Origin of the sequence: Catellatospora chokoriensis (assembly GCF_011297315.1) — a bacterium.
In the GTDB taxonomy this organism is placed as follows: Bacteria; Actinomycetota; Actinomycetes; order Mycobacteriales; family Micromonosporaceae; genus Catellatospora; species Catellatospora citrea.
In genome coordinates this window covers 1-53,703 of record NZ_JAAOTI010000028.1, presented here as the reverse complement: position 1 = coordinate 53,703, position 53,703 = coordinate 1, and the positions used below count along the sequence as shown (strand labels likewise).

Annotated in this window: 59 protein-coding genes and 1 pseudogene (1 of these 60 only partly in view); 26 read left to right on the top strand and 34 right to left on the bottom strand. The window is 72.5% G+C overall.

What is annotated here, in order from left to right:
- Nucleotides 1-145 carry the 3' end of a GNAT family N-acetyltransferase gene (locus HAV39_RS32835; protein ID WP_191843062.1) on the top strand. 317 nt of this gene lie to the left of the window's left edge, so the window shows 145 of its 462 coding nt (coding positions 318-462); its start codon lies off the left edge, out of view; its stop codon occupies nt 143-145.
- Here the strand turns inward: HAV39_RS32835 and HAV39_RS32830 are convergent.
- Nucleotides 102-689 carry a histidine phosphatase family protein gene (locus HAV39_RS32830; RefSeq protein WP_191843061.1) on the bottom strand — a complete coding sequence of 196 codons (588 nt, stop codon included), beginning with the start codon at nt 687-689 and terminating at the stop codon, nt 102-104. The genes HAV39_RS32835 and HAV39_RS32830 overlap by 44 nt on opposite strands.
- A gap of 75 nt (nt 690-764) precedes the next feature.
- Here HAV39_RS32830 and HAV39_RS32825 point away from each other — a divergent pair, with 75 nt between their 5' ends.
- Nucleotides 765-974, top strand: a complete 210-nt coding sequence (locus tag HAV39_RS32825) for a DUF1918 domain-containing protein (protein ID WP_239120670.1) — start codon at nt 765-767, stop codon at nt 972-974.
- 105 nt (nt 975-1,079) lie between these two features.
- Here HAV39_RS32825 and HAV39_RS32820 read toward each other — a convergent pair whose 3' ends face one another.
- The 3 genes from HAV39_RS32820 to HAV39_RS32810 are packed head-to-tail and all read right to left on the bottom strand — an operon-like array spanning nt 1,080 to nt 3,074.
- Nucleotides 1,080-1,838, bottom strand: coding sequence for a MerR family transcriptional regulator (locus tag HAV39_RS32820; protein WP_191843060.1), 759 nt, complete (start codon nt 1,836-1,838; stop codon nt 1,080-1,082).
- 49 nt (nt 1,839-1,887) lie between these two features.
- Complete coding sequence (locus HAV39_RS32815) at nt 1,888-2,760, bottom strand: hypothetical protein (protein ID WP_191843059.1); 873 nt, start codon at nt 2,758-2,760, stop codon at nt 1,888-1,890.
- Nucleotides 2,760-3,074, bottom strand: coding sequence for a PadR family transcriptional regulator (locus tag HAV39_RS32810; protein ID WP_191843058.1), 315 nt, complete (start codon nt 3,072-3,074; stop codon nt 2,760-2,762). The genes HAV39_RS32815 and HAV39_RS32810 overlap by 1 nt, the downstream gene beginning before the upstream one ends.
- Before the next feature lie 109 nt (nt 3,075-3,183).
- Between HAV39_RS32810 and HAV39_RS32805 the strand changes: the two genes are divergently transcribed.
- From HAV39_RS32805 to HAV39_RS32785, 6 genes and pseudogenes are all read left to right on the top strand, one after another.
- Nucleotides 3,184-4,332 (top strand): MFS transporter, encoded by a 1,149-nt coding sequence (locus tag HAV39_RS32805; protein WP_191843057.1) that lies wholly within the window; start codon nt 3,184-3,186, stop codon nt 4,330-4,332.
- Nucleotides 4,333-4,387: 55 nt separating this feature from the next.
- Nucleotides 4,388-4,804: pseudogene (locus HAV39_RS43015) on the top strand (ASCH domain-containing protein); the annotation flags it as partial.
- The gene (locus HAV39_RS43010) at nt 4,790-5,485 is read left to right on the top strand and encodes a maleylpyruvate isomerase N-terminal domain-containing protein (RefSeq protein WP_239120677.1); all 696 of its coding nucleotides are present in this window, start codon (nt 4,790-4,792) and stop codon (nt 5,483-5,485) included. The pseudogene HAV39_RS43015 and the gene HAV39_RS43010, both read left to right, overlap by 15 nt.
- Before the next feature lies 1 nt (nt 5,486).
- Nucleotides 5,487-6,749 (top strand): flavin monoamine oxidase family protein, encoded by a 1,263-nt coding sequence (locus tag HAV39_RS32795; RefSeq protein ID WP_191843055.1) that lies wholly within the window; start codon nt 5,487-5,489, stop codon nt 6,747-6,749.
- Nucleotides 6,750-6,819: 70 nt separating this feature from the next.
- Nucleotides 6,820-7,503, top strand: coding sequence for a formylglycine-generating enzyme family protein (locus HAV39_RS32790; RefSeq protein ID WP_239120671.1), 684 nt, complete (start codon nt 6,820-6,822; stop codon nt 7,501-7,503).
- Nucleotides 7,504-7,561: 58 nt separating this feature from the next.
- A complete protein-coding gene (locus HAV39_RS32785; RefSeq protein ID WP_191843054.1) occupies nt 7,562-7,990 on the top strand; it encodes a helix-turn-helix domain-containing protein in 429 nt (142 codons plus the stop codon).
- Between the two features lie 5 nt (nt 7,991-7,995).
- Here HAV39_RS32785 and HAV39_RS32780 read toward each other — a convergent pair whose 3' ends face one another.
- Together HAV39_RS32780 and HAV39_RS32775 are read right to left on the bottom strand one after the other, a co-directional pair.
- Nucleotides 7,996-8,955 carry an XRE family transcriptional regulator gene (locus HAV39_RS32780; RefSeq protein ID WP_191843053.1) on the bottom strand — a complete coding sequence of 320 codons (960 nt, stop codon included), beginning with the start codon at nt 8,953-8,955 and terminating at the stop codon, nt 7,996-7,998.
- A 12-nt stretch (nt 8,956-8,967) separates the two neighbouring features.
- Entirely contained in the window at nt 8,968-10,458 is a 1,491-nt protein-coding gene (locus tag HAV39_RS32775; protein ID WP_191843052.1) for a peptide MFS transporter, read from the bottom strand.
- A 183-nt stretch (nt 10,459-10,641) separates the two neighbouring features.
- On the opposite strand from HAV39_RS32775, the gene HAV39_RS32770 reads away from it, so the two are divergent.
- Complete coding sequence (locus tag HAV39_RS32770) at nt 10,642-10,980, top strand: RNA polymerase-binding protein RbpA (protein WP_191843051.1); 339 nt, start codon at nt 10,642-10,644, stop codon at nt 10,978-10,980.
- A gap of 52 nt (nt 10,981-11,032) precedes the next feature.
- Here HAV39_RS32770 and HAV39_RS32765 read toward each other — a convergent pair whose 3' ends face one another.
- The 9 genes from HAV39_RS32765 to kdd all read right to left on the bottom strand — a co-directional run bounded on the left by HAV39_RS32765 (nt 11,033) and on the right by kdd (nt 21,226).
- A complete protein-coding gene (locus tag HAV39_RS32765) occupies nt 11,033-11,548 on the bottom strand; it encodes an FxsA family protein (RefSeq protein WP_191843050.1) in 516 nt (171 codons plus the stop codon).
- 34 nt (nt 11,549-11,582) lie between these two features.
- Nucleotides 11,583-12,368, bottom strand: a complete 786-nt coding sequence (locus HAV39_RS32760; RefSeq protein WP_239120672.1) for a polyprenol monophosphomannose synthase — start codon at nt 12,366-12,368, stop codon at nt 11,583-11,585.
- A gap of 14 nt (nt 12,369-12,382) precedes the next feature.
- Entirely contained in the window at nt 12,383-14,038 is a 1,656-nt protein-coding gene (lnt, locus tag HAV39_RS32755) for an apolipoprotein N-acyltransferase (protein ID WP_373311800.1), read from the bottom strand.
- A 535-nt stretch (nt 14,039-14,573) separates the two neighbouring features.
- Nucleotides 14,574-15,908: a glutamate mutase L gene (locus HAV39_RS32750; RefSeq protein WP_191843049.1), complete on the bottom strand. Its 1,335-nt coding sequence runs from the start codon at nt 15,906-15,908 to the stop codon at nt 14,574-14,576.
- Complete coding sequence (gene kal / locus HAV39_RS32745; protein ID WP_191843048.1) at nt 15,905-16,285, bottom strand: 3-aminobutyryl-CoA ammonia lyase; 381 nt, start codon at nt 16,283-16,285, stop codon at nt 15,905-15,907. The genes HAV39_RS32750 and kal overlap by 4 nt, the downstream gene beginning before the upstream one ends.
- Nucleotides 16,282-17,043 carry a lysine 5,6-aminomutase subunit beta gene (gene kamE / locus HAV39_RS32740; protein ID WP_191843047.1) on the bottom strand — a complete coding sequence of 254 codons (762 nt, stop codon included), beginning with the start codon at nt 17,041-17,043 and terminating at the stop codon, nt 16,282-16,284. Before kamE ends, kal begins: the two co-directional genes overlap by 4 nt.
- Nucleotides 17,040-18,626, bottom strand: a complete 1,587-nt coding sequence (gene kamD / locus HAV39_RS32735) for a lysine 5,6-aminomutase subunit alpha (RefSeq protein WP_191843046.1) — start codon at nt 18,624-18,626, stop codon at nt 17,040-17,042. Before kamD ends, kamE begins: the two co-directional genes overlap by 4 nt.
- Nucleotides 18,613-20,157 carry an amidohydrolase gene (locus HAV39_RS32730; RefSeq protein ID WP_191843045.1) on the bottom strand — a complete coding sequence of 515 codons (1,545 nt, stop codon included), beginning with the start codon at nt 20,155-20,157 and terminating at the stop codon, nt 18,613-18,615. Before HAV39_RS32730 ends, kamD begins: the two co-directional genes overlap by 14 nt.
- 4 nt (nt 20,158-20,161) lie before the next feature.
- Nucleotides 20,162-21,226, bottom strand: a complete 1,065-nt coding sequence (kdd, locus tag HAV39_RS32725) for an L-erythro-3,5-diaminohexanoate dehydrogenase (RefSeq protein ID WP_191843044.1) — start codon at nt 21,224-21,226, stop codon at nt 20,162-20,164.
- A gap of 152 nt (nt 21,227-21,378) precedes the next feature.
- Between kdd and HAV39_RS32720 the strand changes: the two genes are divergently transcribed.
- Together HAV39_RS32720 and HAV39_RS32715 are read left to right on the top strand one after the other, a co-directional pair.
- Nucleotides 21,379-22,743 carry a KamA family radical SAM protein gene (locus HAV39_RS32720; RefSeq protein ID WP_191843043.1) on the top strand — a complete coding sequence of 455 codons (1,365 nt, stop codon included), beginning with the start codon at nt 21,379-21,381 and terminating at the stop codon, nt 22,741-22,743.
- A 74-nt stretch (nt 22,744-22,817) separates the two neighbouring features.
- Entirely contained in the window at nt 22,818-23,684 is an 867-nt protein-coding gene (locus HAV39_RS32715; protein WP_191843042.1) for a type II CAAX endopeptidase family protein, read from the top strand.
- 23 nt (nt 23,685-23,707) lie between these two features.
- On the opposite strand, the gene HAV39_RS32710 is transcribed toward HAV39_RS32715, so the two are convergent.
- Nucleotides 23,708-24,568 (bottom strand): methyltransferase domain-containing protein, encoded by an 861-nt coding sequence (locus tag HAV39_RS32710; protein ID WP_191843041.1) that lies wholly within the window; start codon nt 24,566-24,568, stop codon nt 23,708-23,710.
- A 211-nt stretch (nt 24,569-24,779) separates the two neighbouring features.
- On the opposite strand from HAV39_RS32710, the gene HAV39_RS32705 reads away from it, so the two are divergent.
- On the top strand, nt 24,780-25,343 hold the full coding sequence (locus HAV39_RS32705; RefSeq protein ID WP_191843040.1) for a histidine phosphatase family protein: 564 nt from the start codon (nt 24,780-24,782) through the stop codon (nt 25,341-25,343).
- Nucleotides 25,344-25,418: 75 nt separating this feature from the next.
- Here the strand turns inward: HAV39_RS32705 and HAV39_RS32700 are convergent, their stop codons facing one another.
- The gene (locus HAV39_RS32700; protein WP_191843039.1) at nt 25,419-26,255 is read right to left on the bottom strand and encodes an oxidoreductase; all 837 of its coding nucleotides are present in this window, start codon (nt 26,253-26,255) and stop codon (nt 25,419-25,421) included.
- A 157-nt stretch (nt 26,256-26,412) separates the two neighbouring features.
- On the opposite strand from HAV39_RS32700, the gene HAV39_RS32695 reads away from it, so the two are divergent.
- Entirely contained in the window at nt 26,413-27,309 is an 897-nt protein-coding gene (locus tag HAV39_RS32695; protein ID WP_191843038.1) for a helix-turn-helix domain-containing protein, read from the top strand.
- A 62-nt stretch (nt 27,310-27,371) separates the two neighbouring features.
- Here HAV39_RS32695 and HAV39_RS32690 read toward each other — a convergent pair whose 3' ends face one another.
- Nucleotides 27,372-27,878 carry a carboxymuconolactone decarboxylase family protein gene (locus tag HAV39_RS32690; protein WP_191843037.1) on the bottom strand — a complete coding sequence of 169 codons (507 nt, stop codon included), beginning with the start codon at nt 27,876-27,878 and terminating at the stop codon, nt 27,372-27,374.
- A gap of 86 nt (nt 27,879-27,964) precedes the next feature.
- Nucleotides 27,965-28,585 (bottom strand): TetR/AcrR family transcriptional regulator, encoded by a 621-nt coding sequence (locus tag HAV39_RS32685; RefSeq protein ID WP_191843036.1) that lies wholly within the window; start codon nt 28,583-28,585, stop codon nt 27,965-27,967.
- Between the two features lie 93 nt (nt 28,586-28,678).
- On the opposite strand from HAV39_RS32685, the gene HAV39_RS32680 reads away from it, so the two are divergent.
- The 5 genes from HAV39_RS32680 to HAV39_RS32660 all read left to right on the top strand — a co-directional run bounded on the left by HAV39_RS32680 (nt 28,679) and on the right by HAV39_RS32660 (nt 32,319).
- Nucleotides 28,679-29,395, top strand: a complete 717-nt coding sequence (locus HAV39_RS32680; RefSeq protein ID WP_191843035.1) for an SDR family NAD(P)-dependent oxidoreductase — start codon at nt 28,679-28,681, stop codon at nt 29,393-29,395.
- A 28-nt stretch (nt 29,396-29,423) separates the two neighbouring features.
- A complete protein-coding gene (locus HAV39_RS32675; RefSeq protein ID WP_191843034.1) occupies nt 29,424-29,663 on the top strand; it encodes a tautomerase family protein in 240 nt (79 codons plus the stop codon).
- Between the two features lie 83 nt (nt 29,664-29,746).
- A complete protein-coding gene (locus HAV39_RS32670) occupies nt 29,747-31,132 on the top strand; it encodes a ferredoxin reductase family protein (protein WP_239120673.1) in 1,386 nt (461 codons plus the stop codon).
- Between the two features lie 3 nt (nt 31,133-31,135).
- Nucleotides 31,136-31,561 carry an FMN-binding protein gene (locus tag HAV39_RS32665; protein ID WP_191843033.1) on the top strand — a complete coding sequence of 142 codons (426 nt, stop codon included), beginning with the start codon at nt 31,136-31,138 and terminating at the stop codon, nt 31,559-31,561.
- On the top strand, nt 31,558-32,319 hold the full coding sequence (locus tag HAV39_RS32660) for an FAD:protein FMN transferase (RefSeq protein ID WP_203736326.1): 762 nt from the start codon (nt 31,558-31,560) through the stop codon (nt 32,317-32,319). The genes HAV39_RS32665 and HAV39_RS32660 overlap by 4 nt, the downstream gene beginning before the upstream one ends.
- Nucleotides 32,320-32,408: 89 nt before the next feature.
- Here HAV39_RS32660 and HAV39_RS32655 read toward each other — a convergent pair whose 3' ends face one another.
- On the bottom strand, nt 32,409-32,990 hold the full coding sequence (locus tag HAV39_RS32655; RefSeq protein ID WP_191843032.1) for a hypothetical protein: 582 nt from the start codon (nt 32,988-32,990) through the stop codon (nt 32,409-32,411).
- A 160-nt stretch (nt 32,991-33,150) separates the two neighbouring features.
- On the opposite strand from HAV39_RS32655, the gene HAV39_RS32650 reads away from it, so the two are divergent.
- Complete coding sequence (locus HAV39_RS32650) at nt 33,151-33,768, top strand: hypothetical protein (protein ID WP_191843031.1); 618 nt, start codon at nt 33,151-33,153, stop codon at nt 33,766-33,768.
- Between the two features lie 5 nt (nt 33,769-33,773).
- Here the strand turns inward: HAV39_RS32650 and HAV39_RS32645 are convergent, their stop codons facing one another.
- From HAV39_RS32645 to HAV39_RS32630, 4 genes are all read right to left on the bottom strand, one after another.
- Nucleotides 33,774-34,226 (bottom strand): Lrp/AsnC family transcriptional regulator, encoded by a 453-nt coding sequence (locus HAV39_RS32645; RefSeq protein ID WP_155368639.1) that lies wholly within the window; start codon nt 34,224-34,226, stop codon nt 33,774-33,776.
- Nucleotides 34,227-34,236: 10 nt separating this feature from the next.
- Nucleotides 34,237-35,289, bottom strand: coding sequence for a zinc-dependent alcohol dehydrogenase family protein (locus HAV39_RS32640; protein ID WP_191843030.1), 1,053 nt, complete (start codon nt 35,287-35,289; stop codon nt 34,237-34,239).
- Between the two features lie 82 nt (nt 35,290-35,371).
- Nucleotides 35,372-36,361: a quinone oxidoreductase family protein gene (locus HAV39_RS32635; RefSeq protein WP_191843029.1), complete on the bottom strand. Its 990-nt coding sequence runs from the start codon at nt 36,359-36,361 to the stop codon at nt 35,372-35,374.
- Nucleotides 36,362-36,445: 84 nt separating this feature from the next.
- Nucleotides 36,446-36,808, bottom strand: a complete 363-nt coding sequence (locus HAV39_RS32630; protein ID WP_191843028.1) for a VOC family protein — start codon at nt 36,806-36,808, stop codon at nt 36,446-36,448.
- A 146-nt stretch (nt 36,809-36,954) separates the two neighbouring features.
- On the opposite strand from HAV39_RS32630, the gene HAV39_RS32625 reads away from it, so the two are divergent.
- Nucleotides 36,955-38,016 carry a LacI family DNA-binding transcriptional regulator gene (locus HAV39_RS32625; protein ID WP_191843027.1) on the top strand — a complete coding sequence of 354 codons (1,062 nt, stop codon included), beginning with the start codon at nt 36,955-36,957 and terminating at the stop codon, nt 38,014-38,016.
- A gap of 50 nt (nt 38,017-38,066) precedes the next feature.
- Here the strand turns inward: HAV39_RS32625 and HAV39_RS32620 are convergent, their stop codons facing one another.
- Nucleotides 38,067-38,930 (bottom strand): ATP-grasp domain-containing protein, encoded by an 864-nt coding sequence (locus HAV39_RS32620; RefSeq protein WP_191843026.1) that lies wholly within the window; start codon nt 38,928-38,930, stop codon nt 38,067-38,069.
- Between the two features lie 44 nt (nt 38,931-38,974).
- Entirely contained in the window at nt 38,975-40,381 is a 1,407-nt protein-coding gene (locus HAV39_RS32615) for an aminopeptidase P family protein (protein ID WP_191843025.1), read from the bottom strand.
- A 113-nt stretch (nt 40,382-40,494) separates the two neighbouring features.
- Between HAV39_RS32615 and HAV39_RS32610 the strand changes: the two genes are divergently transcribed.
- Complete coding sequence (locus HAV39_RS32610) at nt 40,495-40,920, top strand: hypothetical protein (protein WP_191843024.1); 426 nt, start codon at nt 40,495-40,497, stop codon at nt 40,918-40,920.
- Nucleotides 40,921-40,968: 48 nt separating this feature from the next.
- On the opposite strand, the gene HAV39_RS32605 is transcribed toward HAV39_RS32610, so the two are convergent.
- From HAV39_RS32605 to HAV39_RS32585, 5 genes are all read right to left on the bottom strand, one after another.
- On the bottom strand, nt 40,969-41,868 hold the full coding sequence (locus tag HAV39_RS32605) for a carbohydrate ABC transporter permease (protein ID WP_191843023.1): 900 nt from the start codon (nt 41,866-41,868) through the stop codon (nt 40,969-40,971).
- Nucleotides 41,865-42,761 (bottom strand): carbohydrate ABC transporter permease, encoded by an 897-nt coding sequence (locus HAV39_RS32600; protein ID WP_191843022.1) that lies wholly within the window; start codon nt 42,759-42,761, stop codon nt 41,865-41,867. Before HAV39_RS32600 ends, HAV39_RS32605 begins: the two co-directional genes overlap by 4 nt.
- 67 nt (nt 42,762-42,828) lie before the next feature.
- Complete coding sequence (locus tag HAV39_RS32595) at nt 42,829-44,094, bottom strand: ABC transporter substrate-binding protein (RefSeq protein ID WP_191843021.1); 1,266 nt, start codon at nt 44,092-44,094, stop codon at nt 42,829-42,831.
- A gap of 187 nt (nt 44,095-44,281) precedes the next feature.
- Nucleotides 44,282-44,851 (bottom strand): hypothetical protein, encoded by a 570-nt coding sequence (locus tag HAV39_RS32590; RefSeq protein ID WP_191843020.1) that lies wholly within the window; start codon nt 44,849-44,851, stop codon nt 44,282-44,284.
- A gap of 151 nt (nt 44,852-45,002) precedes the next feature.
- Nucleotides 45,003-46,184, bottom strand: a complete 1,182-nt coding sequence (locus HAV39_RS32585; protein ID WP_308440883.1) for an ROK family protein — start codon at nt 46,182-46,184, stop codon at nt 45,003-45,005.
- Nucleotides 46,185-46,281: 97 nt separating this feature from the next.
- Between HAV39_RS32585 and xylA the strand changes: the two genes are divergently transcribed.
- The 3 genes from xylA (at nt 46,282) to HAV39_RS32570 (ending at nt 49,578) form a co-directional block, all read left to right on the top strand.
- Entirely contained in the window at nt 46,282-47,466 is a 1,185-nt protein-coding gene (gene xylA, locus HAV39_RS32580; protein ID WP_191843018.1) for a xylose isomerase, read from the top strand.
- 192 nt (nt 47,467-47,658) lie between these two features.
- The gene (locus HAV39_RS32575; protein WP_239120674.1) at nt 47,659-48,897 is read left to right on the top strand and encodes an MFS transporter; all 1,239 of its coding nucleotides are present in this window, start codon (nt 47,659-47,661) and stop codon (nt 48,895-48,897) included.
- Nucleotides 48,898-48,912: 15 nt separating this feature from the next.
- On the top strand, nt 48,913-49,578 hold the full coding sequence (locus HAV39_RS32570; protein WP_191843017.1) for a class I SAM-dependent DNA methyltransferase: 666 nt from the start codon (nt 48,913-48,915) through the stop codon (nt 49,576-49,578).
- A gap of 104 nt (nt 49,579-49,682) precedes the next feature.
- Here HAV39_RS32570 and HAV39_RS32565 read toward each other — a convergent pair whose 3' ends face one another.
- A complete protein-coding gene (locus HAV39_RS32565) occupies nt 49,683-50,117 on the bottom strand; it encodes a DoxX family protein (RefSeq protein WP_191843016.1) in 435 nt (144 codons plus the stop codon).
- 216 nt (nt 50,118-50,333) lie between these two features.
- Between HAV39_RS32565 and HAV39_RS32560 the strand changes: the two genes are divergently transcribed.
- Nucleotides 50,334-50,582 (top strand): hypothetical protein, encoded by a 249-nt coding sequence (locus tag HAV39_RS32560; RefSeq protein WP_191843015.1) that lies wholly within the window; start codon nt 50,334-50,336, stop codon nt 50,580-50,582.
- Between the two features lies 1 nt (nt 50,583).
- Here the strand turns inward: HAV39_RS32560 and HAV39_RS32555 are convergent, their stop codons facing one another.
- Both HAV39_RS32555 and HAV39_RS32550 read right to left on the bottom strand, forming a co-directional pair.
- A complete protein-coding gene (locus tag HAV39_RS32555) occupies nt 50,584-51,831 on the bottom strand; it encodes an MFS transporter (protein ID WP_191843014.1) in 1,248 nt (415 codons plus the stop codon).
- A gap of 21 nt (nt 51,832-51,852) precedes the next feature.
- Complete coding sequence (locus tag HAV39_RS32550; protein WP_191843013.1) at nt 51,853-52,425, bottom strand: winged helix-turn-helix domain-containing protein; 573 nt, start codon at nt 52,423-52,425, stop codon at nt 51,853-51,855.
- A 263-nt stretch (nt 52,426-52,688) separates the two neighbouring features.
- On the opposite strand from HAV39_RS32550, the gene HAV39_RS32545 reads away from it, so the two are divergent.
- Nucleotides 52,689-53,703: M4 family metallopeptidase (locus HAV39_RS32545; protein ID WP_425321556.1), on the top strand; the 1,015-nt coding region annotated here is incomplete at its 3' end.

The following is a 53,703-nucleotide window of genomic DNA, read 5'->3' as shown; positions in this document are numbered from 1 at the left end:
GGCGCTGGTCGCACTGGCGCAGCGGCTGGGCGCGCGGCAGGTCGTCGCGACGCTGGAGTACGACAACAAGCCCAGCGCGAACGTGCTGCGCCGGGCCGGTTTCATGGAGCAGAGCCCGCTGCGCTGGGTCCGGACGGCGGCCTGACCCAGGCTGCGGGCAGCGCGTACGCCCAGCCGGGCTGCCACGTGAACGGCGCGGTCACCTGCGCGGCCAGGTCCGCACCCGCCAGCAGCACGGCGAGGGCATACCGGTTGGCGGCGTGCGCCACCAGCAGGACACGCCGCCCGTCCTGCGTCGCGGCCAGTTCCTCCAGCAGGTGCGCGGTGCGCGCCAAGACCTGGCGGTAGGACTCCCCGCCGGGGAACGGCACGTCCACCCGGCCCGGGCGTTCGGCCTCCAGCCGGCTCACGGGCATCCCGTTGAGCTCCCCATAGTTGATCTCCCGTAGTCGCGGGTCGGTGCGGTGCTCGATGCCGGCGCCGCCGAACGCGATCCGCGCGGTCTGCACGGCGCGCCGCAGGTCCGAGCTGACGACCAGGTCGATGCGCTCGCCGCGGCGGCGTTCGCCCAGCTCGGCGGCCCTGCGCAGGCCGGTCGGCGAGAGCTCCCCGGGCAGCCACCCGGTCGCGAACCCGGCCTCGTTGTCCAGCGTCGGCGAGTGCGTCTCGTACACCAGGGACACGGTCATGGCGGGGAGTCTGGCACAGCCGGACCGGTGCCGTGGTTGCGTGAAACGTGCATCTGACCCCGTTTCGTCCGGACAATGGACGAGGAGGTGGAGGCCATGAAGGCAAAGGTCGGCGACACCATCGTCGTCGAGGGCACGCACGTCGGGGACCACCGCAGGATCGGGGTGATCACCGCGGTGCCGCACGAGGACGGCAGCCCGCCGTACACGGTCCGCTGGGAGGACGACCAGCACGAGGGCATCCTCTACCCGGGCCCCGACACGCACATCAAGACCGGGAACTGACCCGCCAAGATCGCGACGATCTTGCGTGAACCGTTGACGATTCGCCCCTTGAGGGCGTGTCGTACCCACAGTTCGCGCAAGATCGTCGCGATCTTCGGGTGAGGGTTAGGTGCGGGTTACGGCGTTGGCGTGGATCGCGTCGTGGAGGTACTGGGTCATGCCGGGTTTGATGGCCTCGTAGGTGGCGGTGAAGCGGTCGTCGGCGAGGTACATGTCGGCCAGGCCGGTGTGGATCTCGTAGCTGCACTCGTAGAACCAGCGGCTGATGAGCTGGCGATGCTCCTCGGCCAGGTCCATCGCCTCGGGGCTCTCGGCGGGGGCGCCGGAGTCCATCAGGGCGGTGAAGCGGCGGCCCCAGTCCTCGTTCTCCTGCTTGTTGCGCAGCCAGTCGTCCTTGGTGTAGCGGGCGGTGCGGCGACTGGACTCCTGGTAGGCGTCCGTGCCGCCCCAGCGCTGCTCCACCTCCTCGGTGTGGTCGTCGGGGTTGAAGTCGCCGAACACCTCGAAGCGCTCCTCGGGGGTGAGGTTGACTCCCACTTTCTTCGCCTCCATCGCGAACTCGATCGCGGTGACCATCTCCTGCATGCGCTTGATGCGCCCGGTCAGCAGCTCGTGCTGGCGGCGCAGGTGCGCCGTCGCGTCGGACTGCGGATCGTCGAGGATGGCCGCGATCTCTTCCAGCGAGAACTCCAGCTGCCGGTAGTACAGGATCTGCTGCAGCCGCTCCAGGTCGTCCTCGACGTACCGGCGGTAGCCGGTGGCCGAGCGCTCGCTGGGCGACAGCAGGCCGATCTCGTCGTAGTGGTGCAGCGTCCGCACGGTCACGCCGGCGAGTTCGGCGACCTTGCCCACGGTGTAAGCCACGGTTCTCTCCTTTCCGAGAACCAGGTTCCGGTCTCCCGTTACGTGAGAGTCAAGCCGATGGCGCGACCGTTCGCGGCCGGGACGCGGTGACGGCCACCACCGCGAGCACGAACACGGTGCACAGGGTCAGCATCTGCGGCAGCAGCTTGATCACGTCTTCGAGCTGCCGGTAGGCGTCGTCGACCAGGCCCGGATCCCAGCCGCTGACGCTGGAGGCCCACCACAGCGGCGCGAACCGCCGCGGGGCGCGCTCGGCGGGCAGCGCGGCCAGCACGTACACCGCGGTCGCGGCCGCCGGCAGCAACAAGCCGCCGACCACCCCGACGAGCCTGGCGGCGACGGTCCGGCCGTTGCCCAGCAGGCCCCGCAGCGTGTACCCGAGCAGCGCGGCCCCCGCGGTCCAGCTCGCGATCGCGGCCAGCGATGCGGGGGTCTGCTCGCCCATCACCTGGCCGAAACCCGGCACGACGGCGATGGCGGCCACGCCGAGCCCCAGCGCCACGGGCACGGCGAACACCGCGGCGGGAATCGGCCGGACCCGCGCCGCCCATCGCCCGAAAAACCACGCGGGTGGGACGGACAGCACCACCGCCGTCACGTACATGTGGTTGCCGAACTCGTACAGGTTCCCCGCGCTGGCCAGCACACCCATGGTCGAGATCAGGGCGAGCATCAGCAGGCCCAGCGCCAGCGGCGTGGCGATGAGCCTGAGCATGGTCCAGGCGGCGGTGCGGCCCTGCGCCACGGTCATCGTCTCCGATCGGTGGGTAAGCCGGTCGCGCAGCGCGCACCAGGCGGTGTCGACCAGGTCCCGGGCGGGTGTGGGGCTGGCGTGCAGCAGCTCGGCGATCTCGTCGCCGTAGCGCTCGCGGACCGTCGCCGGGTAAAGGGCGAGCACCGCGCGGATGAGCGGGGCGCGCATCAGGCGACCGCCAGCCGGCGCAGCCCGGTCGCGGCCAGCGAGCGCATGCGCTGCAGCTCGGCGTTGAGCGCGGCCCGCCCGGCGTCGGTCAGCCGGTATGGCTTGCGCCGGTCCTGTTCGGGCAGGGCCTCGATGTAGCCGTGCTCCTCCAGGCGCCGGATCGCGCCGTAGAGGGTGCCGGGGCCCGGGCGGGAGCCGGTGAGCTCGCCGATGTCGTCCTGCATGGCGTAGCCGTGCTTGGGCCCGGGGGCCAGGCTGATCAGGATGTGCAGCGCGGGTTCGGAGAACCTGCCGAGGTCGGCGAGACCGCCCATGACGACTCCTCTACTACGTCCCGCGTAGCATCGCACGGCGTAGTAGCGGGGTCAACGGGCGACGAGGATCACGTATCGGGGCCGGCGGCCGCCCGTTTACCGTCAGCCGATGGGGGCGAACCGCTGGCTGATGCTCGGGCTGGGCATGCTCGCCCAGGGCGCCTGCTACCTGCCGACCGGCGCGCTGATCCTGCTGGTGCCGGCGTTGCGGGCGCAGGGCTTCGGGCTCGGCGACGTGGGGCTGCTGCTGGGCGCGCCGAGCGCGGGCATGGTGCTGGCGCTGATCGCCTGGGGCTGGTGCGCCGACCGCTACGGCGAGCGCCTGACCATGACCGTCGGGCTGACCTGCGCGACGCTGTCGCTGACCGCGGCGGCGTACGCCACCGGCCTGGCGGCGCTCGGCGTGACGCTGACCCTGGTCGGGGCAGCGTGCGCGGCCGGCAACGCGGCCAGCGGCCGGGTGGTGCTCGGCTGGTTCCCGCCGCGGCGGCGCGGGTTCGCGATGGGGCTGCGCCAGACCGCGCTGCCGATCTCCGGCGCGCTGGCCGGGCTGGGCACACCACTGGTGGTGCAGGCGTACGGGGTGCGCGGGGTGCTGCTGGCGTGCGCCGCGGTGTGTCTGGTGTCGACGCTGGCCGTGGGCCTGTTCGTGGTCGACCCGCCCCGGCCGGGGCAGGCGGCGGTGGCCGCGGCGGGTTCGCCGTACCGGACGGCGGGCCTGTGGCGCATCCACGGGGCGAGCCTGCTGCTGGTCGTCCCGCAGTTCACCACCAGCGTCTTCGCGGTGGCGTACCTGGTGGGCGAGCGCGGCTGGTCGGAGATCGCGGCCGGGCAGGCGGCGGCGGTGGCGTACCTGCTGGGCGGTGCGGGCAGGCTGGCGTGCGGCCGGTGGTCGGACGTGGTCGCCAGCCGGCTGCGCCCGATGCGGCAGCTGGCCGTGGTCAACGCGGCGGTGGTGCTGCTGGTCGCCGCGGCGACGCAGGCCGGGTCGGGCCTGACCGCACCGCTGCTGGTGCTGGCGGTAGCGGTGTCGATGAGCGGCAACGGCCTGTCCTACACCGCGGTGGCCGAACACGCCGGGCCGGTCTGGGCCGGGCGGGCCCTGGGCACGCAGAACACCGTTCAGAACGTCGGCGCGGCGCTCACCCCGGCCGTGCTGGGCCTGCTCATCGCCCCGGTCGGCTACGGCGCCGCGTTCGCCCTCGCGGGCGCGCTGGCCCTGCTCGCCGCGCCGCTCACCCCCGCCGAGCCCGGCTGACCCGGCGGCCGGGATCGCCCGGAAACCGGCTCGACGCCGGATCTAGGCTGGCGACGTGGTCTACGACTCGCTGAGCGATTACGAACTGGGGTTCCCGGGGCCGTTGCGGGACAAGCTGGTGGCCGCGGTGCTGGACGGGAGCAAGACCTCCTCGACGGGGCTGGTGATCGGATACGAGCACGACAGCGAGCCGCTGCCCGAGCCTGGCCAGCGGTCCACGCTGATCGACTCCGACGGGCAGCCGCTGGCGATCCTCGAGGTCACCGAGGTGCGGCAGGTGCCGCTCGGCGAGATCGACCTCGCGCACGCGATCGACGAGGGCGAGGGCTACTCGTCCGTCGCGGACTGGCGTGCGGGGCACGAGAGCTTCTGGCACTCCGACGAGATGCGCGGCTACCTGGGGCAGCCGGACTTCACCGTGGACGACGGCACGGTCACGGTCGCCGAGCGGTTCCGGGTGGCGTCACTGATCCCGGACGCGACCACGGTCGGCGTCGCGATCGCCGCGGAGTCGGCCGCGCTGGCCACGGCGCTGCGCGCCGCCCCGCCCGCGGACCTGGACCGGCCCACCTGCTGCCCGCCGTGGACGGTGCGCGGCGAGTTCGCGCACGCCGCGATCGCGCTGTCGCGCACCCTGGCGATGCTCGACGCGCCGCCGCCGCCGGGCCCGCCGGTCGACACGGCGCGCTACTACTCCCCCGACGAGCGTTTCAGCCCGCCGGCCGACCGCGAACGGGTCGACTCCGCGCAGGACTTCGCCGACCAGCGCACGCCGGCGGCGCTGATCGGCTGGTTCGAGGAGCAGGCCGCGCAGGTGGTGGCGCGGGTCTCCGGCACGCCGGGGTCCCGGCTGGTCACCACCCGCCACGGCGACCCGATGCGGCTCACCGACTTCCAGGTCACCCGGGTCGTCGAGCTGGCCGTGCACGGCCTGGACCTGGCCGACGCCCTCGGCGTCGCGCCGTGGCTGACCCCGCGGGCCGCCGGGATCGTCGAGGGCCTGCTGTTCGGGCTTTCCGCGCCGCGCGCGGCCCGGGAGCTGGGCGTGGACCGGGCCGGGCTGCTGCGTCGCGCCACCGGCCGGGTGGCGGTGTCCGACGCCGAGCGCGCCCGGTTGCGGGAACTTGGCATCACCTGGCTGACGCTGGGCTGAGATGCGCCATCCGCGGCCGGTCGCGTGGGCGGTGTCGCGGTGGTGCGCCGACCCTTGGTCCCGTGGCGCGTGGACGGGTCTGCTCGTCGGCGGCACGGGCGCCGACCGGGCCCGGCTGGCCGAGCCGGTGTCGGACCGGCTGGTGCTGGCCGGGGAGGGCGTGCACCCGACCCGCCCGGCGATGGTGCACGGCGCGTACGAGTCCGGCCTGACCGCGGCCGGGCACCTGCTGGCCGCCGGCCGGCCCGGCGAGCGGATCGCGGTCGTCGGCGCGGGCGTGGCGGGCTTGGCCGCCGCTCGGGAACTGCACCGCCACGGCCGCCGGGTGCGGGTCCTGGAGGCGCGGGGCCGCCTCGGCGGGCGGGTGCGCTCGGTCGACCTGGGCGGCGTCACCGCGGACCTGGGCGCGGCCTGGCTGCAGCAGTATCCCGACAACAGCCTCGCGGCGCTGGCCCGCGCGTGCGGGCTGCCCGCCGTCGCGACGGACTTCACGGACCCGCTGACGCTGTCGGCGCACGGCCCGGTGGCGGGTGTGCCGGCGGCGCTGGACACGCTGGCCCGCACCGCGCACGAGCTGACCGCCGCGGCCGACCGGCCCGTGGCGGAGGTGATCGCCGCCCACGCCGCCGGACTGGACACCGCGTCCCGGCGCACCCTGGCGTACGCCGTCGCGGCGGGGGTGACCCCGGAGTCCGGGCTGGACTTCGGGCTGGCCTCGGCCCGGGGCGCGTTCGGCGAGCCCGGCATCGGCGAGGGCGACCGCTGGCTGCCGGACGGCCTCGGCACGCTCGTGGCGCACCTGGCGGCCGGGCTGGAGGTCGCCCTCGACCGGCCGGTGGCGCAGGTCCGGCCCGGCGCGGACGGCGTGAACCTGGCCGGTTCCTGGGGCGCGCTGCGCGCCGACCGGGTGGTGCTGGCGGTGCCCCTGGCCGTGCTGCCGGAGCTGGCGGTGGACCTGCCGGACGGGCACCGGGCGGCGCTGGCCCGGATCGGCACCGGCCGGGCGGAGAAGGTGCTGCTGCGCTATCCGGAGCGGTTCTGGCCGTTCTCCCCCGGTGGCTGCCTGTGGTGGGGCGAGGACGCCGACACCTGGTGCGAGTGGGCGGACCTGACCGACGGCCTCGGGCAGCCGGTGCTCGCGCTGCTGGCCGCCGGCGACGCCGCTACCTCGTTGCACTCACCCGCCCGCACGGACGCCGAGATCGCGGTCAGGGCACACGCCACCGTCGTGCGGATGGCCGCAAGCTTCCCCAAACTTCCCTGACGTCGCTGCATTGGGCCCTGATAGGGAGTGCTAGCCTGCAACCCGGTCACCGATCAGGGAGGGATGCGGAATGTTACGGGAAGCAACGGCGCTGTCGGCGCTTGTCGGCGACATGATCGAGATCCCGGCCGGGCACGTCGAGCTGCGCGACGAGGGCACCCGGCGGACCTGGCGCGTCGACGTCGCGCCGTTCCTGCTGGCGGCGTACCCGGTGACGCGCGAGCTGCACGAGGCGCTGCGCGGCGGGGTCGCCACATCGCCGCGGGTGCCGGTGACCGACGTGTCGTGGCTGGAGGCGGTCCGGTTCTGCAACGCGCTGTCGACGGCGACCGGCCGCGCGCCGTGCTACACCCTCGGCGACGACCCCGACGGCCGCGACGTGACCTGCGACCCGGACGCGGGCGGCTTCCGGCTGCCGACGGAGGCCGAGTGGGAGTACGCCTGCCGCGCCGGGACGACCGGCGAACGCTACGGCGACCTCGACGCGACCGCCTGGCACCGGGCCAATTCCGGCGGCGCGGCCCGTGACGTCGCGACCAGGGCGCCGAACGCGTGGGGCCTGCACGACATGATCGGCAACGTGTGGGAGTGGTGCTGGGACGTCTACGACCCGCGCGTCTACGGCCCGTACCGCGTGTTCCGCGGCGGCGGCTGGCAGGACCTGCCGCGCGCGCTGCGGGCGTCGTGCCGCCGGCGCAGCCATCCCGCGTTCCACATCGACGACCTCGGCTTCCGCCTCGCCCGCTCGGGCTGAGCGGTTCGACCCCGCCGCCCTTCGCCGGGCGGACCCGTACTCACCCTGGAGAAAGCCGATGTCGGAGCTGTACTCGGTCGAGCAGGTCGCCGAACGCCTCGGGCTGCACGTCAAGACGGTGCGCAACTACGTGCGCGAGGGCCGGCTCAACGCGGTGCGAATCGGCAAGCAGTACCGGATCAGCGCCGACGACCTGGCCGCGCTGACCGGCGGCCCGGTGCCCGCGCCCCCGCGCGAGCCGGCACGCCGCAGCCGCCACGTCGAGGTGTCCGCGGTGGTGTCCGTCGACGCGATCTCCCGCGCGGACGCCGACCGGCTGACGACCCTGCTCACCGCCGCGGCCGGCGGGCACCGTGACGACGACGGGCCGCTGCGGGTGCAGAGCGTCTACGACGAACAGCGGGCCCGGCTGCGCCTCATGCTGCTCGGCGGGGCCGCCTCCACCGCCGAACTGCTGCGGCTGGCCGACGCGTTCCTGGAGTCCTGACCGGGTCAGCTGGACAGCGCGGACGCGGGGCGCTGGGCGAACCATTCGATCTGCTCACGCAGGTCGCGGGCTTCGGGCACGTCGACGAAGCGGGAGTGGCGCAGCGCGTCGCCGACCCGGGCCATCCCTGCCATCACCTCGGCGGTGCGCCGGGGCAGGTCCAGGCGCAGCACCGGGCCGAGCGCGTCGCGGGCCGCGGTGGCGTCCCCGGCGCGCACCCGGATCAGCGCCAGCACGCAGCGGGCGCCCGCCTCGTCGCCGAAGGAGCGCTGCTCTGGCGGTGCGGCGGCATACAGGGCGATCGACCGGGTGGCCTCGTGGACCGCCCGGTCGGCCTGCTCCGGCAGGCACGCGTACGTGTCGGCGGCGTAGTGGTGCTGGCGGGCCGGGGTGAACAGGAAGATCCCGCCGAGCGCGTCGAGGTCGTCGTGGACGTGGTGCTCGCGCAGGTCCTCCGCGCGGGCCAGGGCCAGCCGGGCGGGCTCGGCCGCGCCGAGCCGGGCCAGCGCGCGGGCCAGGCCGCAGGCCAGCCACGAGGCGACCGACCCGGTCTGCTCGACGGCGATGCGCGCGCCGCAGTCGGCGAACGCGGCCGCCTCCTGGGGCCGGCCCCCGGAGTACGCCAGCAGGCTCTGCAGCCCGCGGCTCCACGCCCGCAGCCCGCCGTGGCCGGCGTTGTCGGCGCACACGTACGCCATCCGGGCCAGCGACATGGCCTGGTGCTCGCGGTCGAGGTCGTGGTGGGCCTTGGCCAGCATCCCGGACACGAGCCCGGCCAGCAGGTACAGCTCGTGCAGGTGCTCGGGGACCGGGTCGTTCTCCAGCCGGCTGAAGACGCGTTCCTGGGTCTCCAGCAGCGGCCCGAACAGCTCGGTCACCGGGTCGCACAGGCAGCGCCGGGCCAGCGCGGTCACCTCGTCGCGCAGCTGTTCGACGGTGATCGTCGCGGCAGTGGTGGTGGTCATCGGTGTCGCCTCTCAGTGCACGCCGGACATCAGTTCGCCGATCCGGCGGGCGCCGAACCAGAAGCAGACGCCGACGATGACCGCCAGCGCGCCCAGCAGGCCGTAGTACGCGGCGTCGGACAGTTTGGCGTTCAGCGGGGTGACCCAGGTGTTGAGCGCGTTGCCGGCCGCGGTGGCCAGGAACCACAGGCCCATCACCTGGCTGGCGTAGCGCAGCGGGGCGAGCTTGGTCGTGACGGACAGGCCGACCGGCGACAGCAGCAGCTCGGCGCAGGTCTGGATGAGATACACCAGCACGATCCACCACGGCGAGATCAGCCCGCGCGCGGCCATCGCCCCGGCGGTGCCCATCACCAGGAACGACAGGCCGATGCCGAGCAGGGCCAGGGAGAACTTGACCGGGGTGCCGGGCTGGCGGCGGTCCAGCCTGGTCCACATCCACGCGAACACGGGCGCGAGCAGCAGGATCAGCACCGGGTTGACCGACTGGAACCAGGCCGTCGGGATCTCGAAGCTGCCGACCTGCCGGTCGACCTTCTCGTCGGTGAACAGGTTGACCAGGCTGCCAGCCTGGTCGTAGATCATCCAGAACAGCGCCGCGCCGATGAAGATCCACACGTAGGCGCTGACCCGGGAGCGTTCCTGGTGGGTCAGGGTCCGGTCGCGGAACATCATGACGAAGTACAGGGCGGGCACGACCAGGGCCAGGATCGTGAGCGCGTTCTTGACGTGGTCGGCGTTGAACGTGCCCGCCGCGATGTCGATCGCCAGCAGCACCACCACGACGGCCACCACGATCGCCGAGATCTTCAGGATCTTGTTGCGTTCGTGGGTCTGCAGCGGCTTGTGCGCCTTGAGGCCGACGCCCTCCAGCCGCCGGTAGCCCACCAGGTACTGGATCACGGCGATGGTCATGCCGACCGCCGCGATGCCGAACGCCACGTGCCAGTCGTTGCGAGCGGCGAAGATGCCGGTCAGCAGCGGGGCGAAGAACGCGCCGAGGTTGATGCCCAGGTAGAACAGCGTGAACCCGGCGTCGCGGCGGGACTCGTGCATCTCGGGGTGCTTGTCGTAGAGCTCGCCGACCATGGCGGAGATGTTGGGTTTGAGCAGTCCGGTGCCGAGCACGATGAGCACGAGGCCGAGGTAGAACATGGACCTGGCGGAGAAGGCGAGCGAGTAGTGGCCCAGCGCGATGATGATGCCGCCCCACAGCACGCTGCGGCGGGTGCCGAGGATCCGGTCGGCGATCCAGCCGCCGGGCAGGGCGGTGAAGTAGACCATCGAGACGTAGATGGAATACAGCGAGGCGGCGGCGACGTCTTCCATGCCGAAGCCGCCGTCGGTCAGCTCCGCGGCCAGGAACAGGGTGAGGATGGCCCGCATGCCGTAGTAGCTGAACCGCTCCCACATCTCGGTGAGGAACAGCACGACCAGGCCGCCGGGGTGGCCGAGCCAGGTCTTGACCGGTTTGCCCGATGCCGGCACCGCCGTGGTGGCCATCGCGTTACCCCCGGATGTGATGTACCCCGCAAAACAGGTCCAATCGGACGATATCGCGCCGCTACGGCACACATGAGGCGCTCTCCGGAATCGGCGACACGGCGGCGTGGGTCACCCGGGGGAATCGTCGGAGCCCTCAGGTCGTTGCATCACCCGGAAGCCATACGACTGTGAGGAGCTGACATGGGCGATCGGATGTTGCGGGGAAGCCGCCTGGGGGCCGTCAGCTACGAGTCCGAGCGCAACACCGAACTCGCGCCGCGTCAGATGCGCGAGTTCCTGTGCGCCCAGGGCCACCGCTTCGAGGTGCCGTTCGCGGTCGAGGCCGAAGTGCCCGCGACCTGGGAATGCAAGTTCGACGGGAGCGTGGCACGCCTGGTCGACGGCACCCAGCCGGAGCAGAAGAAGGTCAAGCCCCCGCGTACGCACTGGGACATGCTGCTGGAGCGCCGGTCGATGACCGAGCTTGACGACATCCTCAACGAGCGCCTGGCCGACGTGCGGACCCGACGCGGCCGCTGAGCACACGCGAAAGGCGCCCACCCCGGTTCCCGGGGCGGGCGCCTTCGTGCTGTCAGTCGACGATCTCGCCTTCGATGACCTCGGTCGGCCCGGGTCGCCCCGCCGCCGGCGGCGGGGCCGGGTGGGGCTGGTGGTGCGGGTCGTGCGGGGTGCTGACCCGGACCCTCCTGGGCCCGAACACGCTGTTGGCCGCCGACGCCGGGATGCGCTTCTCGGTCGCGGCGCGCACCCGCCCCCGGGCGAGGCGGCGCACCGGCGGGATCAGCAGCAGCAGCCCGACGGCCGCGGTCAGCAGCCCGGGAATGATCAGCAGCAGTGCCGCGATCAGCCCGACCACGCCGTCGACGGCCTGATCGCCGCGGGCCTGCCCGGCCAGTCGCGCCTCCCGCAGCCGCCGCCAGGCCGACAGTCCCTCCTTGCGCAGCAGGAACGCCCCGAGCAGCATCAGGCCGATCGCCAGCAGCAGCGTCGCGCCGATGCCGATCAGGCGGCTGACGCCCCAGAAGACGGCGAACTCCACCACACCCAGGCCCAGCACGGCCAGCGGCACCCATCGCAGCTTGCGCATCCGGTCACCTCCAGCCGGTCGGGCCGGCACGGGATCACGGCCAGCGGTCACTCGGCTTGAACATACGCCGCACGCGCTCGCGGCGGGACTGCGCACCCCACACCGTGACCTTCCACAGCGCCTCCTTGATGATGGAGCCGCTCATCTTGGACACGCCGTGCTCGCGCTCGGCGAAGGTGATCGGCACCTCGGCGATGCGGAAGCCGTGCCGGTGGGTGCGGTAGGTCAGCTCGACCTGGAAACTGTAGCCGCGCGAGGTCACCGTCTCCACGTCGATCTTGCGAAGGACGGGCAGCCGGTAGGCGCGGTAGCCGCCGGTGGCGTCCTTGACGCCCATGCCCATCACCATGCGGGTGTAGAGGTTCGCGCCCCGCGACAGGATGAGCCGGCGCACCGGCCAGTTGATGACCTTGCCGCCGCGCACCCAGCGCGAGCCGATGACCGCGTCGGCGCCGCGCAGCGCGTCGAGCAGCCGGGGCAGCTCCTCCGGGGCGTGCGAGCCGTCGGCGTCCATCTCGACGACGGCGTCGTAGCCGTGCTCGTGGGCCCAGTCGAAGCCCGCGATGTACGCCGCGCCCAGGCCCTGCTTGCCGGGCCGGTGCAGGACCTTGACGTGGTCGTCGGCGGCGGCCATCTCGTCGGCGATGGCCCCGGTGCCGTCGGGGCTGTTGTCGTCGGCGATCAGGATGTCGACCTCGGGCGTGGCCCGGCGCACCCGGGGGACGATCAACCGGACGTTCTCCGACTCGTTGTACGTCGGAATGATCACCAGTACCCGGCCTACGCCGGGATACCCGATCTCCGCCTCGTTGCCGTTCACCGGGACCTCCACGTTTATGCCGATACCGCCTGTCCAGTGTCCTCCACCGGTGCGGCGCGACGCCTGCGCGCCACGCCCGCCGCGATCAGCAGCGCGAGCGCCGCGAGCGTCAGCAGGTACTCCGGCCACGGCCCCGCGTTCGTCGCCGGCGTGGTGCCGGAGCCGAGGTGCAGGTCGCGCACGAGTACCGCAGCGGTGTTGAAACCAGATGCATCATGCACATTTCCGTCGGCAGTTACAAATCCGGACACACCGACGGTCGAGGCCATGAGGCTGTCCCGGCCGTGTTCGACGGCCCGCAGCCGCACCATCGCCATCTGCTGCATCGCCTCGGACTCGTCGAACGTGGCGTTGTTGGTCTGCACGGCGAGCAGCTGCGCGCCGGCCAGCACGGTGTCGCGGACGACGTCGTCGTAGGCGACCTCGAAGCAGATCACGTCGCCGACCTTCGCCGGTCCCATCGTCAGCACGCCGGGCGCGGTGCCCGCGACGAAGTCGGTGCGCAGCAGCTTGGCCTGGTTGGTGATCGCCTGCGCGATCGGTTCGACGATCGGGCGCAGCGGCAGGTACTCGGCGAACGGCACCGGGTGCTGCTTGAGGTACATCTGCTCGGGCTGCGCACCGGGGGCGAGGTCGGCGGGCCAGACCAGCCCGGCGTTGCGGGACTGGCCCGGCTCGGGGCCGGACAGCACCGCACCGACCAGGATCGGGGCGTTGATCGCCCGGGCGGCGGTGTTGATCGCGTCGGCGGCGCTCGGGTTGCGCAGGGGGTCTATGTCGGAGGCGTTCTCCGGCCACACCACCAGGTCGGGCTGCTTGGCCTGCCCGGTGCGGACCTGTTCGGCCAGCTCCATGGTGGCGGCGACGTGGTTGTTGAGCACGGCCTGGCGCTGGGCGTTGAAGTCCAGGCCCAGCCGTGGCACGTTGCCCTGCACGACGGCGACGGTGACGGTGGGGCCGTCCGGGGTGGTGGCGGGCAGGACCAGGCCGAGCAGGGTGACCGCCAGGGCCCCGGCGGTCGCGGCCGCGGCGCGCGTCCAGGCCCGGGCGGCGATCAGTTCGCCGAGGGCGTACGCGAGCAGCCCGCCGGCCGCCGCGACGGCGAAGGTGACCAGTGGCGCGCCGCCGTACCCGGCCAGGGCCAGGGTCGGGGCGTCGGCCTGGCTGAACGCGAGCCTGCCCCACGGGAACCCGCCGAACGGGGCCCGGTCGCGCAGCGCCTCCTGGGCGACCCACAGCAGCGCGATCGCGCTCGGCCACACCCACGGCCGCCGCCGGGCGAGCGGGCTGACCCAGGCCAGCGCCAGGCCGAGCAGGCCGAGGTAGGTGGCCTGGAACAGGGTGAGCAGGATCCACGGGGCGTAGCCGACGTGCAGGTTGGTCCAGGCCAGCAGCGGCCCGAAGAACACGGCGCCGGTGATCAGGCCGAGGCCGAACCCGGCGCGCAGCCTGCGTCCGCGTACCGCGACGGCCAGCAGCGCCACCCCGATGGGGGCGGTCCACCACAGGCCGTACAGCGGGAACGCGGCCAGCAGCGCCAGCCCGGCGGCGACCGCCAGGGCCAGGGCCACGGGCAGCCGCAGCGGCGCGCCTGCGCCAGTGGGCGCGCTGCTGGGCGCGCCGTCGGGGCCGGTTGCGCCGTCCGCCGGAGCGAGGGTCTGCACAGTCACCACGTCACCAATCTTTCGCCGCCCGGGCGCGCCTGTACGCCACCCGCGCCAAGATCGGCGGGCGGGTGCCGGTGCAAGGCTACACAGCCCACCCGCGCCCCTCACGCCTCCTTCCACCACCCTCCCCGCCCCCTGCCGGGCGTGCAGGGAGCAGGGCACGCAGTTTCGGGGAAACTGCACGTTGCGACGCGGGAAAGGGGCCACTTTCCCCGAAACCGCAGCGCGCACGGCGGCGAGGGGATGGGTGGCTCGAGGTAAAGGCCGGGGCGCGGCCGGAAAGGCCGCGCCCCGCACTCCCAACTCCAACGGCGCCAGCGCTCGACCTTCGGGCCGATCGGCGTCCGGGGCCTGACCCGGGGCCGATCGTTTTCTACTGATCGGTGCTGGCGCCTGCCGTGCCCGGCCGCCGGATCGGCGACGCCCGCCGGGGAGGCGGCAGGCACGGTGGAGGACCTCACGACGGTACCGGCGCGGCCTCGCACGGTCAATTTCACGATGTGGTCACCCACCGTGACGAACACCGCAGTTCGGGATGTCAGCCCAGCTCAGCGGCGAGCAGCGCGGCCGCGGCGTCAGGATGTTCCACCGAGAGAAGTCCTGCCGCGGCCAGAATGTAGGACGCGTCGACGACCGTCCGGGCGGCCCGCGGCAGGGCCCAGCCGCCGGCGGTGTCGCCCAGTCCGGCGCCCAGCACGGCCTGGGCGACCGGCGGCGGGCTGTGCCGCAGCACGCCGCCGGACCCGATCGCGGTGCGCACCGCGCGCAGGTCCCGCCCCCCGCGGCGCGGACCGCCGGCGACGACGGCCTCACCGCGGGCGTGGCGGCGCAGCGCGACCGTGACGGCCAGCTCAGCCAGCCGCTGGTCGACGGCCCGTTCGACGCCGTCGTCCGCGACGTATCCCGGGTGCTCGGCGCGCGCCGAGGCGGCGAGTTCCAGGACCTGCGCCTCGTCCGGCCCGATGATCTTCTCCAGGGCGGCGGCGGCCACGACACCGGGCGCGGACCAGCGCATGCCGAGGTCGCCCTCGACGGTGCGGGCCGCCCACATCACCCCGGCGACCTCGTCGCGCACCCCGGCGAGCTGCTCGGCGTCGGGGATGAGCACCGAGTACACGTCGGTGGTGGCCCCGCCGACGTCGACGACCAGCAGGTCCTCCCCCGCGCGGGCGGCCAGCAGCTCGACGCCGGACAGCACCGCGTCCGGCGTCGCCGCCCGCACCAGCGACGCGAACCGCGGCCCCCGGGACAGCTTCTTGCCGCCGATGACGTGCTGCAGGAACACCTGCCGGATCGCGGCCCGCGCCGGGCCGGGATCCAGCACGCCGATGGCGGGCAGCACGTTGTCGACCGCGACGACCGGCACACCCGCCCCGGCCAGCAGCGCGGCGAGCTCCTCGCGGCAGTCGGCGTTGCCCGCCAGCACCGTCGGCACCCGCCACCGGGCGTTGGCCAGCCGGGTCGCGTTGTGGGTGATGGTCTCGGTGTCGCCGCCGTCGGTGCCGCCGACGAGCAGCACCACGTCGGGGCGGGCGGCGCGCAGCTCGGCGAGCCCGGCCCGGTCGAGGCGCCCCGCGGCGACGTGCACGACCCGCGACCCGGCCGACAGGCCGACCCGGTGCCCGGCCTGCGCCGTCACCAGGCGCTCGTACCCGACGACGGCCAGCCGCAGGCCGCCGCCGGCCGACGAGCACACCAGCAGCCCGTCCGGGGCCCGCCCGGTCGCCTGCACGGCCGCGTCGAGGCCGTGCAGGACGTCGGTGCCGACGGTGGTGCGGTGCGAACCCGTCGCGACGAGCTCACCGCTGCCGGTGTCGACCAGGGCCGCCTTGGTGAACGTCGACCCGACGTCGACACAGCACAGCAGGCTCACTTGGCCGGGACCACCACGGTGCCGGTCGCGGTGACCGCGGTGACCGGCGGGTCGAGGACCTCGGCCGCCGACTCGGACCGGTCCGGCCGGCCACGGCACACGACCCGCGCCTCGAAGTCGATGGTGCGGCTGCGGGTGCCCATCCGGGCCACCGTCGCGACAACCTCCAGCACGTCCCCGGCCCGCATCGGGGCCTTGAACTGCACGTCGGAGTACGACGCGAACAGGCCCTCGTCGCCGTCGAGCCGGATGCACACCTCGGTCGCGACGTCCCCGAACGCGGCGAGGGCGTACGCCCCGTCGACGAGGTTGCCCGCGTAGTGCGCGTGGCTGTACGGCACATACTTGCGGTGGGTCACCGTGTAACCAACGCTCATGCTGCGACTGCCTTCTTCCGTTCGGTCTTCTCGGTGATCAGCGCGTGGACCAGGTAGCTGGCGACCTCGCGCGGGGTCGTGCCGCGGCCGAAGATCCGGTCCACGCCCAGCTCGTCGGTCATCAGCTCGTCGAACCGCGGCCCGCCGACGATCAGCAGCGGCCGCTTGTCGGCCGGCAGGGCCTCGCGGAACGCCGCCGACATCTCGCGGGTGTTGTGCAGGTGCGCGTCGCGCTGCGTGACGACCTGCGAGACGAGGACCGCGTCGGCCTTCTCCGCCTTCGCCGCGGCGACCAGTTCGGGCACGGTGATCTGGGCGCCCATGTTGACGACCTTCAGCTCGCGGTAGTACTCCAGGCCCTTCTCACCGGCGATGCCCTTGAGGTTGAGGATCGCGTCGATGCCGACGGTGTGCGCGTCGGTGCCGATGCACGCCCCGACCACCGACAGCTTGCGGCGCATCTTCTGCTTGACGACCGTGTTGACCTCCTTGGCGGTCAGCAGCGGGAAGTCGCGCTCGACGACCTGGACCTTGTCGAGTTCGACCAGGTGCCGGACGCTGCCGTAGATCACGAAGAAGGTGAACCCGTCGCCCATCTGCTTGGCGTGCACGAGCATCGCCGGTTCCAGGCCCATCTTCGCCGCGAGCTGCAGCGCCGCGCCTTCGGCCTTCTTGTCGTGCGGCAGCGGCAGGGTGAAGCTGACCTGGGTCATGCCGTCGCCGGTGGTGTCGCCGTACGGGCGGATGACCGTCTTCACTGCTCCTCCTTGGCGGGGGTCTCCAGGATCTCGGTGGCCGGGTTGTAGTAGCCGTCGTCGTGCTCGGCGACACCGTCCAGGCCCTTGCCGCGGTGCGCGGGCCGCTTCATGATCCCGAACGTGCCGTCGGCGATCGCGTTGAGCAGCGTGTCGTCCTCGATCTTCTCCAGGAGGTCGATGGCCTCGTCGAGGACCTGGTGCGCGCGGCGCTGGATGAAACCGTCGGGGGCGGGCACGAAGTCCTCGTGCAGGTTGCCGGCCGCGCCGAGCACGTAGCGCACGTTCTGCAGGGCGATGTCGCGGTCGGACAGCCACGGCGTGACGACGGCCTCGGTCATCATGCCGACGAGCAGGATGCCCTGCCCGGTCAGCGCGCCGACCAGGTTGAAGAACCCGTCGAGCAGGTTGCCGCGGAACACGTCGCCGGTCATGTGCTTGGTCGGCGGCATCCACTTGAGCGGCGCGTCCGGGAACAGCTCCCGGGCCAGCAGCGCGTGCGCCAGTTCGAGGCGGAACGACTCCGGCAGCTCCGGGTTGATCTCGAACGCGTGCCCGAGGCCCAGCTGCCAGTCCGCGAGCCCGGCCTCGTGCGCGAAGTACTCGTTGAGCAGCTGCGACACGGTGACGGTGTGCGCGGCCTCGACCGCGTCGGCGGTGGTGAGGTAGTTGTCCTCACCCGTGTTGATGATGATCCCGGCGCGGGCGTGGATCTGGCGGGAGAACCGCTGGTCCACGAACGTGCGGATCGGGTTGATGTCGCGGAACAGGATGCCGTACATCGAGTCGTTGAGCATCATGTCCAGCCGCTGCAGGCCCGCCAGCGTCGCGATCTCGGGCATGCACAGGCCGGAGGCGTAGTTGGTCAGCCGCACGTAGCGGCCCAGCTCCTTGCTCGACTCGTCCAGCGCCGCCCGCATCAGCCGGAAGTTCTCCTGCGTGGCGTACGTGCCCGCGAATCCCTCCCGGGTCGCGCCCTCGGGCACGTAGTCCAGCAGCGACTGCCCGGTCGAGCGGATCACCGCGATGACGTCCGCGCCCGCGCGGGCCGCGGCCTGCGCCTGCGGGATGTCCTCGTAGATGTCGCCGGTCGCCACGATCAGGTAGATCCACGGCCGCTGCTTCGGGTCGCCGTACCGCTTGATCATCCTGTCGCGGTCGGCGCGGTTGCGGTCGATCTGCTTGATGCCCGCCGCGACCTGCCGCCGGGACGCCTTCTTCGCCGCAGTGACGGCCTTGCCGGTGGGCAGGTCGAAGCGCACCGAACCGGCGGCGGCCTTCTGCGCCAGCAGGGTCAGCTCCGCCGCCGTCGGCTCCAGGCCGTGCTCGGCCAGGGCGTGGAACACCGGCAGCGCCACGCCGTGGCCCAGGCCGACGTCGTTGCGCACCGCGTCCACGAGGCGGTTCACCCACGGGATGCCGTCGGGGTCGGCGCCGGTCACCCCGGACAGCCGCAGCACCGCCCGCTCCACCGACACGGTGGTGTGCGAACGCGCCATGTCCACCACGGGCCGCCCGGCCTTCGCCGCCAGCGCCCGCGCCCGGTGCACCAGCGCCGGATCGAGACCGAGTTTATTGCTGCTCATAGATCGTTTCTCCACGCAGGACGGTACGGACACAGACCGGCAGCTCATCGTGCTGCTCAAGACTGGGAAGGGTGCCGGACAACCCGGCCGGGGCACGCCACACCGCGAACGTCGCCGGGGCGCCCGGCACCAGCACGCCCTCGGCGTCGCGGTGCACGGCACGCCACCCGCCACGGGTGTGCGCCGCGAACGCCGACTTCGCGCTCATCCGCTGATGGGTGTTGAAGTGCTGCATCGCCGCCCGGACACTGCCCCACGGGTCCAGCGGCGTCACCGGGCTGTCCGACCCGAACGCCAGCGCCACGCCCGTGTTGTGCATCTGCCCCATCGGGTTCGACGCCAGGCTCCGCGCCACCCCGAGCCGCTGGGCGTACATCTGGTGCTCGCCGCCCCACAGCCGGTCGAATGCCGGCTGCATCGACGCGACGATGCCGTACTCCACGAACGCCGCGATCAGCCGCTTGTCCATGATCTCGGCATGCTCCACCCGGTGCCGGGCGTCACGGAGCGCATCGGTGCCCAGCACCTCGTCGGCGGCCGCGAACCCGGCCACCACCGTCGAGATCGCCGCGTCGCCGATCGCGTGGAAACCGCCCTGCATCCGGTGCCGGTGGCAGTCCAGCAGGTGGTCGCGCACCTGCTCGACGGTCACGTACCCGTGCCCGCAGCCGCGCTCGCCGTCCAGGTAGTCCTCGCCGACGTGCGCGGTCCGCGAACCGAGCGCCCCGTCGGCGTACAGGTCCCCGCCCGCGCCGACCGCACCCAGCTCCCGGGCCTTGGCCGCGCCCATCAGCTCGCCCCAGAACCCGTACACCTCCGGCAGCCCCTGCCCCGACAGGCGCAGCAGCTCGGTGAAGTCGTCCTCGCTGGACGTGCCCGGCCCGCCGCACTCGTGCACCGCCGCGATGCCCAGGCTCGCCGCGTGCCGCAGCATCCGCATCTGCGCGTCCCGCCGCTGCACGATGGTGATCTGCCCGAACGCGGCCGCCCGCACCACGTGGTGCGCGTCGCGGCGCACCCACCCCGACGCGTCGAACCCGGGAGCGTCCGTGGAAAGGGCCAGCAGGTCCGAGGAGACCAGCGCCGAGTGGATGGACGCCTGGGACAGGTACACGCTGCGCCCGCCCGCGGCCCGGTCCAGCTCCGCGGCGGTCGGCGGGGTCTGCGCCGCACCCCAGGTGCTCTCGTCGAAACCGTGCCCGAGCACCACGGCCTCCGGGCCCAGCCCGGACGCGAACTCGGCCACGGCCTTGAGCAGCTCCGACGCGCTGCGCACCGCCGACAGGTCCAGCCCGGCCAGGGCCAGGCCGGTATCGGTGGCGTGCACATGCGCGTCGACGAAAGCCGGCGTGACCAGGGCCCCGCCCAGGTCGACCCGCAGGTCTGCCCTGGGTGCGTCGGCGACCGGGCCCAGCCACACGATCTGCTGGCCGCGGGTGAGCAGTGCCGTGGCGCCCGGATCAGCGGGGCTGCGGACTACGGCGTTGTGCCAGAGCGTCGTGCGCTCGGCCGGCAAGGCGGAGATCTGCATGAGGTCAGTCTGCCGTGCCGGACGTGGCCCGCGAGGCCTCGTGGTGCAGACGGGACTCGAACATCGCCCGCACCGCCGGAACCTGCCGCAGCAGATCCAGCGCGTACGCCGCATGACCGGGCACATAACCGTTGCCGACCAGCATCGTCACGTCCGCGGCCAGGCCCTCCGCGCCGAGCGCGGCGGCGGCGAAGCTCGTCGCCATCGAGAAGAAGATCACGGTGCCGCCGTCGGCGGTCGACAGGATCGCCCCGTGCTCGCAGCCGGGCACGTCCACGCAGACCACGGTCACGTCCGCGGCCCGCCCGCCCAGCGCCGCGGTGACCGCCTCGGCCAGGGCCACCGGGTTGCGGGCGTCGGCCAGCGCGACCACGTCGGCCAGGCCCGCGCCTTCGAGGATGGTGCGCTCGCGCTCGACGGGGACGACCCCGACGGTCCGGCTCGCGCCGGCGGCCTTGGCGGCGGCCAGCGACAGCGAGCCGCTCTTGCCCGCGCCGCCGATCACCGCGACGGTCGGGGCGTCGTACTGTGCCACCACCCGGGCGGTCAGCGCGGGCGCGCCGCACACGTCCATGACGGCCAGAGCCAGCTCCGGGTCCATGTCGGCGGGCAGCACCGCGGCGATGGAGCGGGCGAACAGGATCGCGTGGCCCTCGCAGGGGACCTGCTCGCTGCCGCCGTCCCAGTGCTTGAGCCCGTCGGTGATCGACAGCGGGGTCAGCGTGAGCGAGACCAGGGTGGCGACCTTGTCGCCGGCCTTGAGGCCGAGCGGGGAGTCCGGGCCGACGGCCTCGACGGTGCCGATCAGCATGCCGCCGGAGCCGGTGACCGGGTTCTGCATCTTGCCGCGCGCGCCGATGATCTCCAGGACCTCGGCGCGGACCGCCGCGCCGTCGCCGGCGTGCTTGGTGGCCAGCTGCCGGAAGCTCGCCGCGTCGAGGTTGAGCCGCTCGACGGCGATACGCACCTCGTCTGCCCCGATTTCCGACGAATTGTCCAAGCGAAGTGCCGCCTGGGGCAATACCCCGCTCGGTTCCAGGACCCGGTGCAGGCCGATCGGTGACGTCATTGTCCGGTTCTCCTAAAAAGTGAAGTGCAGCCGCGTGATCAAAACCAATATTGCGGTTAGATTTGACGTGTGCGGGAAATTCTACGGCAGACTAGTTGGTAGGCCGAAGAACTTCCAGTATGGTCAACGGGACCGCAAAGGAGAGGCCACCGATGAACGCTGGGCAACCCTACGAGTACCGCCGCGTAGAGCTGATCGAACCGGACTGGACCCGGTTCCCGGGCTGGCGCGACGTCACCCCCGCGCAGTGGGAGTCGGCGCAGTGGCAGCGCGTCAACTGCATCAAGAACATCAAGCAGCTGCGCGCCGTGCTCGGCGACACCGTCGACGAGACCTTCTACGCCGACCTCGAGGACGACCAGAAGGCTCTGGCCACGATGTCGATGCTGGTCCCCCCGCAGATGATCAACACCATGGCGCGGGAAGAGCTGACCACCGAGGCGTTCTACGCCGACCCGGTGCGCCGCTACATGATCCCGGTCGCCTCCGACCGGCTCACCGAGTGGGCCAGCCACCCGCACGCCAGCCGGGACAGCCTCCACGAGCACGACATGTGGGTCGCCGAGGGCCTCACCCACCGCTACCCCACCAAGGTGCTCGCCGAGCTGCTGTCCACCTGCCCGCAGTACTGCGGCCACTGCACCCGCATGGACCTGGTCGGCAACTCCACCCCCGCGGTCGAGAAGCTCAAGCTCACCCTCAAGCCCGTCGACCGCTACGACGCGCACATCGCCTACCTCAAGGCCCACCCCGGCGTCCGCGACGTCGTCGTCTCCGGCGGCGACGTGGCCAACGTCCCGTGGAAGAACCTCGAGTCGTACCTGATGCGCCTGCTCGAGATCGACACCATCCGCGACATCCGGCTCGCCACCAAGGCCCTGATGGGCCTGCCCCAGCACTGGCTGCAGCCCGAGGTCGTCGAGGGTCTGGAGCGGGTCGCCCGCACCGCCCGCCGGCGCGGCGTCAACCTCGCCATCCACACCCACGTCAACCACGCCAACTCGATCACCCCGACCGTGGCCCGTGCCGCGAAGACGGCCCTCGAAGTCGGCGTCCGCGACGTACGCAACCAGGGCGTGCTCATGCGCGGCGTCAACGCCACCTCGCCCGACCTGCTCGACCTCTGCTTCGCGCTGCAGGGCGAGGCCAACATCCTGCCGTACTACTTCTACATGTGCGACATGATCCCCAACGCCGAGCACTGGCGCGTCTCCGTCGGCGCCGCCCAGCAGCTCCAGCACGACATCATGGGCTACCTGCCCGGCTACGCCACCCCGCGCATCGTCTGCGACGTGCCGTTCGTCGGCAAGCGCTGGGTCCACATGGTCACCGAGTACGACCGCGAGAACGGCATCTCGTACTGGACCAAGAACTACCGCACCTCCATCGAGGCCGACCAGAACGTCGACGTGCTGTCCCAGCGCTACGCGTACTACGACCCGATCGACACCCTGCCCGAGTCCGGCCAGAAGTGGTGGCGCAAGCAGATGGACGAGCAGCTCGCCGTCCAGGCCTGAGCCCAGCTCCGACGAACGGCCCCGCCTCCGCTGTTTCCGCAGCTGGAGGCGGGGCCGTTCTCGATACTGAGGACATGGCGAGCACCGTCGTCGACACCCGCCGGCAGGCCCGACGCGGACTGACCGTCTTCCTCATCCTCGTCGCCGTCTTCGCCGCGATCTTCCAGTCGATCCTCGCCGCCACCACCAACCCCTGGTGGGTGTACGCCGTCATGTGGTCCGTCGCCGCCGCCTCCGTCGTCACCCGCCTCGTCCTGAACGAAGGCTTCGCCGACGTCTCCTTCCGGTTCGGACCCGCCCACCGCACCCTGCCCTGGATGGCCCTCGGCATCGCCTTCCCGCTGGCCGTCGGCGCCGTCGCCTACGGCGCCGCCTGGCTCACCGGACTCGCCCGGTTCACCGCGCCCGCGGCGTTCGGCGGCTTCGGCGGCCGCCTCCTGCTGGCCGCCACCATCGGCACCGTGATCAGCGCCCTGTCCGCGGCAGGCGAGGAGATCGGCTGGCGCGGGTACCTGCTCACCCGGCTCATCCAGGCCGGTGTGCCCAGGCCGGTCTTCGTGAGCGGGCTCATCTGGGGACTGTGGCACGTCCCGCTGATCCTCACCGGGTTCGTCTACGGCGGCCACCCGTACACCTGGCTGGCCGTGCTGGTTTTCCTGATCAGCGCGATCGCCACCGGCTACGTGATCGCCCGCACCCGGCTGGAGACCGGGAGCATCTGGCCGCCCATCACCCTGCACGCCGCCTACAACAGCGTCATCCAGGCCGCGTTCGACCCCGCCGCCTCCGGCCCGAACGCCGCGCTCTGGGTCGGCGAGGAGGCCGGGCTGCTCGTCGCCGCCACCCTCGTCGTCGCCGCCGTGATCTGCGGCCGCGGCACCTGGCGGCTGCTAGCCACACCCGACCGCCCGCTCGCCGTGCCGCCCGGCATCCGCCTCTAGCCGGACCACGGCCTTGCCCGGCCTCAGGCGGGGACCGTGCCCGCGACCACCCAGACCGTCAACGCCACCAGGAAGTCCTCCCGCTCGTCGGCTTCGTGGACGGCGTCCAGCCAGCGGTCCACCATCGCCGTGGTGTCGCCGTCCTCCTCCCCCACGATGTGCAGCAGCATGTCCCGGTCGAAGTACGGCACCACGTGGTGCGCCTCGGCCGGGTCGGTGAAGCACATCGTCATCGGGTGGCACTCGAGCTCCCGCACCCCCAACCGGCGCAGCCGGTTGCGCAGCGTGCGGCCCATCGTCGGGTTGCACATCACGCTGTGGTGCCGCAGCCGCCACATCATCGGCGTGAGCACCTCCACCGGCAGCCCGTCGAAGACCAGCGACTCCCAGTCGGTGTCCACCAGGCAGATCCGCCCCTGCGGCCGGGTCACCCGGATCAGCTCCGCGATCACGGCCTCCGCCTGCGGCAGGTGCTGCAGCGTACGCTCGCACCGCACCGCGTCGAAGACGCCGGCCGGATAGTCCAACCTGGTCAGATCACCGGTGACGAAGCGAACCTGGCCCGCGTCGGGGTGGGTCTGGTGCCACCGCTCGTAGCGCTGGGCGGCCAGCGACAGCATGCTGCGCGAGTTGTCGACGCCGTCGACCCGGCCGTCCGCGCCGACCAGCAGCGCCAGCGCGCAGGCCTCCTCCCCCAGCCCGCAGCCCCCGTCGAGCACGCGGTGGCCGGGTTTGACGTGCATCGTCTCGGACGCCCTCGCCCGGATGTCGGCGATCGCCCGGTAGGCGGCTGCCCGGTCGAGGTATGCCACGAGCCGTGCCTGCATCTGCGGCGGGCTCTGGTCGACCCTCGCGTAGTGCGGCATGAGCGGCTCGTCCGTCATACCTCAATTCTGTGAGCCCGGCGGCTCCCGGAGGCGGAACCATCAAGATCAACCCTACCCGGCACCGGTGCTGAGCTGGGGTTGAGCTACGGCGCACTACCGCTAAGTCATCCTAGGACGCTAGGAGTGAGACTCAGGGGTCGAAACCACGCGATCCGGTGCTGACCACCGCTAACGTGTCCTCAGGAACACGAGCGGGAGGATCGGCGCCATGCGAGAGATCGTGCTGGTCCGGCACGGGCAGACCGAGTGGAGCGCCAGCGGTCGCCACACCTCCTTCACCGACCTGCCCCTGACAGCCGAGGGTGAACGCCAGGCGACCCGGCTGGCCGCGCGGCTGGCCGGGCGGGCGTTCGCCGCGGTCCTGTGCAGCCCTCTGCAGCGGGCGGTGCGCACCGCGGCGCTGGCCGGGCTGGAGATAACCGCCACCGACGACGACCTGCTCGAGTGGAACTACGGGGCGTACGAGGGCCGCACCACGGTCGAGATCCGGCAGGAACGTCCCGAGTGGACCCTGTGGCAGCACGGCTGCCCTGGTGGGGAGACCGCCGCCCAGGTCGGCACCCGCTGTGACCGCGTCCTGGAACGGGCCCGGACCATGCTGGCCAGCGGCGACGTCGCGCTCGTCGGGCACGGCCACCTGCTGCGGGTGCTCACCGCCCGCTGGCTGGGGCTGCCCCCGCAGGACGGCGCGCTGTTCCGCCTGGAGACGGCCACCCTCAATGTGCTCGGCTTCGAGCGCGAGACACCCGTCCTGCTGCGCTGGAACAGCTGAGCCGCCGCTCCCCCACGGCAGGCGGCCGTCCGGTCGGGACTGCCGGTCTCCCGTCCCGACCGGAGGTTCCGGCGCTCACACCGCGGCGTAGTCGGTGGTCAGCGAGATCTCGCGCCAGGTGTCGAGCTCGAAGCGCGCCGACATGAGCTTGCCCTCGATGTCGGCGACCGCGGCCGCGCCCAGCGCCAGCCGGGCGGGCATCGCCTCGGTGTCCACCACGGCGAGGATCGCCGTCGCCGCCTTGACCGGGTCGCCGTCCTGGGCGTGGTTGGCGCCGTCGGCCCACGACCGCATCGCACCGGCGCTGTCGCCGTACCCGGCGATCTCCTTCGCCGTCCGGTGCAGCGAGCTGGAGTCGAGGAAGTCGGTGCGGAACGGGCCGGGCTCGACGGCGATCGCCTGGACGCCGAACGGGCCGACCTCGAACCGCAGCGACTCGGTGATCGCCTCCACGGCGAACTTCGTGGCGCAGTAGACGCCCCAACCCGGCCAGGACACGAACCCGCCGACCGAACTCATGTTGACGATGCGGCCCGAGCCCTGGGCACGCATCACCGGCAGCACCGCGCGGGTGACCGCGAGCAGCCCGAAAACGTTGGTGTCGAAGACCGCGCGGACCTCGGCGTCGGCGGCCTCCTCGACGGCGCCCAGCAGTCCCCGCCCGGCGTTGTTGACCAGCACGTCGATGCCGCCGAACCGGGCCGTCGCCGCCTCGACCGCGTCGCGTGCCTGCCGCTCGTCGGTCACGTCGAGCGCGACGGCGAGCAACTGCTCGGCGAAGCCGGGCAGGCCCTTCTCGACGGCCTGGGGGTCGCGGGCGGTCGCCACGACGTCGTCGCCGCGTTCGAGGGCCTGCCTGGCGATCTCCAGGCCGAAGCCGCGGGACGCGCCGGTGATGAACCATGTGGTCACGGAAGTGCCTTTCGCAGTGGGCCGTGCGGCCCGGTGGTCGCCTTCGACTGTCCCCGGACGCATCGACGCGGACCAGGCATCCGTTCGCCCCGGGCCTGGCGTTCCTGGGTCCGGCAGTACCAGGCAGGGGCGGCAGCCCGCGCCGATAATGGCGGGTATGAGCAGCCAGGAGCCCGTCGACCTCACGCTGGGCGACTTCCTGCGTGCCTGCCGGGCGCGGGTGCGTCCCGAGGATGTGGGCCTGCCCGGCGGCGGCAGGCCGCGGCGGGTGCCGGGGCTGCGGCGCGAGGAGCTGGCGCTGCTGGCCCATGTGAGCGTCGACTACCTGGTCCGGCTGGAGCAGGGGCGCGCCACCCGGGTGTCCGCGGAGGTGCTGCAGGCCCTGTCCGAAGGGCTGCGGCTGCGTCCGGACGAGCACGAGTACCTGATGCGCGTGGCGCGGCCGCCCCGGTCGGCGGCCGCCACCCGCCCGCCGCCGCAGCGGGTGCGGCCGCAGACCCGGCAGCTGCTCGACGGCCTGTCCGAGTTTCCGGCGCTGCTGCTCGGCCGCCGCATGGACGTGCTGGCCTGGAACCCGCTCGGAGCGGCGCTGCTGGCCGACTTCGGCACGCTGCCCGCGGGCCGGCGCAACCTCGTCCGGCTGGCCTTCACCGACCCCACCTGCCGCGCCCTGTACGCCGACTGGGCCACCGCCGCCCGGGAATGTGTGGCCTACCTGCGCATGGACGCCGCGCGCTGGCCGGACGACCCGGCGCTGACCGAGCTGGTCGACGAGCTGTCCGCCAAGGACGACGACTTCCGGCGCTGGTGGCGCGACCAACGGGTGCGGGCGCGCGCGTTCGGGCGCAAGCGTTTCCAGCATCCCGTGGCCGGACCGATGGAGCTGGACTTCCAGGCGCTGGGCGTAGGCGACGACCCCGATCAGACCCTGTTCGTGTACACCGCCGAGGCGGACTCGCCGTCGGCGGAGGCGCTGCGGTTCCTTGCCGCCTGGTCGGCGGGGCCGCACCGGCCGGCACGGACCCGGCTGCGGGGAGACGGCCCGCCCGCCTGACCCAGCGCGAACGACGCCTGCCGCCCGGACAGTCAACGGCCTCGACTGCGCCGGCGCGGCCGCTACGCCCGCAGCGCGTCGTCGGGGTCGGCGCCGACGGCGGACAGCACCCCGCTGAAGAAGCGGCGGATGCACACGGCGAGCACGATCTGCAGCACGTCGGTGTCGGACAGCCCGAATTCGCGCAGCCGAGCCGCATCCTGGTCGGTGACGGTGGTCGGGTCGGCGGCGACCTTGCCGGCGAAGTCCATGATCGCGACGTCGACCGGGTCGAGCCCGGCGCTGTGGTGGTCGGCGATGATGGCGCGCAGCCGCGGCTCGTCGTAGAAGCGCTCGCGCAGCACCTTGGCGTGGGCGAGGGTGCAGTAGTCCGAACCCAGCCGCCGTGCGGCGGCGACGGTGACCAGCTCGTACCGGCGCAGGTCCATGCCGTCGCGCACGCTGCCGGCCAGCTGCTGCCAGCCCGCGTACACGTCGGGCCGCAGCGCGAACACCCGCAGGTAGTTGGGGATGTAGCCGGTCTGGTCCGCGTACAGGGGCGACTCGGCGGGGGTGTCGAGGTAGGTCATGGCCGCGAGGCTAGACGAGGGCGCGCTCCGGCACGGCCCGCTGTCCCCCATCCGTCAGCGGCCTGCCCGGACGACGAGCGGGCCGCTCAGACTCCTGCGGGCCGGACCGCTGCCGGCACCTGGAGCAGGCCGAGGCTGTTCTGCCAGAGCGTGCCGAGCTGGGCCGGGTCGTCGAGCAGCTTAGCCAGCAGCACCCGCCCCTCGATCTGGGCGACGATGGAGCGTGCCGCGTCGCGGGTGTCGACCGCCGGGCCGGCCTGCCCGGCGTCCTTCGCCTCGACGATCACCTTCTCGATCATGTCGATCTGCGCCTCGAAGATCTCCTGCAGCCGGTCGCGGATCTCCGGGACCTGGTTGCTGAGCTCGGCGGCGAGGTTGCCGAACAGGCAGCCGACGACCAGTCCCGCCTCCTGCCGGCCCGCGCGCTGGAACTCCTCGGTCGCCTCGAACAGGTCGCGCAGCCGCTCCAGGGGCGCGCGCGCACTGCCGAGCAGCTCGCTCCACTGCGCCTGCTGGGCGGCCCAGTGCTCGTCGATGACGGTGAGCGCGAGCGCCTGCTTCGAGGCGAAGAAGTGGTAGAAGCTGCCCTTCGGCACGCCGGCGGCCGTGCAGATCTCCGCGACGCCCAGCGCCGAGTAGCCCCGCTGCTCGATCAGCGTGCGGGCCGCTTCCAGGATCTTGTTCCGCGCGTCACTCGTCCTGCCCATGGCATTGACGATACACGACCAGTCATCTACCTTTTAGTAGACCGGTCGTCTAGTCCGCCTCCGGTCACCGCGAAGAGCAAAGGAAAAAGAACCATGAGCTTCGAAAACGTGCAGAAGGTCGCCGTCATCACCGGTGCGTCCCAGGGCATCGGCGCGGGCCTGGTCGAGGGATACCGCAAGCTCGGCTACGGCGTCGTCGCCACCTCGCGTTCGATCACCGCCTCCGGCGATCCGGACATCGTGACCGTGCAGGGCGACATCGCCCACGCCGACACCGCCGAGCGCGTGACCCAGGCCGCGCTGGACCGCTTCGGGCGCATCGACACCCTGGTCAACAACGCCGGCATCTTCATCGCCAAGCCGTTCACCGACTACACCGACGACGACCTCGCGCTGGTCACCGGGATCAACCTCGCCGGGTTCTTCCACCTGACCCAGCGGGTGCTGCCGCACATGCTCACCGTCGGCGGCGGTCACATCGTCAGCATCACCACCAGCCTGGTCGACCAGGCCGACAAGAACGTGCCGTCCGTGCTCGCGTCACTGACCAAGGGCGGCCTCAACTCGGCGACCAAGTCCCTGGCCATCGAGTACGCGACCCGTGGCGTGCGGGTCAACGCCGTCGCGCCGGGCATCATCAAGACCCCGATGCACGCGGTCGAGTCCCACGCGACCTACGCCGGGCTGCACCCCGTCGGCCGGATGGGCGAGACCGACGACATCGTCGGCGCGGTCCTGTTCCTCGAGTCGGCGCCCTTCGTCACCGGCGAGATCCTGCACGTCGACGGCGGCCAGAACGCCGGCCACTGACCCGCCCGACCACCGAAGAGGACCGATCATGCCCATCGTCAACATCCAGATCACCCGCGAGGGCAGCACCCCGGGCACGACGGCCGCGACCGCCGAGCAGAAGGCGGCGCTCATCGCCGGCGTCAGCCGGCTGCTGCTGGACGTGCTGGACAAGCCGCTGGACTCGACGTTCGTCGTCATCGACGAGGTCGAACTAGAGAACTGGGGCCGGGGCGGCCTGTCCGTCCCGCAGTACCGCGAGCAGCAGCGCGCGGAGGGCTCCCGCTAGGGCGCCTGCCGGCGCGAAGCAGGGGCGTGCGGTTTCCGGTGGCATACCGGGAACTGCGCGCCCCTGTCGCGACTCGCGGTGGCGTGACCCCTGACCGAATCCCCCTCCCCCGGCCCCGCGACGGAGCCGTCGGACGCGCCGTCACCGCCGCGCTGGCATGCGTCACCGTGCTGGTGGTGGTGGCGCTGTGGGTGTCCGCCGGCGGTGTGGCCGCGCTGGGCGCCGACGGCACCGGGCTGGTGGCCGCGGCCCGCCTCACCGGGCTGGTCGCCTCCGATCTGCTCCTGCTGCAGGTGCTCGCGATGGCGCGGGTGCCCTGGGTGGAGCGCGCCTGGGGCCAGGACCGGCTGGCCCGGATCCACCGGCTGCTCGGCTTCACCTCGTGCTGGTTGATGACGGCGCACGTGGCGCTCGTCGTGGCCGGATACGCCGTGTCCACCGGCACCGGCGCGCTCGCCCAAGTGGTCGATCTGGTGGTGCGCTACCCGGGCATGCTGCTGGCCGCGGCCGGGACCGCGCTGCTGGTGCTCGTCGCGGCGCTGTCGGTGCGGGCGGCCCGCCGCCGCGTCCGCTACGAGAACTGGCACCTGCTGCACCTGTACGCGTACCTCGGGGTGGGCCTCGCCCTGCCGCACCAGCTGTGGAACGGGGCGCACTTCGTCACCTCCCCCGCCGCCACGGCCTACTGGTGGACGCTGTGGGGCTGCGCCGCCGCCGCACTGCTGACCTTCCGGGTGGGCCGGCCGCTGTGGCTGTCGCGCCGCCACCGGCTCACCGTCGGCGAGGTGCGCCACGAGGCGTCCGACGTGTACTCCGTGTACCTGTCGGGGCGGCGGCTGGACCGGCTCGCGGCCCGGCCCGGCCAGTTCCTGACCTGGCGGCTGCGCACCGGCCGCGGCTGGAGCCGGGCGCATCCCTTCTCGCTGTCCGAGGCCCCGCGCGCGGACCGGCTGCGGTTCACCTTCCGGGCCGCGGGCGACGACGGCGCGCGCCTGGCCGGGGCGACCCCCGGCACCGGGGTGCTGATCGAAGGCCCGTTCGGCACGCTCACCGAAGGCCGCCGCCGCGGCGAGCGGGTGCTGCTGATGGCCGCGGGCATCGGCATCACGCCGATGCGCGCGCTGCTGGAGGGCATGCGGTACGCCGACCGCGAACTGACCCTGATCTACCGGGCGCGCAGCGCCGACGAGCTGGTGCTGCGCGACGAGATCGACGGCATCGCGGCCGAGCGCGGCGCGCAGGTGATCTACCTGCCCGGTCCCCCGCCGGCCGGGCGGGTCTCGTGGCTGACCGCCGAGCTGGCCGAGCGCTACGCCGACCACGAGGCCCTGACCCACCTGGTCCCGGAGCTGGCCGGGCGGGATGTGTTCCTGTGCGGCCCCCCGCCCTGGATGGCGGCGGCCCGGGCCGCGCTGCGGGCGGCCGGTGTGCCCGCCCGGCAGGTCCACGACGAGCGGTTCGGGTGGTGACCGATGCGTAAGATCACATTTTTCCTGCTGGCCACGATCGCGGGCCTGGTCGGGCTGTTCAGCTACCGCACCAGCCTCGGCGAGGCGGTGCCGCAGGCCGGGCCTGCCGGCGCGGCGCCGCCCGCGCCGCCGCCCGCCGCGATCGTCGACGGGCGCGTCGTCGACGGCGACGCCGTGGTCACGGACTACGGCACCGTGCAGGTCCGGGTCACGTTCGCCGGCGGGCGCATCGCCGACGTGGCGGTCCTGCAGAAGCACACGGTGCACGAGCATTCGCTGGTGCTGAACGAGCTCGCCCTGCCGCGGCTGCGGGAGCAGGTGCTCGACGCGCAGTCGGCCGAGGTCGACACCGTCTCCGGCGCCACCGCCACCAGCCGGGCCTACCTGGACTCGCTGCAGTCCGCGATCGACCGGGCGCACGTCCGGTGAGCGTGCTCACGCCGCCGCGCCGGGCCTGGGTCGAGCAGGTCATGGGGATGCCGGTGAGCCTGCACCTGCGCGGGCCCGGTCTGGACTCGGCACCCGTCCAGCGGTCCGTCGACGCCGTGTTCGCGCTGCTGCGCGAGGCCGACGCGGTGTTCAGCACGTACCGGGCGGACAGCGCGGTGAGCCGGATCAACCGGGGTGAGCTGACCGTCGCCGACGCGCATCCGTGGGTGGCCGAGGTGGCGCGGCTGTGCGACGAGGCCCGCGTGCGCACCGGCGGATGGTTCGACGCGCGGCTGCCCGGCCCCGGCGGCGAGCGGTCGTGGGACCCGTCCGGGCTGGTCAAGGGATGGGCTGTGGAGCGGGCGGCGAGACTGCTGTCCGGTGCGGACTGCTGCCTCAACGCCGGTGGTGACGTGATCGTGTCGACCGCGGCCGGGCACCCGCCGTGGCGCGTCGGCGTGGAGGATCCGCTGCGGCCGTCACGGCTGGCCGAGGTGGTGACCCTGGCGTCGGGCGCGGTCGCCACCTCCGGGACGGCGCGGCGCGGCGCGCACATCGTCGACCCGTACCGCGGGTCGCCCACGGCCGAGGTGGCGGGGGTGACCGTGACCGGGCCGTCGCTGCTGTGGGCCGACGTGTACGCGACCGCGGCCGCCGCCCGGGGCGTCACCGGCCTGGACCTGCTGCGCGGGACCGGCTACCGGGGGCTGCTGATCGGCCGGGACGGGCGCACCCGGGCCACCCGCGGGTGGTTCTGATCATGGGCCCCGGCGCCGGATGTCCACGAGCCGGAATCCGCGCCTGGCGGCCGGACACGGGGTAGGCGGGGCTGCCGCTGGCGAACCCGCTACGCATCGGCCGGGCCCGGTTGCCCGGATGCCGGCCGATCGGTCGCCGCGCGGGCGTGCAGGCGGCCCGGGCGGGTCCCTCCTTCGGGATGGTCGCCGAGCGTGCCGCCGAGGTAGAACGGCAGTTCCGCCAGAGCGGGCCCCACGGACCGACGGATCGCGTTCACCAGGGCCAGCTGTGCCGCAGCCGCCGGACGCGACGCCTCGTTCAGAACATCGTCGGCGACGGGATCCGTGACGGGATCCCGGCTGGACACCACGTCGAGGAAGCCGCCGACGGCGTCCCCGAACGCATCGATCGCCCGCGCCACGCCCAGCGGTGCGACCAGGCTCGCCGTGGTGAGGGCGGCGCTCCAAGCCGCCCAGTCGAAGACGACCGGCAAGCGGGCCGAGTGCCCCTGCCGCAGTGCCATCATGAACCGGGCATACTGCGAGAACAGTTCCTCGTACGCGCGCAGTTGCTTGTCGCGTAGCCAATGACGATCCTGGGCCCGGCGAGTTACCACCCCGCCGACCAGAACACCGAGCGTCGCCGACAGCGCGCCCCCGAGCGTCGTAATGATCACTGTCAGCGTGTCCACGCCCCGAAGTCTGGCAGCGTCACGTGGAAGGAGCCAGATACCCTGCCCAGGACCCCACGGACCACCTGGGGCCGCGAACGCTAACGGTGTGCTAACACCACATCGGACAGAATCCCCACGGGTGACCGCGTCCCGCGGTCGGGAGCGAAACGGTGGTGACATGGCCGACCCGGCGACGGGCACGACGACCAACCTGCATCTCGGCGCGCTCGCCTGGGCCTCCGCCTCGGCGGCGCGGCGCCTGCTGTACCCGTTCTTCGCGGGAGTGGCCGGCATCGGCGGCGCAGTGATCTTCGCGGCGATCGGCTGGACGCTCGTCGGGGTGGTGCAGCCCTCCGATCAGGACGCCGTGCTGCGGTACTGGCTGTGGCACCTGGCCGCGGCGGCGTTGCTGCCGGCCGGCCTGGGCATGCTGTCGGTGCAGCTGTTCCATCAGGTCGGCGGCGGCACGGGCGCCGAGCGGGCCTGGCTGGTGGTGGCGCAGGCCTGCGCCGCCCTCGCGCCGCTGCCCGGCCTGCTGCTGATGGTCGCCCGGCCGCTGCTGTTCCAGGGCTACGACGTGCACGAGCGCTGGGGCCTGCCGGTGCTGCTGGCCGGCGTGCTGGCGTTCGCGGGCGCGGTCGCTGCCGCCGTCCGCCATGTGCGCCGGGTGCCGCCCCGCCAGCGGCCCACCGTGGCCCGGCTCGCCGTCGGCGTGACCGCCACGACGACCGGGCTGGCCGCCATCGCGCTCACCGCGCTGTTCCTGCCCGCGCCGCTGCCGTGCTGCCCCTGGTAGGCGGCTCAGTCGGCCAGGTGGATGCGGGGTGCGCGCTGCTCGAACGGGGTGGACAGCACCACGGTCGTGCGCGTGGTGACGTTGGCCGAGGTGCGGATCTCCTGCAGCAGGCGCTCCAGGTCGACCGGTGACGCGACGCGTACCAGCAGGATGTAGAAGTCCTCCCCGGCCACCGAGAAGCACGACTCGATCTCGGACAGGTGCGCCAGGCGCTCGGGGGCATCGTCGGGCTGCGCCGGGTCGAACGGGCGGATCGCCACGAACGCGGTCAGCGGCAGGCCGATCGCGTTGTAGTCGACCCGCGCGCCGTACCCGGTGATCACGCCGCGCTGCTCCAGCCTGCGTACCCGCTGGTGGACGGCGGACACGGACAGCCCGACCTTCTCGGCCAGGTCCGTGTACGACATGCGCCCGTCAGCGGTCAGGGCCGAAACGATGGCCTGGTCGGTCTCTTCCACGGCGCTCAAGCTACACCGACCCACCGTTCGGGCGCACCAGCACTTTCAGCGCCTTCCGATCGTTCATCGCGGCATATCCGCCCGGCACCCCGTCGAGCCCGACGGAGGAGTCGAAGACCGGCGACGGGTCCAGCATCCCGGCCAGCACGTCTGCCAGCAGCTCCGGAATGTACGCGCGGGCGGGCGCGACGCCGCCGCGCAAGGCCACGTTGCGGCCGAACATGTCGCCGATGTCGACGCCGGCCGAGCCGCCGTGCGGGACCCCGACGAAACCGACCGCGCCGCCGTCGCGGGCCACCCCGATCGCGGTACGCATCGACTGCTCGGTGCCGACCGCCTCGATGACCGCGTGCGCGCCCTGGCCGCCGGTCAGCTCGCGCACCACGACGACGGCCTCGTCACCGCGCTCGGGCACCACGTCGGTCGCGCCGAACCGCCTGGCCAGCGCGGTGCGGGCGTCGTGGCGGCCCAGCGCGATGATGCGCTCGGCGCCCAGCCGGTGCGCGGCGAGCACGCCGCACAGGCCGACCGCGCCGTCGCCGACCACGGCGACCGTGCCGCCCTTGCGCACCCCGGCGGCGAGCGCGGCGTGGTGGCCGGTCGACATCACATCGGACAGCGCGAGGATCTTGACAAGTTCCGCGTCGTCGAGCCCGGACGGCAGCTTGACCAGGGTGCCGTCGGCGTACGGAACCCGCACCGCCTGGCCCTGGCCGCCGTCGGAGCCCGGCTGGCCCCAGAAGCCGCCGACCGGGCAGGAGGTGTGCAGGCCCTCCCGGCAGAACTGGCAGGTGCCGTCGGACCACACGAACGGGGCCACCACCGTGTCACCGGGCTTGACGCCGGTGACGTCCGCACCCGCGGACTCGACGACGCCCAGGAACTCGTGGCCGATGCGCTGTCCCGGCTCCCGCTTGGCGACGCCCTGGTAGGCCCACAGGTCGCTGCCGCAGATGCAGGCGTGCGTCACCCGGACCACGGCGTCGGTCGGGTGCACCAGGACCGGATCGGGCACGTCCTCGATCCGCACGTCGTGCGGGCCGTAGATCACCGTTGCGCGCATGTGATCATCGTAGTCGCGGCGGTCCGTCCCGGTCACCGGGATGCCCCGCGGCGCGCGGCTGCCGGAGCGGGCGCACGGCCGGTCAGACCGCGAGCAGGACCCGGCCGAACGGGTGGCCCTCGGCGAGCAGCTGCTGCGCCGCGGCCGCCTGCGCGAGCCCGAACACCTGCGCCACCGCCGGGTGCAGGTGCCCGGCGGCGAGCCGGGCGAGCAGCGCGGTGTTCGCCGCGTTCACCTGCTCGGGCGTGAACAGTGCGAACCGGAACCCGTGGATGTGGGCGTTTTTCCAGATCAAGTCGGTGACGTTGATGTCGGCGTGGGTGCCGGCGGCGTACCCGATGCTGATCAGCGTGCCGTCGACGGCCAGGCAGCCGAGGGCCTCCCCGGTGAGCTGCCCGCCGACGCCGTCGAGGACGACGTCGACGCCCCTGCCGCCGGTGAGCCGGGCGACACCGTCGCGCAGCGACTCCTGGGACAGGTCGATCACCTCGTACCCGGCGGCGCGGCCTTGTTCGGCCTTGTCGGTGCCGGTGGCGGTGGTGATCGCGTGGGCCGCGCCGAGCACCCGGGCGACCTCGACGCCGCCCTGCCCGACAGCACCGCCGACGCCGGGCGCGAGCACGGACTGCCCGGGCCGGAACGCGGCCAGCTCGGTCAGCGCGAGATAGGCGGTCAGATAACCCGCCCCGGTGGTCAGCGCGGCGGCGGCCTCGTCATCGACGGCATCGGGCACGGCGACCAGGTTCGCCGGGTCGACGGCGACGTACTCGGCCCAGCAGCCGTCGGCGCTGACGCCGTAGCGGCCGCCGCTCACGACGACGCGTGCGCCCCGGGGGAGGCCGGACGCGCCGGGTTGCTCGACGACGCCGGTCCCGGTGCCGCCGGGGCGGATCGGTAGCGGCTTGTGCAGGGCCGGAGCCAGGTGGCCGGCGCGCACCGTCTCGTCCAGTGGGCTGACCCCTGCGATCGTCATCCGGACCAGTGCCTGCCCGTCCGCGACGGGCGGCAGTGGCGCCTCGACGAGGTCGAGCACGTCGTAGCCGCCGAAGTGGTCGTACTCGATCGCGCGCACGGCATGCCCCCCGCCGGATGTCCGCTGGCCAGTCGCTTCATTATCCCAGCGTGCGGCGGCTGCGAAGACCGGATCGGACAAGGCTCAGTGGCGCTCGCGGAGCAGGCAGAACTCGTTGCCCTCGGGGTCGGTGTACACGGTCAGGTCCTCCTGCTCGCGGACCAGCGTCGCACCGGCGGCGACGATCGCGGCCCGCTCCTCGTCGTCGGCCACGATGTCGAGATGGATGCGACCGGCCGGGAGCAGGTCGACCGCCTGCGCGAGCCACACGTCCGGTTCGGTGCCCGACGGATCGTGCAGCAGCACCGACTCGCGCTCGGCCAGGCTGCGCTCGGCGAGTTTGACGACGTCCTCCTCGTGCACGGGCAGGCCGGTGACCAGGCTCCAGAAGGGCGCCATCAGGTACGGGTCGCGGCAGTGGATGACGACGGAGGAGATGTACGGCATGGCGGTCACCCTAGCCGGGTAGGCGGTTCCCGCCGACCGGATACCCGAGCGGTCTTGACATCGCAGCCTCGCGGCCGCCTACCGTGTGTAGCCGCCACCGGTCCGGTACCGGTACCGCGAGACGGCGTGGTTTCTCGGAGGTCTACATGCGCGTGACGATCGCCGACGTCGCCCGGCTGGCCGGGGTGAGCAAGGCGACGGTGTCGCGGGTGCTCAACGGCCGGCCCGACGTCGACCGGGCCACCCAGGCCCGCATCGAGGAGATCATGGCGGAGACCGGGTACGTGCCCAGTTCCCGCGCCGTCGACCTGGCCCGCGGGCGGACCCGCACGGTCGGCGTGCTCGCCCCGACGCTGCGCACGCCGTGGATGCCGGAGCTGCTGCAGGGCGTCGCCGACGTGGTGGAGCCGTCCGGCTACGGCCTGCTGCTGCACTCGGCGGCGGGCGGGGCCCCGGCGCTGGAGCGCTTCGCGGCGAACGTACGCGGCCACGCCGTCGACGGCGTGCTCGCGATCGACCCCGGCATGGCCCTGGAGCACCTGCGTGACCTGCACCGGCAGGGTCTGCCCGTGGTCGTGGTCAACACCGGCGGCTCCCGCGTGCCGCTGCCCTCGGTCGGCGCGGACTACGCCGACGGCGGGCGGCGGGCGGCGGAACTGCTGCTGGCCGCGGGCCGCCTGCGCCTCGCCATGATCACAGGACCCGTCGAGGAGCATTCCGGCGCCGCCTGCGCCGACGGCTTCGCCGACCGGCTGACCGGCACCGGCGCGGTGCTGCGGGCCAGCCACGTGACCGAGGCCGACGGCACCGAGCAGGGCGGCTACGACGCGGTGCAGCGGCTGCTGCGGGCGCGGCTGTTCTTCGACGGCCTGTTTGCGCACGGTGACCTGATGGCGGCGGGCGCGCTGCGAGCCCTGCAGGAGGCGGGGCGGCAGGTGCCGGGCGAGGTCGCCGTGGTCGGCTTCGGCGACCTCCCGCCCGCCGCGTACACCCTGCCGCCGCTGACCACGGTCCGGGTGCCGTGGGCGGAGATGGGCGCGGCCGCCGCGCGGGCGCTCATCGATCGCCTGCGCGGCGAGCCCGTCGCCGACGACCCGGTGGACTTCGAGACGTCCCTGGTCAGCAGGGGTAGCACGCCCGCGGTGGGACGCATCCCCGGGCAGCGCAGCCGGCGAACGGCACGGTCCGCGGAGCTGCCCGCCTTCTGAGCACCGGCACCGGTCACGGAACCGGTACCGGAGCTGTGAGCTGCGAGGACTCAGTCCAGGTGGCCGAGGACGGCCGACGGATCGATCGTGGTCGGCAGATCGCTGACCTGACCGTCGCCGAGTTCGACCACGCGCCAGGTCCCGTCGTCACGCAGCGCGACATCGGTGGTGACGAACGGATGCCCGAACGCGGCCACCAGCGGGGCGATCGCCGTCAGGTCGGGCTCGCTCACCAGGTCCGGCGTGTCCGGGTGCGGACCGGCCAGCACCGGCTCACCGCGCACCCACCAGACCCGGGCCTCCACGGTGCGGCCGTCGCGCTGCGCGAAGCGCTCGAACCGGCGCACCACGACGCCGCCCTGCAGCGAGTCCTCCTGCAGCTCGACCATGCGGGCCACCACCCGGTGCGCGTGTCCGACGTCGGCCAGGTCGGGGATGAAGCAGGCCTCGGCCCACTCGTACTTGCGGGACTTGACGTAGTCCTTGACCACCGCGGGTCCACCGCCGAGCGGCGCGACCAGCGCGGCGACCTGGTCCACGGTGGGCGGTTCGCCCGGCTGCCACGGCGTCCACACGCTCTCCGGCGTGACCGAGGCCAGGGTGGCGTGCCAGCCCGGCAGCTCGTGGGCACTGCGGTAGGCGGACGCGGAGACGCGCAGGCGCACGCCGCGCCCGGCGAGCGTGTCGGCCAGGTCGGCGTAGTGGCCGGTGGGGACCATCCAACCGCGATACCAGACGTCGCCCAGGTCGCGCGGGACGCGGCGGACCGCAGTGGTGAGGTCCCCGGCCAGCAGGGCGTCATGGTCGAGCAGGGCCACGACGCCCCCGGCGTCCCGCACCGCCCGCGCCTGCGCGGCGAAGTGCGGGTCGGTGCGGGTCGGGGCGAGCGGGTCGGCGCAGAACACCACGGTCATGAGCGGCGAGCCTAACCGAGCCGGCTCAACCGCGCAGCGCCGTTTCAGGAGGCCAGTCGGTGCATCCAGGACTCGACGTCGGCGGCGGTGCGCGGCAGGTCGTCGGACAGCATCCGGTAGCCGGTCTCGGTGATCAGCAGGTCCTCCTCGATCCGGAAGCCCATGCCGCGCAGCTCGGCCGGGATCAGCCCGTCGTCGGGCTGGAAGTAGATGCCCGGCTCCACGGTGAGCACGTGGCCCGGGGTCAGCGTGCCGTCGAGGTAGTGGTCGGCCCGCGCCGCGGCGCAGTCGTGCACGTCCAGGCCGAGCATGTGCCCCGAGCCGCACAGCGTCCAGCGCCGGTACAGCCCGCTGTCCTCGTCAAGGGCCTGCTCCGCGGAGACCGGCAGGATGCCGAGGTCGGCCAGGCCGTAGGCGTAGACGCGCATCGCGGCGCGGTGGAAGTCGCGGTAGGCCGCGCCGGGCACCAGCGCGGCGAGCGCCGCGTCGTTGGCCCTGCGGCACAGCTCGTACAGGTCGCGCTGCAGCGGGGTGAAGTGCCCGGAGATCGGCAGCACGCGGGTGATGTCGGCGGTGTAGAGCGAGCGCGTCTCCACCCCCGCGTCGAGCAGCAGCAGGTCGCCGTCGCGGACCGGGCCGTCGTTGTCGATCCAGTGCAGCGTCGCGGCGTGCGCCCCGGCGGCGACGATCGAGTGGTAGCCGACCTCGTTGCCCTCCAACCGGGCGCGCTGCCAGAACACGCCCTCCAGCAGCCGTTCCGAGGTCGCCTTGGCCTGCGGCAGCGCGCGCACGACGTCCTCGAAGCCGCGCGTGGTGATCGCGACGGCCTCCTCCAGCTGCGCGATCTCCCAGGCGTCCTTGACCAGCCGGAGTTCCGCGAGCACGGCCTTCAGCTCGGCGTCACCGTCGACCGGGGCGACGGCGGCGTCGACCTCGGTGTCCAGGCCGCGCAGCACCAGCGTCGGGGTGTCCGGCTTCAGCGCGGCGGCCAGCTCGTCGCGGTGGCGGGTGGTCACCCCGAGCGCGCGGGTGCTCTCCCCCAGCGTCGGGCGGCGACCGGCCCACAGCTCGCCGTAGCGGCGGTCGCGGAAGAACTCGCCGTCGTCCCGGGCCGAGCGCGGACGCAGGAAGAGGGTGCTGTCGCCGTCCGGCTCGACGACCACGACGCCGTCGCTGGACTGGTCGCCGGTGAGCCACACGTATGCCGAGTGCGCGCGGAACCGGTAGTCCTGGTCGTTCGAGCGGGACTTGAAGGTGCCCGCCGGGACGACGATGCGATGGCCGGGGAACGCCTGGTGCAGCCGCGCACGTCGGGCCGGCGTCCAGGCGGCGACCTCCGCCCGCGGCAGGTCGTGGTGCTCGGAGTCGAGCCAGCCCGTGCGCATGAACTCGTCGAGTGCCGCCGACACGGGCAGGTCGTGGCTACCGGTGTGGAACTTCTGCTCGGCCATGCCGAGGACAGTACCGTACCCCCATCAGCTCCTTACACCCCCGAAAGGAAGGCACCTTCCTGACACGTTCCGTGGGGCAGGCTGGGAGGCGCGGCGTCGTCTAGACTCCGGGCATGTCGACTGGAATCGATGCCGCGCACACGGGTGCGGCGACCGGCCCGGACCGCATCGCGAGCCGGGCGCAGTTCGCGCTCGCGGGGGTGTACTTCCTGGCCGTCGCCGTGGCGCTGGCCCGGGCGGCCCAGTTCTCCGGCCGGCTCTACCTCCCGCACCAGGGCGACGAATTCACCGGCAACGCCGACCTGTGGCCGGGCGCGCTCGCCGTGGTCTGGCTCGCACTCATGATCGTGATGAGCTCCGTGCCGCTGCTGTCCGGCCTGATGGCGCTGTTCGCGCTCGCCCAGCTCGCCAGTGCCCGGGTGCGCGCCGATCGCCGCCGCAGGCGGACGCTGCTGGCGAGCACCGTGCTGTCGGCGCTCGTCGTCGCGGCGTCGTTCACTCCGCAGGCCCAGACGGTGCTCGGCTGGCTGCTCGACTGACATCGGAACAGGTTGCGGGACGCCCGCGCCGGGCGCCCCGCAACCGGGTCAGCTCTTGACCGAGCCCGCCATCATGCCGCCGATGAACCAGCGCCCCAGCAGGACGTACACCAGCAGCGTCGGCAACGACGTGATCAGCGCACCGGCCATGGCCGCCGCGTAGTCCGGCGACTGCGCCCCGGCCAGGGCGTTGAGCGCGATGGTGATCGGCCCGTTGCGCGTGTTCGACAGGAAGATCGCGAACAGGTAGTCGTTCCAGGACGAGGTGAACTGCCAGATGACGGTCACCACGAAGCCCGGGATCGACACCGGCAGGATCAGCGAACGGAACGTGCGCAGCAACCCGGCCCCGTCCATCTGCGCCGCCTCGATCAGCTCCTCCGGGATGATCGTCGCGTAGTAGTTGCGGAAGATCAGCGTGCAGATCGGGATGCCGTACACCGTGTGCACCAGGACCAGCGTGGGGATGCCCGGCGCGACGCCCAGCCAGGACACCACGTCGCGCAGCGGGATCATGACCGCCTGGTACGGGATGAACATGCCGAACAGGATCAGCGTGAACACCACGTCCGCGCCGGGGAAGCGCCAGCGGGACAGCACGAACCCGTTGGCCGCCCCGATCAGCGACGAGATCAGCGCGACGGGGATCGCCAGCTGGAACGTGCGGCCGAACGACGGGCCCAGCGCGGTCCACGCCTTCTCCCAGGACGCGAAGGTCCACGTCTCGGGCAGGTTCCACTGCCCGTTGACGCCGATCTCCCGGCCCGACTTGAAGCTCGTCACGACCAGCACGTACAGCGGCATCAGCACGATGAGCACGAACAGCACCAGCAGCCCGTAGCGGATGGTGCGGGCCACCGGCCTGGGCAGGCCCTGGCGCGGCGCGGGGCCGCCCCGGCGCGGGGCGGTGGCGGCGGGCGCGGTGGCGGCGACGGTCTCGGTGCTCATGAGCGCTTCTCCGAGCGGTTGACGTGGATCAGGTACGGCACGACCACCACGGCGACGATCAGCAGCAGGAACACCGAGATCGCGGCGGCCTTCGCGTAGTCGCGGGTGAGCAGGGTCTGCCAGACGTAGACGGCCGGCACCTCGGTCAGCCACTGCGCCCCGGACACCGACATGATCAGGTCGAACATCTTCATCGACATGTGCCCGGTGATGATGAGCGCCGACAGGATGGTCGGCGTCAGCTGCGGGAACAGCACCTGCCGGTACAGCTGGAAGGTGGTGGCACCGTCCACCACGGCGGCCTCGCGCAGCTCCTCGGGAATGCCGCGGAACCCCGCCAGGAACAGCGCCATCACGTATCCGGACAGCTGCCAGATCGCGGGCACCGCCATCGCGGCCATGCCCCAGTCGGGGTCGGTCCACCACGGGCTTTCCAGGAAGCCCAGCCCGAGCCCATGGAAGATCGCGTTGATGCCCCCGGCGTTGTCGCCCTGCCCGGTGTTCATCAGCCAGCGCCAGACCACGCCGGAGGCGACGAACGACACCGCCATCGGGAACAGGTAGACCGTGCGCCAGAAGCCCTCGGCCTTGGCCCGGCGCTCCAGCAGCAGCGCCCAGATCAGGCCGAGCACGATGGTGCCCGCCATGAACACGAGCGTGAAGACGACCAGGTTCTGCAGCGAGTGCGTGAAGCGGTCGTTGATGTCGCTGGTGAACAGCTTGGTGTAGTTGTCGAGCCCGACGTAGCCCTTGGCGGGCCGGGCGTTGTGGCGGTCCTGCAGGGACAGGTTGACCGTCCAGCCGATCAGGCCGTACACGAACACGGCCAGCAGGATCAGTGACGGTGAGATGAGCAGCAGCCCGGGTATCCAGGTCCGCCTCCGGTGGCGCAACGCGACCTCCTCGGTAAGGAAGGGCACCCTCCAGGTGGGAAGGTGCCCTTCGTTGCCTTGCGGCGAACTACTTCTTCGGACCGAACTCCGCCGCCGCCGACGCGAGCGCCGTCTGCAGCGCCGCGACGTCACCGTCGCTGGAGAACTTGCCCTGCGCCGAGCCGACCGCACCCTGCCAGGTCTGCGCGCAGGCGGAGCCGTGCGGGCAGCTGGGCACCTGGGTCGCGGTCTTCCAGTCGGCCATGGCGGCCTGCTGGTACGCCGGGAAGCCGTCGGTGCCGACGTCGGTGCGGGCCGGGATCGAGCCCTTCTTCTGGTTGAACGCGGCCTGGCCGGTCGCGCTGCCGACCGTCTTCAGCCAGCACTTGGTGCCGTCGGCGTTCTTCGCGCCCTTGGGCAGCACGAACGAGTCGGCCAGCCACTGGAACACGTTGCCGTTGCCCGGGAACACCGACCAGCCGTAGTCCTTGAAGCCCTTGGCGTCGAGGTCGGCCGCCTCCCAGTCACCCATCAGCTGGTACGCCGCCTTGCCGTCCATCAGCAGCTTCTCGGCGTCGGTCCAGTCGAAGGTGTCGCGGTCCTTGTTGGTGTAGGTCAGCAGCCGCTTGTAGTCGTTGATCGCCGCGGTCATCTCCGCGCCGGTCCACGGCGTGCTGCCGTTCCACAGGCCGTTGAACTTCTCCGGGCCCAGCTTGGAGATCAGCAGCGCCTCGAACAGCATCTGCTGGGTCCAGTCCTTGCCCAGGGCCAGCGGCGCGGCCACGCCCGCGGCCTTGAGCTTGTCCAGGTCGGCGAAGAAGCCGTCGAGGGTGGTGGCGTCCTTGGTGATGCCGGCCTTGGCCAGCACCGTCTTGTTGCTCCACAGCACGTTGGCGCGGTGGATGTTGGCCGGCACCGAGTAGATCTTGCCGCCGACCGTCAGGTTGTCGATGAGGCCCTTCGGGAAGGCGTTGGTCAGACCCCACTCGGTGTACTGCGCCGACAGGTCCTCGAGCTGGTCGTCGTTGATGTAGTCGGACAGTTCCGCGCCCGCGTGGGCCTGGAACGTGTCCGGCGGGTCGTTCTGCTGCAACCGCGAGGCCAGCACCTGCTTGGCGTTGCTGCCCGCGCCGCCGGCGACCGCACCGTTGAGGAACTCGTAGTCCGCACAGTCGGTCTTGAAGACGCCGACGAGGCCGTCGAGACCGGCCTTCTCGCCGCCGTCGGCCCACCAGGTGAAAACCTCCACCTTCTTGGTGCCTTCGCCGGGCTCCTCGCTGCCACTGCAGGCCACGGTGGCGAACATCGTTCCGAAAGCGACGGCCAGGGCTGCCACTCGCCTGGAAAGACGCATGCTTCCTCCATCTGGGTTTTGACATCGTTGTCTCACGCGCCCACCCAGCCTTCTCCGGCCATGTCGGAGTGTCAACGCAGGTTACCGATTTGTTGCCAGACACAACAGAATCGAGATCAGATTCTCGCCCACAGCAACGGGTGAGTGCGCACCATGGCCGGTGCCACACCCGCCGGAAGGACGGGGTTCAGCCGGCGAAGACCTGCTCGCGCTCGTGGAGCGCGGCGACCGCCGGTTCGGTGTCCGCGTCGTCGGTGACCGCGACCGCGAACGCGGCCAGGCTCACCGCGGTGAGGTCCTCGGCCAGCGCCCAGTACCGGTCGGGCAGGTTGGTCCGCTGATCGAGCGCCGCCCGCAGGTGGTAACCGCCGTACGCGCCCAGGCCCGCACCGGCCGCGCCGAGCGCCGCACCGGCCACCGCACGGCCGAGACCGCGCTCGTCGGACCAGCCGAGCAAGCCTCCGGCCAGGCCGCCGAGGGCGAGCCGGGCCAGCAACGGGCCCCGGTTGAGCCGGCTCGGGGTGCTGGGCAGTTTGTCGGCGACGAGCTCGGTCGCGGCCGTGGCCACCAGGCTCTTGCGCACGAGCGGGCTGGACAGCACCTGTCCCTGCACCATCGAGGAGAAGCCCCGGCCCTTCTTGCCCTTCTTCTTGCCGCCACGGCTCATGGCCACCGCGAGCGCGGCCAGCCCGAGCTGCGAGCGCATCCCGGTGGCCATGCCCAGCGCCAGCGGCCGCAGAACCGTGATCGCACCCATGGATACAGGCTATGCCCGCCACGGCCGCGCCGAGGGCCGGTCGGCGACCCCGCCCGGCGGCCGTTCGGCGGTTTGGCCTGTCCGCGCGGTGTCGGCGTTTCGGGACGCTTCAGCGTCCCGGAACGGGCATCGCTTCGCGCGACATCCCGACCTAGCCGGCGGGCGCCGGACGGGTGGCGAGGAAGCGGGCCGGGTCGTCGAGGATGGCCTGGGTGACCGCGCGGGCCGCGCCGACCAGGGCGGCGTCGGAGCCCAGCGCCGATGCGCGCACCTTCGCCGGGGCCCAGCGGGCGGTGATCACGCGCCGGGCCAGCTCGCGCTCGATGGCGGGCCGCAGCCAGTCGATCAGTTCGACGTAATGGCCGCCGAGCACCACCGTGCCGATGTCCAGCAGGTTCACCGCCCCGGACAGCGCCACGCCCAGCGCCGTGCCGGCGTGCTCCAGCGCGTCCAGCACCGGAGCGCTGCCCTGGCCGGCGCCGTCGACCAGGTCGGCGAGCACGGCCCCGCCGGCGCGCAGGCCCGCGGCGGCGCGGATGGCCTCCTCTCCGGCGTACTGCTCCAGGCAGCCGCGGGAGCCGCAGTGGCAGTCGGGGCCCTGCGGGTCGATGGTGACGTGGCCGATCTCACCCGCCCAGCCGTGCGAGCCGCCGAACAGCTCACCGTCGAGCACGATGCCGCCGCCGATGCCGATCTCACCCGAGACGTAGAGGAAGCTGCGCAGCCCGGTGGCGTGCCGCTCCCCCAGCGCGGCCAGGGTGGCCTCGTTGGCGACGTCCAGCGGCAGGTCGCGCGGGCCGCCCAGGTCCTCCGGCCGGGGCAGGGCGACCTGCTGCCAGCCGAGGTTGGGGGCGATCCGGATGGTGTCGCCCTCGACCAGGCCGGGGACGGCGATCACGCCGCCGGCCGGGGTCAGGCCCTGCGCCGCGACAGCGGCGACGGCCTGGTCGGCCAGCTCGCCGAGCGCCTGCCAGGTCTGCGCGGGGCTGTGCTCACGCTGGTCGAGCCGGCGCACCTGGCGATGGCGTACGGCCCCCGTCAGGTCCACCGCGCACACCGCCAGGTAGTCGACGTTGACCTCCATGCCGAGCCCGGCCGGGCCGGTGCCGGCGGGCACGATGCCGGTGCCGGGACGGCCGACGCCGGAGCGCGACACGGGCTCCAGTTCGGCGACCAGCCCCCCGACGATCAGTTCGTCGACGATGGTGGAGACGGTGGCCCGGGTCAGCCCGCTGGCCGCCGCGATCTCGGCCCGTGACGGCGGCCGGTTCGCGGCGGTGACATGGCGCAGCACCAGCGCGAGGTTGTGATCGCGCAGACTGCGTTGGCGCACCGGATCGTCTCGGCGCGGCGGGCGGGGCGGCATGGTCTTGACAATGCCACAGCCTATAAGTTCAATGGCTGAACAAACAAGATTTCAGGGAGATGACATGACGCAGCCGACTCCGGCCGACAAGTTCACGTTCGGCCTGTGGACCGTGGGATGGGCCGGCCGGGACCCGTTCGGCGACGCCACCCGCGCGGCGATCGACCCGGTCGAGACCGTGCACCGCCTCGCCGAGCTGGGCGCCTACGGTGTGACGTTCCACGACGACGACCTGATCCCGTTCGGCTCCGACGACAGCGAGCGCGAGCGGATCATCAAGCGCTTCCAGGCCGCGCTCGCCGAGACCGGCCTGGTCGTGCCGATGGCGACCACCAACCTGTTCACCCACCCGGTCTTCAAGGACGGCGGCTTCACCAGCAACGACCGCGCCGTGCGGCGGTACGCGCTGCGCAAGGTCATGCGGAACATGGACCTGGCCGCCGAGCTGGGCGCGCAGACCTACGTGCTGTGGGGCGGCCGCGAGGGCACCGAGTACGACGGCTCCAAGGACGTGCGCACCGCGCTGGAGCGCTACCGCGAGGGCCTGGACATGCTCGCGCAGTACAGCATCGACCGGGGCTACGGGCTGAAGTTCGCGCTGGAGCCCAAGCCGAACGAGCCCCGCGGCGACATCCTGCTGCCGACCATCGGCCACGCCCTCGCATTCATCGACAGCCTCGAGCACCGCGACATGGTCGGCCTCAACCCCGAGGTCGGGCACGAGCAGATGGCCGGCCTGAACTTCCTGCACGGCATCGCGCAGGCGCTGTGGCACGGCAAGCTCTTCCACATCGACCTCAACGGCCAGCGCGGCATCAAGTACGACCAGGACCTGGTCTTCGGCCACGGCGACATCGTCAACGCGTTCTTCCTGGTCGACCTGCTGGAGTTCGGCGCCGCCGACGGCGGCCGGGCCTACACCGGCCCGCGCCACTTCGACTACAAGCCCTCGCGCACCGAGGACCTCGACGGCGTCTGGGCGTCGGCGGCCGCGAACATGCGCACGTACCTGCTGCTCAAGGAGCGCGCCGCGGCGTTCCGGGCCGACCCGCGGGTCGCCGAGGCCCGTGCCGCCGCCCGCTACGACGAGCTGGCCGTGCCGACCCTGGGCGCGGGCGAGACCTACACCGAGCTGCTGGCCGACCGCTCGTCGTTCGAGGACTTCGACGTCGACGCGCAGGCCGCCAAGGGCGGTGCCTTCGTCCAGCTCAACCAACTGGCCCTGGAGCACCTCCTCGGCGTGCGCTGACCCCACCCCGGGCCGCCCCTGCGGCGGCGGCCCGGACATGATCGCCGTCTCGTGTCGGAACCCCGGGTGCCACCGCGGGTTACGACACGAGACGACGATCTTCGTCCGGCGGCCCGGCAGACCGCCCTCGCGTGACGAGGAGCACGCAAAACCGGTGCGTGGACGCCGGGCATCCGGGTTAGCCTGCCCAGCGTGCTCAACCGGATGATCAACCTGCTGCCCGCCCACCCGGCCACCCGCGCCCTGGTCTTCAGCACCCTCGCCGGGTCGACCTCCCGCGGCCTGTTCATCACGGTCAGCGTGATCTTCTTCACCCGCTCCGTGGGCCTGTCCGCCGGCCGGGTCGGGCTCGGCCTGACCATCGCCGCCGTGGTCGGGCTGCTCGCCGGGGTGCCCGCCGGGCACCTGGCCGACCGGGTCGGTCCGCGCCGGGTCATGGTGGCCTTCGGGGTGGCCCGAGCGGTTCTCATGCTGGGCTACCTGGCCGTGCACGGCTTCACCGGATTCGTCCTGGTCGCCGCCGGGGTGCAGCTGCTGGAGGCGGGCTTCGGCGCTGCGAACGGGGCGCTGATCGCCGGGTCGATCCCGCCCGAGGACCGGGTGCGCACCCGCGCCATGCTGCGCGCCGTCACCAACGTGGGCTGGGGTGTCGGCGCGCTGCTCGCCGGCGTGGCCCTCAAGTACGACACCAGGTCCGCCTACGTCACCATTCTCGTGGTCTGCGTCGCCCTGGCGCTGCTGGCGTCCTCGCTGGTCATGCGCGTGCCGCCGATCGCGGCGCAGCCCCGGCGCACCTCCGGGCCCGCCTTCGTGGTGCTGCGGGACCGCCCCTACCTCGCCCTGGCGGCGCTCAACGGCGTGCTGTGCATCCACTACGGGATGCTCAACGTGGCGGTGCCGCTCTGGGTGGTCGAACGCACCGACGCGCCGGCCTGGGTCGTCGCCGTGCTGGGGCTGCTGAACGCCACCATCGTGGTGTTGTTCCAGATCCGGGCCAGCCGGGGCACCGCCACCGCGGAAGGGGCCGGCGTCGCGCAGCGGACCTCCGGCTTCCTGCTGCTCGGCGCGTGCGTGCTCTACAGCCTCGCCGCCGGGCCCAGCGCCTGGCTCGCCACCGCCGCGCTGGTCGCCGCCGCGGTGGTGCACGTGCTCGGCGAGCTGCGCCAGGCCGCGGGATCGTGGGGCATCTCGTTCGACCTCGCGCCCGACCACGCCCAGGGGCAGTACCAGGGCATGTACGGCACGGGGTTCGCGCTGGCCGGCGTCATCGCACCTGCCCTGCTGGCGACCGTGGTGATCGGCTGGGGCTGGCCCGGTTGGCTGTTGTTCGGCCTGATCTTCGCGGCCAGCGGCGCGGCAGTCCCGGCCGCCGTGCGCTGGGCGCGCAGCACCCGTCCGCAGATCGCCACGACCGAGCCCGCTTTCGTCTAGCAGGAGTGATCCCTCATGACAGCTGCCGATACTCCGCACCGCGCGCAGGGCTGGCTCGCGGACACCAGGACCTCGTACGACACCGTGGCCGACAGCTACTCCGACCTGACCCGCGACGCGTTGGCCGCCGAGCCTCATCTGATCGCGGGACTGGGCCTGTTCGCCGACCTGGTCCGCGCGGCCGGCGCGGGGCCGGTGGCCGACGTGGGCTGCGGGCCGGGGCACATCACGGCCCACCTGCACCGGCTGGGACTCGACGTCTTCGGCATCGACCTGTCGCCCGCGATGATCGAGGTCGCCCGTCGCGAGCATCCCGGGCTGCGGTTCGAGGTCGGGTCGATGACGGATCTCGACCTCGCCGACGGCTCTGCCGCGGGCCTGCTCGCCTTCTGGTCGCTGATCCACGTCCCTGACGAAGCCGTTCCGGGCGTGCTGGGCCAGTTCCGGCGGGTGCTGCGGCCCGGCGCGCCACTGCTGGTCGGTTTCCACGTCGGCGACGAGTCGCGGCTCAAGACGCAGGGATACGGCGATCGCCCGATGCGGGTACACGTGCACTGGCGCCGCCCTGAGCGTCTCGCGGCGTGGCTGGGCGACGCCGGGTTCACCGTCACGGCCCAGTTGCTGCTCAAACTCGACCAGGCCGTGCCGGGCGCGATCCTCTACGCACGCCGCGAGCCGTAGGAAGCGGGTTCAGTCCGACAGGACCCCCACGCGGCGGCAGACAGTCGAGGTGGCCGCATGACAACGGTGCGCGGGCCGGAGGCTCCGGCCCGCGCACCGTCCGGTCAGGAGGCGGTGACCAGCGAGCCGCGCTGCTCGGGGGCACGGCGGCGCAGCAGGCCGTCGAGGGAGAAGGCGCCCGGGCCGAGCACCGCGATGGTCAGGAACGACCAGCAGAACAGGGCGGCCGCCTCGCCGCCGTTGTTCAGCGGCAGCAGGCCCTGGGTCTGGTGCACCACGAAGTAGGCGTACGCCATGGAGCCGGAGCAGAGCAGCGCGGCCGGCCGCGTCGCCAGCCCCGCGATCACCAGGATGCCGCCGGCGAGCTGGATGAGCGCCGCCCACCAGCCGGGCCAGGCGGCGAACTCGACGGCCTGGCCGGAGCCGCGGTTGCCGCCGAACACGCCGAACAGCGAGGCCGCGCCGTGGAACGCGAACAGCAGGCCGAGCACGACCCGGAACAGCGTCAGGGTCACGGCAGCAGTACGGGCAGAGGACATTGAGGTCTCCTCAGGGTGAGATCTGATGTCGTTGCCCGGACGCGTCCAAGATTAGATCGATTGATTCACACCTGGCAATGTTCGTCTCATGGAGCGAACACCGGCCGACAGGATCTTCCGCACCGACGACGGATACCTACCTGTGCGAGCGTTCGTCATGGCCGGCCGTGGCGGCCGGGCGCGCGCGTGATGGCACTGCCTGACTACCCTGCGCGCATGAACACGTTCGCCGAGCGGGAGCTCGATCCGATCCCCTTCCTCGTGCTCGGTCTCATCATGCTGGTTCTCGGCCTGGTGATGCTGTGGCGCGGCATCGGGTTGCGCCGGAAGCACCGCGGCCAGGACCCGCGTCCCGCCGGAGGGCGCGACTCCCGCGACTGGCTGCGGATCCTCATAGAGGGCCTGCTGCTGACCGGGGTGGGTCTCGCCTTCGCCGTGCACGCGGCGAGCCGCCTGCTGGGCTGAGTCACAGCCGGCGCATGCGCGGGATCGGGGAGGCGATCAGCCACAGCACACCGGCCAGGGCGCCGACGGTGGCGATCCACAGCGTCTCGCGTACGCCCAGGGCCGTGCCCAGCGCACCGCCGATGACGGCGCCGATCGGGCGGATGCCGTAGTTGATGGTGCGGTGCGCGCCGGTCACCCGGGCGCGCAGCTCGTCGGGGATGACGCCGGCCTGCAGCGACCCGCCCGCGGTGTCCAGCAGCATGACGCCGAAGCCGGACCAGAACTCGGCGCAGAACACCATCGTCAGCACCAGCCAGTGCGGCCCCTGGGCCAGCGGGATGAGGATGAGCGGGGCCGGGAACAGCAGGTAGCCGAAGACGTACAGGGGTCCGACGCCGAAGCGCTCGGCCAGCCGCCGGGCCACCGCCGCGCCGATCAGCGCGCCAACCGCCGCGAGGCCGAGGCCGAGGCCCAGCACGTCGGGGGTGACGTGCAGTTCGGTCGTGACGTACAGGATGACCAGCGCGCCGTACATGTAGTTGAACAGGTTGATGGTGGTGCTGGCGCACACGGCCGCCCGCATGACCGGGTGGCGGGCGATGAACGACAGGCCCTCGCGCAGCCCGAGACCGCGCCGGGCGCTCGGCGTCGGTTCGACGACCTCCACCCGGGCGATCATCACCGCGGAGAACAGGAACGACAGCGCGTCCAGCAGCAGCGCGAACGGTGCGCCGACCAGCCGCACCAGCAGGCCGCCCGCGCCGGCCCCGGCCACCGAGGAGAACGCTCGCGAGCCGTTGAGCAGGGCGTTCGCGGGCAGGAAGTCCTCGCGGGACACGAGCGAGACGAACAGGGTCGTGCGGCACACCTCGAACAGCACGCTGAACGTGCCGACGGTGAACGCGACCAGGTAGAGCTGGGTCATGGTGAGCGCGTCGAGCAGGTACAGCACCGGCACGGCCAGCAGCGCCACCGCGCGGGCCACGTCCGCGGCGACCATGATGGTCCGCTTGTACGGCCGGCGATCGGCCCAGCCGCCGAACAGCAGGGAGAACAGCAGGTTGGGGGCGAGCGCGGCGGCCGTCAGGTAGCCCATCTCGGCCGGGCCGGCCTGGGCGACCAGCACCGCGAACAGCGGCAGCGCCAGTTCGGTGATCTGGTCGCCGACCAGGGAGACGCTCTGGCCGGTCCAGTAGCGCCGGAACGGGGTCTGCCGTAGCAGCGGTGGCAGCCAGCGGCGGGTGGCGGGGGTGGCGGTGGCGGTCATGGGGGGTGTTCGCCTCCGAGGTCAGGGCTGGTCGATGGTGGTCACGTAGTAGCCGACGTGGACCGGCCGCGCGCCGGGCGGCCGCAGGGACGGGTCGGTCTGCCGGGCCCGGTACGCGTCGAAGAGGTCGTCGATGCGGCGGGACAGCTCGCCCAGCTCCTCGGCGGTGAGGTAGGCCAGGTCGTCGCCGGGGCCGGTGACGGCGCGCCACTGCGGCGGGTCGGCGTCGCGGCGGGCCAGCCACTGCAGGGCGCGCTCGTAGAGCCGGTGGATGACCACCCCGTCCAGCTGGTCGACGGCGGCGCGGGTCTCCGCGTCGTCGGACTCGCGGCCCCACCTGGTCGACAGCGCGGTGGCCCGCCACGGCTTCTCCCGCGCGTCGGCTCCCTCGGCCCGCTCGACCAGGCCGTACTTGGCGAGCTGGCGCAGGTGGAAGGAGCAGTTCGGCACGCTCTCCCCGAGCAGGTTCGCGGCCTGGGTGGCGGTGAGGGGGCCCTCCCGGCGCAGCAGGCCGACCAGCGACATGCGCAGCGGGTGGGCGTACGCGCGCAGGGCGAGGGGGTCGGTGAGGTCCACGGCAGGACGGTCGGTCATTTCCTAAAGATAGCTTTAGAAAGCTTCCTCTACAATCCTGCGGCATCACTCCCCCGCAGTCGCCTACCGGACAGCCCGCGCCCCGATCGACCCGAGTCGATCATTCAAGGCCGAGACAGAGCCCCTTACAGCACTCCCCAGCAGTGCTCACGAATTTTCCTCATCGACGCATAAAGATGTGAAGCACTTCCAAAGTTCTCCCACCTTCTATATATATAGCTCTCAGTGGCTACCGCCACTTTCCACTGAGTCGGGGAGGACTCGTGAAAAGAACCCTCGCTACCGGCAGCGTCGCCCTACTCGTGGGCGCCATGCTGTCGGTGTCGGCAACCTCCGGCAACGCGGCGCCCAGCACCCCGTCGGCGCCGGTCGGCGTGGCCGCCGCCGAGCGCGCCCTCGCTGAGCACCCGTCGGACGTGCGCGCCGCCGGCGGCGACGCGTACCGCATCGACCGCACGGTCAGCGACAGCAGCGGCACCCACGTGCGCTATGCCCGCACCTTCCACGGCCTGCGGGTGTACGGCGGCGACTTCGTCGTGCACACCGGTGCCAACGGCGTCTACAAGGGATCGTCGGTCGGCCTGGAGGCCCCGCTGACCCTGTCCACCACCCCGCAGATCACCGCCGCCACGGCCGCCCAGGCCGCCCGCGGCAGGTTCTCCGGCACCGTCGCCACGGTCGGCTCTCCGGACCTGTTCATCGACGCCAGCAGCGGCAAGGGCAAACTGGCCTGGGAGACCGTCGTCACCGGTATGCGGCCCGACAAGCAGACGCCCTCCGAGCTGCACGTCATCACCGACGCGGTGACCGGCGCGCACCTGGGCTCGTTCGACGAGATCAAGATGGTCAACGGCACCGGCAACAGCCTCTACTCCGGCGCTGTCACGGTCGACACGACGCTGTCGGGATCGACCTACCAGATGATCGACCCGTCGCACGGCAACGGCCGCACCTGCGACATGAACAACGGCTCCTCGACCTGCACCACGTTCACCGACGCGGACAACATCTGGGGTGACGGCACCAACGCCAACCGGCAGTCCGCCGGTGTCGACGCGCACTTCGGCGCCGCGGCGACGTTCGACTACTTCAAGAACGTGCACGGCCGCAACGGCATCTTCGGCAACGGCACCGGCGTGCCGTCGCGGGTGCACTACGGCAACGCGTACGTCAACGCGTTCTGGGACGGCGCGCAGATGACCTACGGCGACGGCTCGGGCAACAGCCGCCCGCTCGTGTCGCTGGACGTCGCGGGCCACGAGATGAGCCACGGCGTCA

What these genes read in the sequence shown, in the direction of transcription:
- HAV39_RS32830 (WP_191843061.1), bottom strand. Translation starts at nt 689, where the DNA reads ATGACCGTGTCCCTGGTGTACGAGACGCACTCGCCGACGCTGGACAAC.
- HAV39_RS32825 (WP_239120670.1), top strand. Translation starts at nt 765, where the DNA reads ATGGACGAGGAGGTGGAGGCCATGAAGGCAAAGGTCGGCGACACCATC.
- HAV39_RS32815 (WP_191843059.1), bottom strand. Translation starts at nt 2,760, where the DNA reads ATGCGCGCCCCGCTCATCCGCGCGGTGCTCGCCCTTTACCCGGCGACG.
- HAV39_RS32810 (WP_191843058.1), bottom strand. Translation starts at nt 3,074, where the DNA reads ATGGGCGGTCTCGCCGACCTCGGCAGGTTCTCCGAACCCGCGCTGCAC.
- HAV39_RS32805 (WP_191843057.1), top strand. Translation starts at nt 3,184, where the DNA reads ATGGGGGCGAACCGCTGGCTGATGCTCGGGCTGGGCATGCTCGCCCAG.
- HAV39_RS32795 (WP_191843055.1), top strand. Translation starts at nt 5,487, where the DNA reads ATGCGCCATCCGCGGCCGGTCGCGTGGGCGGTGTCGCGGTGGTGCGCC.
- HAV39_RS32790 (WP_239120671.1), top strand. Translation starts at nt 6,820, where the DNA reads ATGTTACGGGAAGCAACGGCGCTGTCGGCGCTTGTCGGCGACATGATC.
- HAV39_RS32785 (WP_191843054.1), top strand. Translation starts at nt 7,562, where the DNA reads ATGTCGGAGCTGTACTCGGTCGAGCAGGTCGCCGAACGCCTCGGGCTG.
- HAV39_RS32780 (WP_191843053.1), bottom strand. Translation starts at nt 8,955, where the DNA reads ATGACCACCACCACTGCCGCGACGATCACCGTCGAACAGCTGCGCGAC.
- HAV39_RS32775 (WP_191843052.1), bottom strand. Translation starts at nt 10,458, where the DNA reads ATGGCCACCACGGCGGTGCCGGCATCGGGCAAACCGGTCAAGACCTGG.
- HAV39_RS32770 (WP_191843051.1), top strand. Translation starts at nt 10,642, where the DNA reads ATGGGCGATCGGATGTTGCGGGGAAGCCGCCTGGGGGCCGTCAGCTAC.
- HAV39_RS32765 (WP_191843050.1), bottom strand. Translation starts at nt 11,548, where the DNA reads ATGCGCAAGCTGCGATGGGTGCCGCTGGCCGTGCTGGGCCTGGGTGTG.
- kal (WP_191843048.1), bottom strand. Translation starts at nt 16,285, where the DNA reads ATGAGCGTTGGTTACACGGTGACCCACCGCAAGTATGTGCCGTACAGC.
- kamD (WP_191843046.1), bottom strand. Translation starts at nt 18,626, where the DNA reads ATGAGCAGCAATAAACTCGGTCTCGATCCGGCGCTGGTGCACCGGGCG.
- HAV39_RS32730 (WP_191843045.1), bottom strand. Translation starts at nt 20,157, where the DNA reads ATGCAGATCTCCGCCTTGCCGGCCGAGCGCACGACGCTCTGGCACAAC.
- kdd (WP_191843044.1), bottom strand. Translation starts at nt 21,226, where the DNA reads ATGACGTCACCGATCGGCCTGCACCGGGTCCTGGAACCGAGCGGGGTA.
- HAV39_RS32720 (WP_191843043.1), top strand. Translation starts at nt 21,379, where the DNA reads ATGAACGCTGGGCAACCCTACGAGTACCGCCGCGTAGAGCTGATCGAA.
- HAV39_RS32715 (WP_191843042.1), top strand. Translation starts at nt 22,818, where the DNA reads ATGGCGAGCACCGTCGTCGACACCCGCCGGCAGGCCCGACGCGGACTG.
- HAV39_RS32710 (WP_191843041.1), bottom strand. Translation starts at nt 24,568, where the DNA reads ATGACGGACGAGCCGCTCATGCCGCACTACGCGAGGGTCGACCAGAGC.
- HAV39_RS32705 (WP_191843040.1), top strand. Translation starts at nt 24,780, where the DNA reads ATGCGAGAGATCGTGCTGGTCCGGCACGGGCAGACCGAGTGGAGCGCC.
- HAV39_RS32695 (WP_191843038.1), top strand. Translation starts at nt 26,413, where the DNA reads ATGAGCAGCCAGGAGCCCGTCGACCTCACGCTGGGCGACTTCCTGCGT.
- HAV39_RS32690 (WP_191843037.1), bottom strand. Translation starts at nt 27,878, where the DNA reads ATGACCTACCTCGACACCCCCGCCGAGTCGCCCCTGTACGCGGACCAG.
- HAV39_RS32685 (WP_191843036.1), bottom strand. Translation starts at nt 28,585, where the DNA reads ATGGGCAGGACGAGTGACGCGCGGAACAAGATCCTGGAAGCGGCCCGC.
- HAV39_RS32680 (WP_191843035.1), top strand. Translation starts at nt 28,679, where the DNA reads ATGAGCTTCGAAAACGTGCAGAAGGTCGCCGTCATCACCGGTGCGTCC.
- HAV39_RS32675 (WP_191843034.1), top strand. Translation starts at nt 29,424, where the DNA reads ATGCCCATCGTCAACATCCAGATCACCCGCGAGGGCAGCACCCCGGGC.
- HAV39_RS32665 (WP_191843033.1), top strand. Translation starts at nt 31,136, where the DNA reads ATGCGTAAGATCACATTTTTCCTGCTGGCCACGATCGCGGGCCTGGTC.
- HAV39_RS32650 (WP_191843031.1), top strand. Translation starts at nt 33,151, where the DNA reads ATGGCCGACCCGGCGACGGGCACGACGACCAACCTGCATCTCGGCGCG.
- HAV39_RS32640 (WP_191843030.1), bottom strand. Translation starts at nt 35,289, where the DNA reads ATGCGCGCAACGGTGATCTACGGCCCGCACGACGTGCGGATCGAGGAC.
- HAV39_RS32630 (WP_191843028.1), bottom strand. Translation starts at nt 36,808, where the DNA reads ATGCCGTACATCTCCTCCGTCGTCATCCACTGCCGCGACCCGTACCTG.
- HAV39_RS32625 (WP_191843027.1), top strand. Translation starts at nt 36,955, where the DNA reads ATGCGCGTGACGATCGCCGACGTCGCCCGGCTGGCCGGGGTGAGCAAG.
- HAV39_RS32620 (WP_191843026.1), bottom strand. Translation starts at nt 38,930, where the DNA reads ATGACCGTGGTGTTCTGCGCCGACCCGCTCGCCCCGACCCGCACCGAC.
- HAV39_RS32615 (WP_191843025.1), bottom strand. Translation starts at nt 40,381, where the DNA reads ATGGCCGAGCAGAAGTTCCACACCGGTAGCCACGACCTGCCCGTGTCG.
- HAV39_RS32610 (WP_191843024.1), top strand. Translation starts at nt 40,495, where the DNA reads ATGTCGACTGGAATCGATGCCGCGCACACGGGTGCGGCGACCGGCCCG.
- HAV39_RS32605 (WP_191843023.1), bottom strand. Translation starts at nt 41,868, where the DNA reads ATGAGCACCGAGACCGTCGCCGCCACCGCGCCCGCCGCCACCGCCCCG.
- HAV39_RS32595 (WP_191843021.1), bottom strand. Translation starts at nt 44,094, where the DNA reads ATGCGTCTTTCCAGGCGAGTGGCAGCCCTGGCCGTCGCTTTCGGAACG.
- HAV39_RS32590 (WP_191843020.1), bottom strand. Translation starts at nt 44,851, where the DNA reads ATGGGTGCGATCACGGTTCTGCGGCCGCTGGCGCTGGGCATGGCCACC.
- xylA (WP_191843018.1), top strand. Translation starts at nt 46,282, where the DNA reads ATGACGCAGCCGACTCCGGCCGACAAGTTCACGTTCGGCCTGTGGACC.
- HAV39_RS32570 (WP_191843017.1), top strand. Translation starts at nt 48,913, where the DNA reads ATGACAGCTGCCGATACTCCGCACCGCGCGCAGGGCTGGCTCGCGGAC.
- HAV39_RS32565 (WP_191843016.1), bottom strand. Translation starts at nt 50,117, where the DNA reads ATGTCCTCTGCCCGTACTGCTGCCGTGACCCTGACGCTGTTCCGGGTC.
- HAV39_RS32560 (WP_191843015.1), top strand. Translation starts at nt 50,334, where the DNA reads ATGAACACGTTCGCCGAGCGGGAGCTCGATCCGATCCCCTTCCTCGTG.
- HAV39_RS32555 (WP_191843014.1), bottom strand. Translation starts at nt 51,831, where the DNA reads ATGACCGCCACCGCCACCCCCGCCACCCGCCGCTGGCTGCCACCGCTG.
- HAV39_RS32550 (WP_191843013.1), bottom strand. Translation starts at nt 52,425, where the DNA reads ATGACCGACCGTCCTGCCGTGGACCTCACCGACCCCCTCGCCCTGCGC.